At 73.9% G+C, this 57,671-nt stretch carries 47 protein-coding genes (2 of these 47 running past the window's edge); 31 read left to right on the top strand and 16 right to left on the bottom strand.

From position 1 onward, the window contains the following. The 5 genes from OG559_RS28585 to OG559_RS28565 form a co-directional block, all read left to right on the top strand. Positions 1-369, top strand: the 3' end of a protein-coding gene (locus tag OG559_RS28585; RefSeq protein ID WP_405109427.1) for an SWIM zinc finger family protein. The gene continues 966 nt to the left of window position 1, outside the view; the window shows 369 of its 1,335 coding nt (coding positions 967-1,335); its start codon lies off the left edge, out of view; its stop codon occupies positions 367-369. Beyond that, positions 366-2,993, top strand: a complete 2,628-nt coding sequence (locus OG559_RS28580; RefSeq protein WP_405109424.1) for a DUF6493 family protein — start codon at positions 366-368, stop codon at positions 2,991-2,993. Before OG559_RS28585 ends, OG559_RS28580 begins: the two co-directional genes overlap by 4 nt. 88 nt (positions 2,994-3,081) lie before the next feature. Continuing rightward, positions 3,082-4,650 (top strand): bifunctional 3-(3-hydroxy-phenyl)propionate/3-hydroxycinnamic acid hydroxylase, encoded by a 1,569-nt coding sequence (locus OG559_RS28575; protein ID WP_405109421.1) that lies wholly within the window; start codon positions 3,082-3,084, stop codon positions 4,648-4,650. 194 nt (positions 4,651-4,844) lie between these two features. Next, the gene (locus tag OG559_RS28570) at positions 4,845-6,413 is read left to right on the top strand and encodes a ricin-type beta-trefoil lectin domain protein (protein WP_405109419.1); all 1,569 of its coding nucleotides are present in this window, start codon (positions 4,845-4,847) and stop codon (positions 6,411-6,413) included. Positions 6,414-6,461: 48 nt separating this feature from the next. Then, the gene (locus tag OG559_RS28565) at positions 6,462-7,715 is read left to right on the top strand and encodes a family 16 glycosylhydrolase (protein ID WP_405117049.1); all 1,254 of its coding nucleotides are present in this window, start codon (positions 6,462-6,464) and stop codon (positions 7,713-7,715) included. 334 nt (positions 7,716-8,049) lie between these two features. Here the strand turns inward: OG559_RS28565 and OG559_RS28560 are convergent, their stop codons facing one another. Then, positions 8,050-8,328 (bottom strand): hypothetical protein, encoded by a 279-nt coding sequence (locus OG559_RS28560; RefSeq protein ID WP_405109416.1) that lies wholly within the window; start codon positions 8,326-8,328, stop codon positions 8,050-8,052. A 191-nt stretch (positions 8,329-8,519) separates the two neighbouring features. Then, on the bottom strand, positions 8,520-9,395 hold the full coding sequence (locus OG559_RS28555; protein ID WP_405109414.1) for a DUF6892 domain-containing protein: 876 nt from the start codon (positions 9,393-9,395) through the stop codon (positions 8,520-8,522). Positions 9,396-9,982: 587 nt separating this feature from the next. Here OG559_RS28555 and OG559_RS28550 point away from each other — a divergent pair. Next, positions 9,983-11,188, top strand: coding sequence for a chitosanase (locus OG559_RS28550; RefSeq protein WP_405109411.1), 1,206 nt, complete (start codon positions 9,983-9,985; stop codon positions 11,186-11,188). A 27-nt stretch (positions 11,189-11,215) separates the two neighbouring features. Here OG559_RS28550 and OG559_RS28545 read toward each other — a convergent pair whose 3' ends face one another. Both OG559_RS28545 and OG559_RS28540 read right to left on the bottom strand, forming a co-directional pair. Beyond that, positions 11,216-11,338 carry a hypothetical protein gene (locus OG559_RS28545; RefSeq protein WP_405109408.1) on the bottom strand — a complete coding sequence of 41 codons (123 nt, stop codon included), beginning with the start codon at positions 11,336-11,338 and terminating at the stop codon, positions 11,216-11,218. A 693-nt stretch (positions 11,339-12,031) separates the two neighbouring features. Next, positions 12,032-13,261: a PucR family transcriptional regulator gene (locus tag OG559_RS28540; protein ID WP_405109405.1), complete on the bottom strand. Its 1,230-nt coding sequence runs from the start codon at positions 13,259-13,261 to the stop codon at positions 12,032-12,034. Positions 13,262-13,519: 258 nt separating this feature from the next. On the opposite strand from OG559_RS28540, the gene OG559_RS28535 reads away from it, so the two are divergent. The 7 genes from OG559_RS28535 (at position 13,520) to OG559_RS28505 (ending at position 20,314) form a co-directional block, all read left to right on the top strand. After that, the gene (locus OG559_RS28535) at positions 13,520-14,437 is read left to right on the top strand and encodes a dihydrodipicolinate synthase family protein (RefSeq protein WP_405109402.1); all 918 of its coding nucleotides are present in this window, start codon (positions 13,520-13,522) and stop codon (positions 14,435-14,437) included. Between the two features lie 179 nt (positions 14,438-14,616). Continuing rightward, positions 14,617-16,662, top strand: a complete 2,046-nt coding sequence (locus OG559_RS28530; RefSeq protein WP_405109399.1) for a M6 family metalloprotease domain-containing protein — start codon at positions 14,617-14,619, stop codon at positions 16,660-16,662. A 91-nt stretch (positions 16,663-16,753) separates the two neighbouring features. Then, complete coding sequence (locus OG559_RS28525; RefSeq protein WP_405109397.1) at positions 16,754-17,188, top strand: hypothetical protein; 435 nt, start codon at positions 16,754-16,756, stop codon at positions 17,186-17,188. Then, entirely contained in the window at positions 17,185-17,766 is a 582-nt protein-coding gene (locus tag OG559_RS28520; RefSeq protein ID WP_405109395.1) for a TlpA family protein disulfide reductase, read from the top strand. Before OG559_RS28525 ends, OG559_RS28520 begins: the two co-directional genes overlap by 4 nt. Before the next feature lie 221 nt (positions 17,767-17,987). After that, entirely contained in the window at positions 17,988-19,235 is a 1,248-nt protein-coding gene (locus OG559_RS28515; protein WP_405109392.1) for a glycosyltransferase family 4 protein, read from the top strand. Between the two features lie 71 nt (positions 19,236-19,306). Further along, the gene (locus tag OG559_RS28510; RefSeq protein WP_405109389.1) at positions 19,307-19,741 is read left to right on the top strand and encodes a VOC family protein; all 435 of its coding nucleotides are present in this window, start codon (positions 19,307-19,309) and stop codon (positions 19,739-19,741) included. 102 nt (positions 19,742-19,843) lie between these two features. Continuing rightward, the gene (locus OG559_RS28505) at positions 19,844-20,314 is read left to right on the top strand and encodes a hypothetical protein (RefSeq protein ID WP_405109386.1); all 471 of its coding nucleotides are present in this window, start codon (positions 19,844-19,846) and stop codon (positions 20,312-20,314) included. A 76-nt stretch (positions 20,315-20,390) separates the two neighbouring features. Here the strand turns inward: OG559_RS28505 and OG559_RS28500 are convergent, their stop codons facing one another. Next, a complete protein-coding gene (locus tag OG559_RS28500; RefSeq protein WP_405109384.1) occupies positions 20,391-20,921 on the bottom strand; it encodes an SRPBCC family protein in 531 nt (176 codons plus the stop codon). Between the two features lie 553 nt (positions 20,922-21,474). Here OG559_RS28500 and OG559_RS28495 point away from each other — a divergent pair. Genes OG559_RS28495 through OG559_RS28480 form a run of 4 tightly spaced genes read left to right on the top strand, consistent with a single transcriptional unit; the run spans position 21,475 to position 26,689 of the window. Beyond that, positions 21,475-22,974 (top strand): O-antigen ligase family protein, encoded by a 1,500-nt coding sequence (locus tag OG559_RS28495; RefSeq protein WP_405109381.1) that lies wholly within the window; start codon positions 21,475-21,477, stop codon positions 22,972-22,974. Positions 22,975-23,000: 26 nt separating this feature from the next. Continuing rightward, positions 23,001-24,134, top strand: coding sequence for a Wzz/FepE/Etk N-terminal domain-containing protein (locus tag OG559_RS28490; RefSeq protein ID WP_405109379.1), 1,134 nt, complete (start codon positions 23,001-23,003; stop codon positions 24,132-24,134). 9 nt (positions 24,135-24,143) lie between these two features. Then, positions 24,144-25,847 (top strand): oligosaccharide flippase family protein, encoded by a 1,704-nt coding sequence (locus OG559_RS28485; RefSeq protein WP_405109376.1) that lies wholly within the window; start codon positions 24,144-24,146, stop codon positions 25,845-25,847. Continuing rightward, a complete protein-coding gene (locus OG559_RS28480; protein WP_405109373.1) occupies positions 25,844-26,689 on the top strand; it encodes a sulfotransferase family protein in 846 nt (281 codons plus the stop codon). Before OG559_RS28485 ends, OG559_RS28480 begins: the two co-directional genes overlap by 4 nt. 60 nt (positions 26,690-26,749) lie before the next feature. On the opposite strand, the gene OG559_RS28475 is transcribed toward OG559_RS28480, so the two are convergent. Genes OG559_RS28475 through OG559_RS28465 form a run of 3 tightly spaced genes read right to left on the bottom strand, consistent with a single transcriptional unit; the run spans position 26,750 to position 29,953 of the window. Continuing rightward, complete coding sequence (locus tag OG559_RS28475; RefSeq protein WP_405109370.1) at positions 26,750-28,237, bottom strand: hypothetical protein; 1,488 nt, start codon at positions 28,235-28,237, stop codon at positions 26,750-26,752. Next, positions 28,234-29,025: a sulfotransferase family protein gene (locus tag OG559_RS28470; RefSeq protein WP_405109367.1), complete on the bottom strand. Its 792-nt coding sequence runs from the start codon at positions 29,023-29,025 to the stop codon at positions 28,234-28,236. The genes OG559_RS28475 and OG559_RS28470 overlap by 4 nt, the downstream gene beginning before the upstream one ends. Next, entirely contained in the window at positions 29,018-29,953 is a 936-nt protein-coding gene (locus tag OG559_RS28465) for a hypothetical protein (protein ID WP_405109364.1), read from the bottom strand. Before OG559_RS28465 ends, OG559_RS28470 begins: the two co-directional genes overlap by 8 nt. Before the next feature lie 233 nt (positions 29,954-30,186). Here OG559_RS28465 and OG559_RS28460 point away from each other — a divergent pair, with 233 nt between their 5' ends. From OG559_RS28460 to OG559_RS28435, 6 genes are all read left to right on the top strand, one after another. Next, positions 30,187-31,431, top strand: a complete 1,245-nt coding sequence (locus tag OG559_RS28460) for a glycosyltransferase (RefSeq protein WP_405109362.1) — start codon at positions 30,187-30,189, stop codon at positions 31,429-31,431. After that, on the top strand, positions 31,428-32,417 hold the full coding sequence (locus tag OG559_RS28455; RefSeq protein ID WP_405109359.1) for a sulfotransferase family protein: 990 nt from the start codon (positions 31,428-31,430) through the stop codon (positions 32,415-32,417). Before OG559_RS28460 ends, OG559_RS28455 begins: the two co-directional genes overlap by 4 nt. 2 nt (positions 32,418-32,419) lie before the next feature. Then, the gene (locus OG559_RS28450; RefSeq protein ID WP_405109356.1) at positions 32,420-33,331 is read left to right on the top strand and encodes a sulfotransferase family protein; all 912 of its coding nucleotides are present in this window, start codon (positions 32,420-32,422) and stop codon (positions 33,329-33,331) included. A 154-nt stretch (positions 33,332-33,485) separates the two neighbouring features. Next, positions 33,486-35,348, top strand: coding sequence for a CocE/NonD family hydrolase (locus tag OG559_RS28445; RefSeq protein WP_405109354.1), 1,863 nt, complete (start codon positions 33,486-33,488; stop codon positions 35,346-35,348). Between the two features lie 172 nt (positions 35,349-35,520). After that, on the top strand, positions 35,521-36,219 hold the full coding sequence (locus OG559_RS28440) for a YdcF family protein (protein ID WP_405109351.1): 699 nt from the start codon (positions 35,521-35,523) through the stop codon (positions 36,217-36,219). 172 nt (positions 36,220-36,391) lie between these two features. Beyond that, positions 36,392-37,159 (top strand): glycosyltransferase family 2 protein, encoded by a 768-nt coding sequence (locus tag OG559_RS28435; RefSeq protein ID WP_405109349.1) that lies wholly within the window; start codon positions 36,392-36,394, stop codon positions 37,157-37,159. 81 nt (positions 37,160-37,240) lie between these two features. Here the strand turns inward: OG559_RS28435 and OG559_RS28430 are convergent, their stop codons facing one another. Then, positions 37,241-37,837, bottom strand: a complete 597-nt coding sequence (locus tag OG559_RS28430) for a hypothetical protein (protein ID WP_405109346.1) — start codon at positions 37,835-37,837, stop codon at positions 37,241-37,243. A gap of 560 nt (positions 37,838-38,397) precedes the next feature. Here OG559_RS28430 and OG559_RS28425 point away from each other — a divergent pair. From OG559_RS28425 to OG559_RS28415, 3 genes are all read left to right on the top strand, one after another. Continuing rightward, entirely contained in the window at positions 38,398-40,626 is a 2,229-nt protein-coding gene (locus OG559_RS28425; protein ID WP_405109343.1) for a glycosyl hydrolase family 95 catalytic domain-containing protein, read from the top strand. Positions 40,627-40,776: 150 nt separating this feature from the next. Further along, a complete protein-coding gene (locus tag OG559_RS28420) occupies positions 40,777-41,097 on the top strand; it encodes a hypothetical protein (RefSeq protein ID WP_350889368.1) in 321 nt (106 codons plus the stop codon). Continuing rightward, entirely contained in the window at positions 41,094-41,384 is a 291-nt protein-coding gene (locus OG559_RS28415) for a hypothetical protein (protein ID WP_405109340.1), read from the top strand. Before OG559_RS28420 ends, OG559_RS28415 begins: the two co-directional genes overlap by 4 nt. Before the next feature lie 87 nt (positions 41,385-41,471). Here the strand turns inward: OG559_RS28415 and OG559_RS28410 are convergent, their stop codons facing one another. The 4 genes from OG559_RS28410 to OG559_RS28395 form a co-directional block, all read right to left on the bottom strand. Further along, complete coding sequence (locus OG559_RS28410) at positions 41,472-41,891, bottom strand: hypothetical protein (RefSeq protein WP_405109337.1); 420 nt, start codon at positions 41,889-41,891, stop codon at positions 41,472-41,474. Positions 41,892-41,996: 105 nt separating this feature from the next. Next, positions 41,997-42,704 carry a hypothetical protein gene (locus tag OG559_RS28405; protein ID WP_405109334.1) on the bottom strand — a complete coding sequence of 236 codons (708 nt, stop codon included), beginning with the start codon at positions 42,702-42,704 and terminating at the stop codon, positions 41,997-41,999. Positions 42,705-42,960: 256 nt separating this feature from the next. Beyond that, positions 42,961-45,048 carry a glycosyl hydrolase family 28-related protein gene (locus OG559_RS28400; protein ID WP_405109331.1) on the bottom strand — a complete coding sequence of 696 codons (2,088 nt, stop codon included), beginning with the start codon at positions 45,046-45,048 and terminating at the stop codon, positions 42,961-42,963. A gap of 89 nt (positions 45,049-45,137) precedes the next feature. Then, complete coding sequence (locus tag OG559_RS28395; protein ID WP_405109328.1) at positions 45,138-46,826, bottom strand: discoidin domain-containing protein; 1,689 nt, start codon at positions 46,824-46,826, stop codon at positions 45,138-45,140. A gap of 227 nt (positions 46,827-47,053) precedes the next feature. On the opposite strand from OG559_RS28395, the gene OG559_RS28390 reads away from it, so the two are divergent. Continuing rightward, positions 47,054-47,848, top strand: coding sequence for a hypothetical protein (locus OG559_RS28390; protein WP_405109325.1), 795 nt, complete (start codon positions 47,054-47,056; stop codon positions 47,846-47,848). Between the two features lie 154 nt (positions 47,849-48,002). Here OG559_RS28390 and OG559_RS28385 read toward each other — a convergent pair whose 3' ends face one another. After that, positions 48,003-50,090 carry a cellulase family glycosylhydrolase gene (locus tag OG559_RS28385; RefSeq protein WP_405109322.1) on the bottom strand — a complete coding sequence of 696 codons (2,088 nt, stop codon included), beginning with the start codon at positions 50,088-50,090 and terminating at the stop codon, positions 48,003-48,005. A 280-nt stretch (positions 50,091-50,370) separates the two neighbouring features. Here OG559_RS28385 and OG559_RS28380 point away from each other — a divergent pair, with 280 nt between their 5' ends. Then, positions 50,371-52,011 (top strand): Na+/H+ antiporter, encoded by a 1,641-nt coding sequence (locus tag OG559_RS28380; protein ID WP_405109320.1) that lies wholly within the window; start codon positions 50,371-50,373, stop codon positions 52,009-52,011. A 67-nt stretch (positions 52,012-52,078) separates the two neighbouring features. On the opposite strand, the gene OG559_RS28375 is transcribed toward OG559_RS28380, so the two are convergent. Further along, positions 52,079-53,428, bottom strand: coding sequence for a lanthionine synthetase LanC family protein (locus OG559_RS28375; protein WP_405109317.1), 1,350 nt, complete (start codon positions 53,426-53,428; stop codon positions 52,079-52,081). Between the two features lie 139 nt (positions 53,429-53,567). Then, positions 53,568-54,779: a DUF418 domain-containing protein gene (locus OG559_RS28370; RefSeq protein ID WP_405109314.1), complete on the bottom strand. Its 1,212-nt coding sequence runs from the start codon at positions 54,777-54,779 to the stop codon at positions 53,568-53,570. Positions 54,780-54,991: 212 nt separating this feature from the next. Between OG559_RS28370 and OG559_RS28365 the strand changes: the two genes are divergently transcribed. The 3 genes from OG559_RS28365 to OG559_RS28355 form a co-directional block, all read left to right on the top strand. Next, positions 54,992-56,284, top strand: a complete 1,293-nt coding sequence (locus OG559_RS28365; protein WP_405109311.1) for a sensor histidine kinase — start codon at positions 54,992-54,994, stop codon at positions 56,282-56,284. Continuing rightward, positions 56,281-56,946 carry a response regulator gene (locus tag OG559_RS28360; RefSeq protein WP_405109308.1) on the top strand — a complete coding sequence of 222 codons (666 nt, stop codon included), beginning with the start codon at positions 56,281-56,283 and terminating at the stop codon, positions 56,944-56,946. The genes OG559_RS28365 and OG559_RS28360 overlap by 4 nt, the downstream gene beginning before the upstream one ends. 81 nt (positions 56,947-57,027) lie before the next feature. After that, a protein-coding gene (locus OG559_RS28355; RefSeq protein WP_405109305.1) for an ABC transporter ATP-binding protein crosses the window boundary here: on the top strand, positions 57,028-57,671 show its 5' portion. Its footprint extends 250 nt past the window's final position; the window shows 644 of its 894 coding nt (coding positions 1-644); it begins with the start codon at positions 57,028-57,030; the stop codon falls past the right edge of the window.

Here is a 57,671-nt window from a genome sequence, read left to right as displayed (position 1 = left end):
TCCGCCGGCATCGACGCGGCCCGGGTCCGGGGCGCCCTCGCCCAGCTCGGCACCGCCGGGCGGGTCGGCTACGACGTCTCCGAGGCGGCCTACTTCCATCGCGTCATGCCCTACGACGCGGGCCGGGCCGAGCGGGACAACCCGCGGCTGGTGGGCGCGCGGGCGCTGCTCGACGCCGGCGCCGTCGCGTCGGACGAGGCGGGCGCCACCGTACGCAGCGGCGACGAGGTCTACCGGGTACGCCGGCTGCCCGACGGCGAATTCACCTGCACCTGCCCCTGGTGGGCCAAGCACCGTGGCCAGCGCGGGCCGTGCAAACACGCGCTGGCCACCCGGATGGCCACGGCCGACGTGCGGGAGCGGGTGTGAAGACCACGGTCCGGCGCCGGTGGGAGTTGGCGGCCGGCGGCACCAGCGACCTGTTCGACCTGATCGACGCCGGGTCGGCCGGCCTGATCGTCGACGCCCTGGCCGGGCTGCCCGAGGACCGCCGCCGCGCCGTCGGCGTCGCCCTGACCGACTGGTTCAAGGGGCGGACGTCCTTCTGGGGCGCGGGCAAGGGCACCGCCCTGGCCGTCCTCGCGGTCGGCTGCCTGCCCACCGCCGCCCAGGCCGGCGCGATCCTCGCCCGCCGCTCCGTCACCGCCGACGGCGAGCGGGCGGCGAGTCTCGTCCGCGCGGTCGCCGCCGACCGTGGCGTCGCCTGGCTGCCCGACCTCGCCCGGCGGATGGTCGACAAGCTGCACCGCGATACCTGGGTCGAGCACTGGCGGTTCGTCGCCGCGCTGCTGCCCACCGACGCCGAGCCGCCGTCCGGGGACCGGTTCGTCGAGCTGTGGGTGCAGTCCCTGTCGAGCCCCGACCGGCGGCTACGCGGCGCGCCGGTGCCACTGGTCGACCGGCTCCGCGCCGACCCGCTCCTGCCGGCGCTGCTGCCCCGCCTGTTCGAGGTCGACGGCCTCGGCGCGCCGATGATGTTCGACGAGATCGTCACCGACTGGCGGGACCGCCGCCCGCACGCGTTCCCGACCGCGCTGGCGCAGCTCGCCGCCGAGGGCCTCGTCGACCGCGCCACCCTGCTCGACGGCGCTGTCGGCCGGCTGCTGCGCGCCGACCGACCGGCCGCGCTGCGGGCCTTCACCATCCTGCTCGGAGAGCTCCAACCCACCACCGACGAGGTCGCCGCCCGCCGCGCAGACTACCTGCGACTGCTCGCCGACGCCCCGGCCACCGTCGCGACCATGGCCCAGAAGGCGCTGCGGGAGGTGTCCGACCTGGAACTGGAGGCGGTGCTCGACACCTCCCGCGAGGTGCTGGCCCGCCCGGACAAGGCGCTGGTACGCGGCCAGCTCACCTGGCTCGACCGGCTCGCCCGTGGGCACCGGGACCGGGCCGCGGAGATCGCCGAGGTGATCGCCGTCGCGGCCGAGCACCCCGCCGTCGACCTTCGCGAGCGCGCCGCCGCGCTGGCCACCCGGCACGGCCTTGCCCGGAGCGCCGGTGCGGGCCCGGCGGTCACCGGGCCGCGCGGCGACGACCTGCCGCCCCCGGGGCCGTCCGCACCCGCCCCGGCCCCGATCACCGACGTCGACGAGCTCGCCGAGGAGGTCGCCGCGCTGCTGGGCGCCGAGCGGCACGGGGAGCCGCACGACCGGATCCTCGACGGGCTGGTCCGGCTCGCCGCGACCGACGGCGCGCGGGTGCGCGCCGCGCTCGACCCGGTCCTCGCCCGGAGGCACTGGTCCTGGGCCAGCGAGCACAGCTGGGACCCGTGCTGCCTGTGTGGCCTCGTCGGCGCGGTGCTGGAATCCGCCGGCGAGCCCCGCCCGGCGGCCCCGCAGCGCACCCGGTGGGGCGCGCTGCTCGCCGCCGTGCGGCGCACCGACCGGTCGCCCGCGCAACCGGAACTGGTCGCCACCGACCCCCGGGTCCCGGCGCCGCACGCCCTGCTGCGGGCCCGGCTCGCCGAGATCGGCCACCACCTCGGCGAACCGGGCCACCCCGGCCTGCTCGCGACCCCCACCTCGGCCAACGGCGCACTCGACCCGCTGGCGCTGCTGGAACGCCTCACGGCGCTCGGCGACCGGGAGCCGTGGCACTGGGATCTCACCCAGGCGCTGCTGCGCCTGCCGACCGGCGCCGACGAGGCGCTGGCCGGCAAGTCCGAGGCGCTGCGCACCCCGGCCGGTGACCGGCTCGCCGGCTGGCTGCGCTCCGGTGGGCTGCCGGCCCCGGTCATGCGGGTCCTCACCCTCGCCCGCCGAGCCCGAAAAGCGGGCTACGACTGGGAGTACGAACAGTTGCCGGCCCGCCGCGTCGCGGTCGAGCTGCGCCCACCGGACGGGTACGACGACCGGTACGGCCTGCTGACCACCGACCCCCCACCGGTGGAGACGGAGTACCACGGCTGGACGCGGCTCTGGCCGTCGGTTCTGCCCCACCACCTGGGCGTGGTCGCCGTGTACGTCCTGCCGGAGGTGGCCGCCGCCGCCGACATGGACCGGCGCGACGGCGCGGTGGCGCTGCCGTCGCTCGTCGAGTGCGGCGGCCCTGGTGGGGCCGCCGTCGATCTCGCGCTCGCCTACGGCCTCGGCGCCCGCCACGGCACCGACCGGATCGCCACGTTGGATGCCCTGCTCGGCCTGGCCGGCGCGGGTCGCCTCGACCCCACCGGGGTGGGCGGGCATCTCGGTGCGCTGGTCGCCGCGCAGGTGGTGAAGCCGACCCGCGTGGTCGAGCCGCTGCGCGATGCGGCCGCGGCCGGGGCGCCGCTGAGCGTGTGGCGGCTGCTGGCCGCCGCGTTGCCGCCGCTGCTCGCCGCCCCCACGCCGCCCCGGGGCCTGCCCGACCTGCTGACCCTGGCGGCGGAGACGGCCGCGAGCACCGGGGTCCGGATCGAGGTGGCGGGGCTGGCGGAGGTCGCGGGCCGGGGCGGGGCGTCCCGGATGGTGACCGAGGCACGCCGCCTGCACCGGGTGGTCACCGCCGCCTGAGGTGGCGGTCGGTACGGTCGGAGCGGGCGGGCCCGGGCCGCCGGGCGAGGGCGGCCGGTGAGCCGATGAGGCCAGGCGAGGAGGAACGGTGGACGATCCGGTGCCCGTCGTCATCGTCGGCGCCGGGCCGACCGGGCTGGTGGCGGCCCGGCTGCTCGCCGTCCACGGTGTCCGGTCCGTCGTGCTCGACCGGTGGCCGGCCGCCTACCCCCGGCCGCGCGCGGTGCACCTCGACGACGAGGTGTGCCGGATCCTGCACCGGGCGGGGGTGCACGAGGAGTTCGCCGCGGTCTCCCGGCCGGCCGAGGGGCTGCGGCTGCTCGGCCCCGACCACCGTGTCCTGGCGCAGTTCAGCCGGGGCACGGCGGACGGAGCCCACGGCCACCCCCAGGCGAACATGTTCGACCAGCCGCGACTGGAGGCCATCCTTCGCCGCGCCGTCGACCAGGACCCCCTGGTCACCCTGCGCGGGGGCGTCGAGGTCACCGCCGTGTCCGCCGACGGCGACGGCCCGGTGGCCGTCGCCGTCACCGACCGGGGATCGGGGGAGCGGCAGGCGCTGCGCGCGCGGTACGTGCTCGGCTGCGACGGCGCCAACAGCACCGTCCGCGCCCGGATCGGGTCGAGGATGCGCGACCTCGGCTTCGCGCAGCGCTGGCTCGTCGTCGACGTCGACACCGACGCCGCGATCGACGCGTGGGAGGGCGTGCACCAGGTGTGCGACCCCCGCCGGGCCGCGACCTACCTGCGCGTCGGGGCGCGACGCTACCGCTGGGAGTTCCGCCTCCTGCCCGGCGAGACGGCGGCGGTCATGTCCGCTCCGCGGACCCTGCACGAGCTGGTCCGGCCGTGGACGCGGGACCTGCCGTTCGAGGAGCTCGCGGTGGTCCGCTGCGCCGAGTACACCTTCCGCGCCCAGATCGTCGACCGTTGGCACGCCGGGCCCGTGTTTCTTCTCGGCGACGCCGCCCACCTCACCCCGCCGTTCATCGGCCAGGGGTTGGGCGCCGGTCTCCGGGACGCCGGCAATCTCACCTGGAAGATCGCCGCCGTGCTGGCCGGCGCCCTGCCCGCCGCCGCGCTGGACAGCTACGAGACCGAGCGGCGGCCCCACGTCACCGCGCTGATCCGGCTCGCCGTGGGCGTCGGCCGGGCCATGACCCAGGGCGGTGAGGCCGGCGACCTGCTGCGCCGGCTCGTCGCGCCCCGGCTGGTCCGCGTTCCGGGCCTGCGGGCCAGGGTCCTCGACAGCACGACCCCGCCCCTGCGACGCTCGGCCCTGCGCCGACGGCGTTGGTCGCCGTGGAGCCGCAACGGCCGGCTCTGCCCGAACCCCGTCCTGGGCGACGGCCGCCGCCTCGACGACGTGCTCGGGTCCTCCTTCGCGGTGCTCGCCGTCGGGTCGTTGCGACCGCAGGCGGTCGCCGAGGCGCGGCGGCGGCGGGTGGTGCTCGTGCCCGTGGAGCCGGCCTCGGGCCTCGGGCGATGGCTGCGCCGGGGCGGGGCCCGCGCGGCGCTCGTACGTCCCGACCGGACCGTGATGCGGACGAGCGGCGACGTGGCTGCCCTGCTCAGGGCCGCACCGGTGCTGCCCCCGACAGCGCCGCCCCCTCGGCCCGGCCCGGACGGGAGCCGACGACGCGGCGCCCCTGCGTGACGGACTCCGCGCAGCGGGTGGGCAGGCGTCGGGCTCCGGACCGGGGCCGGGGGCAGTGCCGGGCGGCCAACTGGTAACAGTCTTGACAGAAATCGTTCACATCGACAAACTTCGTTGAGAGCGCTCTCTGGGTGGCCCACAGCCCTCGCCTCGCCCCGCCGCGACCGCCCACCGTACGACCTCGGGAGGACCCCATGCCGCGACAGCTCCGCGCGTTCGGCACCGTTACCGCAGCTCTCCTGCTCGTCGTCGCGTCCCCGCTGGCGGCCCGCGCCGACGGCGTCCCGGATGCCGTCCCGGATGCCGTTGCCCCGGCGGCCACCACGACGGCCGCCGCCGGCCTCCCGCCGGAGCTGGTCACGGCGATGCGCCGCGACCTCGGGCTGACCGCCGGCCAGGTCGCCGCCAGGCTGCGCACCGAAGCCGCCGCGCCGCCGGTCGAGAAGCGGCTGCGCGCCCGGCTCGGCGCGGCGTTCGCCGGAGCCTGGATTCCGGCGGGCGGGCAGCGGCTGACCGTGGCGGTCACCGACCGGGCGCTGGCCGCCGTCGTCCGCGCCGAGGGCGCCGACGCCACCGTCGTCGCCCGCAGCGAGCGCGACCTCGGCACCGTCAGGCGAGCCCTCGACCGGCACGCCGTCCGGGCGGACCCGCAGCGGATCCGCAGCTGGTACGTCGACGTCGCCGACAACAGTGTGGTGCTGACGGTGGCGCCGGGCGCCACTGCCGAGGCGACCGCGTTCACGCGCACCAGCGGCGTCGCCGCCGACGCCGTCCGGGTCGTCGAGTCCGCCGACGTGCCCCGCCCGCTGTATGACATCCGCGGCGGCGACCAGTACGTCATCAACGGCAACACGCTGTGCTCGGTCGGCTTCGCGGTCGCCGGCGGCTTCGTCACGGCCGGCCACTGCGGCGGGACCGGCAGCCCGACGCTCGGTTTCAACAACGTCGCGCAGGGCACGTTCGCCGGCTCGTCCTTCCCCGGCAACGACTACGGCTGGGTACGAACCAACAGCAACTGGACCCCGCAGCCCTGGGTGAACAACTACTCCGGCGGCAACGTCACGGTGGCCGGCTCGCAGGACGCGGCGATCGGCAGCTCCGTCTGCCGTTCGGGACGCACCACCGGCTGGCGCTGCGGCACCATCCTCGGCCGTAACGAGACCGTGAACTACGCCCAGGGCGCGGTGTCCGGCCTGACCCGCAGCAACGCCTGCGCCGAGGGCGGCGACTCCGGCGGGGCGTGGATCAGCGGCAATCAGGCGCAGGGGGTCACCTCCGGCGGCTCCGGCAACTGCTCCACCGGGGGCACCACCTTCTTCCAGCCGGTCAACGAGATCCTCGGCGCGTACGGGTTGTCGCTGGTCACGACCGGCGGCGGGGGCGGGAACCGGCTGATCAGCAACTGGAACAACAAGTGCGTCGACGTGCCGAACTCGAACTTCTCCGACGGCGTGCCCCTGCAGATGTGGAACTGCAACGGCACCGGGGCCCAGGCGTGGACCCTCACCGGCGGTTCCCTGCGCACCCAGAACAACAAGTGCATGGACGTGGCCTGGGGGTCCACCGCCAACGGCGCGGTGATCCAGATCGCCAACTGCAGCGGTAATCCCGCCCAGCAGTTCGTCCTGTCCGCCGCCGGTGACCTGGTCAACCCGCAGGCCAACAGGTGCGTCGACATCGCCGACTGGAACGGCGGCGACGGCGCCCGGCTCCAGTTGTGGGACTGCGCCGGCACCGCCAACCAGAAGTGGCGGCGGGGCTGACCGCGCCCCACCGCCGCCCGTACGACCGTTCCCGAGGAGGCTCCCGTGATCAGATCCCGTTCCGCGCCCCGTGCGCTCGCCCGCGCCGCCGTCGCCCTCGTCGTCGCCGCGGCGTCCCTCGTCCTGCCCGGCCCCACCGCGCCCGCCCAGGCGGCGATCGGCGGCATCACCTGGCAGGACGAGTTCAACGCCTCCGCCGGCACGGCCGTCGACCAGAGCAAGTGGCGGTTCGACATCGGCGGCGGTGGCTGGGGCAACAACGAGAGGCAGTACTACACGAACAGCACCAGCAACGCGGTGCACGACGGCCAGGGCAACCTGGTCATCACCGCGCGCAGGGACAACCCGGCCAACTACCAGTGCCACTACGGCCGGTGCGAGTACACCTCGGCCCGGCTGCTGACCGCCGCGACGTTCACCCAGGCGTACGGCCGGTTCGAGGCCCGGATCAAGATCCCCCGGGGTCAGGGCATCTGGCCGGCGTTCTGGATGCTCGGCAACGACATGGGCAGCGTGGGCTGGCCGAACGCCGGCGAGATCGACATCATGGAGAACATCGGCCGGGAGCCGAACACCGTGTACGGCACCATCCACGGGCCCGGCTACTCCGGCGGCGGGGGCGTCACCGGCAGCCGCACCGTCGGCGCGCCGCTGGCCGACGGCTTCCACACCTACCGGGTGGACTGGGAGCCCAACTCGATCGTCTGGTATCTCGACGGCGTCGAGTTCCACCGCGTCGACCCGAGCCGGCTGGGCGGCAACCGCTGGGTCTTCGACCACCCGTTCTTCATGATCCTGAACGTGGCCGTCGGCGGCAACTGGCCGGGCTACCCGGACGGCACCACCCAGTTCCCGCAGCAGATGCTGGTCGACTACGTCCGGGTCAACGGCTACACCGACGGCGGCAACCCGCCCACCGGCACCACGCGGCTGCGGGGCGCGCAGAGCGGGCGGTGCATCGACATCCCGAGCGCCAACCCGGTCGACGGCGCCAAGCTGCAGATCTGGGACTGCAACACCACCGCCGCGCAGGCGTGGACCTTCGCCGGCGACGGCACGGTGCGGGCGATGGGCAAGTGCATGGACCCCGCCTGGGCCGGCACCGCCAACGGCACCGAGGTCAACCTCGTCACCTGCAACGGCAACCCGGCCCAGCGGTTCACCCTGAACGCCTCCGGTGGCCTGGTGAACCTCAGCGCCAACCGGTGCGTCGACGTGCGCGACCAGAATCCGGGCAACGGGGGCAAGCTCCAGCTCTGGGACTGCTCCGGGAGCGCCAACCAGAGGTGGTCGCGCTACTGACCAGCGAACGGGGGCGCCGACGAACCGTCCCGTCGGCGCGCGACGCAGGGGCCCGGCGCAGCGTGGAAACCGCTGCACCGGGCCCCTGCGCGGCCAGCGGCGCGAGTAGTTGATCTCCACGAACTTCGCGTGGCACAGCAGCCCCGCGATCCCGGGTGTGGGCAGTCCAATCATGATCCGCACTGACGGCCTCGCCTACGCCATCCGCTAGGAAATCTGTGAGCGCATGGGTGGTGCGACGAGTTGCCGCCGGCGTTCCGGTCGGCGGATGGGCGCAGGCGGAGGCGGCTTGACGCCGTCACCGCCTGGACGTCCGGGCCACCGGCGCGCCGGTCTACGCGGACGAGGCATCTGCTTGCGCGACCCAGCCGGCGATGAGCGCAAGTCCGGAGTGGCGGTGCCTGGCCACGAACGCGAATGGCCGGTCCAGCAGCAGCCGCACCTGCAGCGGGCGCTTCGCCGGTGGCGCGCCGGTGTACTGGATCCGGGCGACCAGCACCGACGCCAGCATCAACGTCGTCAGCGGATTGATCGTGACAGGCATCCGGTCAAGCACGCCGTCGGTCTGCTCGCGCACCCAGGCGTCGAGCGCTTCCTGGTCGTCGTAGAGCACCCCGACGGCGCCGGCCGGGGCCAGCTAGGCAAGCAGTGGCCACACCCCGGCCCCGGACACCGCAGCCGAGGCTTCGGAGCCGCGCGTGTCCACCCACCGCCGCGTCAGTGCGTTCGCGCCCGCCACCGCTTTGTCGATCACGACGACACCGTACGCCTTACGGCAGCGAGCGACGCTGCCCGCTGCGCTGCTTACTCGAATTCGCTGACCGTGACGCCACCCGCCCGCAGCTGCGCGATCTGGTGCGCAGGTAGCACGGCGAGCGGGGTGATTTTCAGCTCGCGCAGGTTGCGCAGCGCCTCCACGCCCGCCAGCGACCGGATGTGGAACTCGTCGGACTCGCCGTCCCACTGCTGCCACACCATGTGTGCCGTGTGGTGCCCACCACCCATGAACCAGCCGAGGGAGTGGACGGTGTCGAGCGCCGCCTGGGGTATCACGACCGTCATCAGCCGGGCCAGGTTGCCTTCGTCGAACTCGAACTCGTCGAAGAAGTACGTCGGCGGCAGCTCGACCGAGCCCTTCAATCTATCGAGCACTGCCAGCTTCAGGATCGGATCACTGAATGGTGCCGCCGCCTCGACCGGGTCAGGCAGGAAGTTGTCCACCTGGACTCCGCGCGCGGCCAGTGCCGCGAGCACCTCGTGGCCCGCTGGGTGCAGCACGGCCGCACAGCCGATGTGCACCCGCTTGAGCTGATCGCAGGCCAGCAGCGGGGTCAGGTCCGCGTCCGGCGGCACGCCGACCCACAGCAGCTCCAGCGCAGGCAGCGCGGTGAGCGGTCCGAGATCACTGACCTCGGACTCGCGCAGGTACAGGTTGTTCACTTCCGGAAAGCCTTCGATGCCGGTCAGCGACCGGATGGTGCCGTCGGCGCCGTCCGGCAGCGCGTCCCACAGATCCGCCTCGTCGGTCCAGGACGCCTGATCTGCGCCCGCCAAGACTTCCAACGCGAGCACCTCGGCATACCGGGCTTTGAGCTCCTCGACCGGAAGCTCGCGGATCTCGGCGACCGCGTCGTTGAGATAGTCGGCTTCAAGCAGGGCCAAGCGCAGGCAGGGATCCACGCAGGCAACCTACCTGACGATGACCGCCACAACGCGATGGCGTCCGATCCAGCACCACCGTGCCACGTCGAAGACACGGTTCCCGAGCCGCCCACGCAGTTTCACATTCTTCCAGTCTGGTAGCTGGCGGTGGACCTGGCAGGGCTCGACCACCTGGCGGGGCTGCCGACAGCGGATCGCACCGGCAACCGGCTGCCGTGGGCATGACCGGGCGGTGGGGGTGGACGAGCGTCGCGCGGGTCCCGCAGCCGCGGAGAGGGCAGCGGCACCGAGGCGGGCGCGGCGATTGACAGTGCATCGACGTACTGTTATTTGTTAATACAGTTTCCTAATTGTCGCGGGCACTCGACAATCCCCGAAGGAGGCCCGGTCCCGTGCCGCATTCCCACATTCTCGCCCTGGTCCCCGCCGCCAGGTCGTTGAACCGGAACCGGCCCTGCCCCGGCGCGTACCCGAACGACGACACCTGCGGCGGCATGGCCCGGGCCGCCCACGACCACACCCGACAATCGGGGCCCACAGGGGCTGACCCCCGACCATGCCGCCGGCCGCCGGCGGCACCGCCCGTCCCCCAACCTAGGAGTGCCATGCCCACCAAGAGGACAGCCGCCTACCTCACCGTGGCCCTGCTGGTCCCCGCCGCGGTGGTCGGCTACGGCCTGCCGTCGGCCAGCGCCGCGACCGCCGGGCCGATCACCGGACTGGGCGGCAAGTGCGTCGACGTCGCCGCCGCCAGCTCCGCCAACGGCACCGCCGTCCAGCTCTACGCCTGCAACAACACCGCCGCCCAGGTCTGGACCGTCGGCAACGCCGACGGCTCGGTCCGCGCGCTCGGCAAGTGCCTGGACGTCACCGCCGCGTCGACCACCGACGGCGCCAAGGTCCAGCTGTACGACTGCAACGGCACCGGCGCCCAGCGGTGGAGCGCGTCCAACGGCGCCCTGGTCAACGCCGGCTCCGGCAAGTGCCTGGACGTCACGGACCGGAACACGGCCGACGGCACCCGGTTGCAGATCTGGACCTGTGCCGGCAGCGCGAACCAGCGCTGGACTCTGCCCGGCGGGGGCGCCACCCCCAGCCCGTCCGCCCCCGCCGGCGTCAACCTCGACAACCCGGCGAAGAAGGACGTGGCCATGCAGCTCGTCTCCGCCGCGGAGAACTCGTCGCTGAACTGGCGGGCCCAGTTCTCCTACATCGAGGACATCGGCGACGGGCGGGGCTACACCGCCGGCATCATCGGCTTCTGCTCCGGCACCGGCGACATGCTGGAACTGGTCGAGGCGTACACGGCCACCAAGCCAAGCAACGTGCTGGCCCCGTACCTGCCGGCCCTGCGCAGGGTCAACGGCACCGACTCGCACGCGGGCCTCGACCCGAACTTCCCCCGCGACTGGCGCACCGCCGCCGCCGACGGCGTGTTCCAGGCCGCCCAGGAGGCCGAGCGGGACCGGGTGTACTTCAATCCGTCGGTGCGCGACGGCAAGGCCGACGGGGTCCGGGCGCTCGGCCAGTTCGCCTACTACGACGCGGCGGTGATGCACGGCTACGAGGGCATGCGGGCGATCCGCAGCCGTGCCCTCGCCCGGACGAAGCCGCCGGCCCAGGGCGGCGACGAGCGGACCTGGCTGCACGCCTTCCTCGACGAGCGGGTCGCCGAGATGAAGAAGGAGGCGGCCCACTCCGACACGTCCCGGGTCGACACCGCCCAGCGGGTGTTCCTCAACAACGGCAACTTCGACCTGAACACGCCGCTGGTCTTCGCCGTCTACGGCGACCAGTACCGGATCGGTTAGCCGGGGAACCGTGAGGGCTCGGGGGCCTCACTCGGTCGGCATCGGCGCCGGCAGAGCGCTGCCCATCCGGTCCGGACCGGCGGCCGTCACCACCCCGGCCACCACGACGGCGGCCAGCACGACCGTGACCGCCCCCCGGCCACCACCCACCCGTTTTTCATCTTCCGCTCCTCTCTGCCGGCCCCGGCGCTTCGGCCGTTCCGGCCGCCGGCCGGCGACCGGAGCACCACCTCGGTGGGACGGGCGCGAACCCCGACCGGATCCCACGGATCACGGTCGGGGTCGGCGTTTCCCCCTGCCGGGTGACTCAGGTGCGGTTCGCCACCGAGTGGTAGACGTCCATGATCGCGGTGTCGAAGTACGAGCTCCGGTTCACCCCGTTGCCGTCCAACGTGCTCATGATGCCGTTCACGTAGCCGTACGCGTCGTTGTACAGCCGTAGCCAGATCGGGCCGCTGAAGCCGCAGCCGAGGGCGATCTTGTTCTCCTGGAACGGCCAGATGCGGGCCGGTAGGTCGTGCCCTGGCAGTACTGCTGCCAGCCGCCGTCGTACGGGGGCGCCGCCGGGTAGGCGAGAGTGGTCACGGCCTGGTCGTAGCTGTACTTGACCGAGAGGCCGTTTCCGCCGAGCACGTCGACGGGTCTTTGTGATGGGTGTGCAGGTCGACGAGGGCAGCCGCTGCTAGGCCGTCGCCGTCGTCGGCTGCTGCCTGCCACACTCGTTCTACCGCGGCGAGCAACTCCTCGGACTCGGCGCGTCCTGCCTCTCCATGCTCAAGATTGATCACGATTGCCAGATTGAAGCCCGCGTCGGTGTTTCCGGCCTCCCCGGGCCGCCGTCGGTCACGTCGTCCGGTAGTGGCCGGTGAGCCGGCCGAGTTTCATCGCCAGGTGCAGGCACAGCCGCTCGTTGCCGTCCTTCAGGTCGGTCCCGGCGAGCTGTTCGACCCGTTGCAGCCGGTAGTAGAGGGTGGTCCGGTGCAGCCGGAGCTTCTCGGCGGTCGCGTGCGCGTTGCCCGCCAGGTCGAGGTAGGCCTCCAGGGTCTCCAGCAGCACCTGGTGGGCGTCGTCGTGCAGCAGCCGTTCGAGCCCGGGGTGCACACCTGCGACGTCGAGGTGCTGGCTGTCCAGTTGGGACAGCACCCGGTAGATGCCCAGGCCGGCCCAGGAGACCACCCGGCCCAGCGCGGAAAGCTGTGTCCCGACCCGGGCCGCCTGCGCGGCCTCCTGGTAGGACTCGACCGCCTCGGCCAGCCCGGCGCGGGGCTCGCCGACCCCGGTCACGGTCCGGGACACCGAGGCGAGGCCCCGGGTCGCGGTGCCCAGCGCCTCGTCCAGGTGGCCGGCGGAGACCTCCGGCGAGGGGCGGCCGGCGACCCGGTCGCCGCAGATCAGCAGCACCCCGTGGTCGTGCCAGACCAGGTGCAGCGTCTCCCGCACCCCGATCCACCGGCGGGTGGTCACGAGGGCCTGTTCCAGGGCGATCCGGGCCACCTCGTCGGGCTGCCGCCCCCGGGCCGGCACGAGCTGGGCGACGAGTGCGACGGTGGTACCGTCGCCGGCCACCGTGCCCTCCTCCAGCAGCGCCCGCGCCGCGTGCTCGCGGGCCTCCCGGCTCTCCACCAGCAGCGTGCGGGTGGCCTCGGTCTCCCGCTGCGAGGCCAGCTCGCCGAGCAGGTTCTCCCGGTACAGGGCGAGCGACAGGTCGGTGAAGGCGCTGGTCGCGGTGGCGATGTCGGCGTCGGTCATCGAGCCGTCCGCGTCGATGAACCAGACGAATCCGAGCAGCAGGTCGTCGTGCCGGATCGGCACACAGACCCTCGGCAGCAGGTCCAGCTCGGCGTACGCGGGGGTACGGACCGGCTCGCGCGCCGTGAGCACGCCCATGCCCCGGAACCAGGCGATCACCTCCGGCGTCGTCTGCCGGCGCAGGATCGACATCCGGCGGACGTCGTCCATCGGGCCGTTGTGCTCGCTGTAGGCGACCACCCGCTGCCGTCGGTCCTCGATGAGGGCGGGCCGCCCAACCCGGGCGGCGACGGCGTCGACGATTCGCTGGAGCTCACCGTGCATGGATCTCCCCTGGTTGCGCCGCGCGACAGGGGCCGCGCGACCGCCAGTCCTTACCCTCCGGTGCGGGTGGGTCCCCGCGCAAGGTCCACTGTCGAAGTCGCGACAAAAGGACGGGCGGTAGCGCGCCTGTTCCGGCATCTGTCCGAAGACCAGCGGTGAGGGCCGTTCCTAAGGTTCCGGTACGGACCGCACCCGGCGCCGGCACGCACAGCGGGGGTGGGGCGACTGGTGGTGCCGGCGCGGAGGAAGGATGCCCGAGTGAGAGCTGGTAGGCCCTGGCGGGGCGTGCTGGTGGACATCGTCACGCCGTTCCGCGACGACCTGTCGGTCGATCTGGACCAACTCCAGGAGCACGTCCGCTGGCTCGTCGCCCAGGGGTGCCACGGGGTCGCGCCGTGCGCGTCGGTGGGGGAGTACCGGGCCCTCTCCGACGACGAGCGGGCCGCCGTGGTGCGGGCGACGGTGCAGGCCGCGCCGCCCGGCTGCGCGGTGGTGCCCGGGGTCGGTGGCTACGGCAGCCGGGAGGCCCGGCGCTGGGCGGAGCAGGCCGCCGAGGCCGGCGCCCACGGCGTGCTCGCGCCGCCACCCGACGGGCCCGCCGCCCGCGACGCCGACGTGGTCGCCCACTACCGGGAGGTGGCGGCGATCGGGTTGCCGGTGGTCGCCCACAACGAACCGTACGACACCCGGGTGGACCTCACGCCGGACCTGTTGGCGACCGTCGCCGAGATCGACGGGATCGTCGCGGTCAAGGAGGTCACCGGCGACGTGCGCAGGCTGCACCGCCTGCGGGACCTCTGCCCGCACGTCGACGTGCTGGCCGGCGCCGACGACGTGCTGCTGGAACTGGTGCTGTGCGGCGCGACGGGATGGGTCGCCACCCTGTCCAACGCGGTGCCCCGCGAGGCCGTGCGGCTGTACGAGCTGTGCGTCGCCCGCGACCTGGGCCGGGCGCTGCCGCTCTACGCCGAGCTGCACCCGCTCCTCGGCTGGGCCTCCCGGCCCGAGTCCGTGCAGGCCGTCAAGCTCGCCATGGAGTGCGCCGGGCGGTTCGGCGGCCGGTGCCGCCCACCGCGTGGGCCCCTGTCCGGGCCCGCCGCCGAGCGGGTGCGCCGGGACGTGCTGCGGGCCCTCGCGGCGACCGCCGAACCCGCTTCCGGGGGCCCCGCCGGCTGATCCCCCGGTGTGCGCCGGTCCTTCAGGTGTCGGAAGCCGCCGCCCCACCTGCCGACATCTGCACGGTGACCAGGCCCGGCCCGCCCTCCTAGATTCGCTGCGCGGCCTGCTGACAGGTGTTCCGCGATCCCCCCACCGGGATGCCCGGCACCGCGTTCCCCCCGACGAGAGGTGGTTCCGTGCACCGTGCTACCCCCAACCGAACGCGGCTGAGGCGTTCCCTGCTGGCCGCGGCCGTGGTGACCACGCTCGTGGCGACCGGGGCGGCGCAGGCCGCCGCGGCCCCGGCCAACCCGGCCGGCGGCACCGCGCCGTTCCAGGTCCTCGACCCGCAGGCCTGGCAGAACCCGGACACGATGACCTGGAACGACTACAAGGCCGTGCCCGGCAAGAACTGGGCCGACCCGAGCGTGTCGGGTTCGGTCCGCAACTTCAAGATCGCCCTGGTGGCGCTCGACTATCCCGACCAGACGTTCGCGGTCTCCCAGCGGGCCCGCTCGACGGTCTTCGGCAACCCCCAGTCCGTCGCGACCAACATCCCCCGGGCGGACGTGCCGAAGTTCTACCAGGACTTCCTGAACACCCCGAACACCCTGAACAAGGGCCACACCCTGCACGAGTACTGGATGCAGGACTCCAACGGCCGCTACGGCGTCGACCTCGCCGGGTTCGGGCCGTACCAGATGCCGGCGAAGTCCCACCAGTACGGGCTGGACAACGGGTTCAACCCGGGCGCCTGCCCGAGCGGGGACGTGTGTGGCAAGAACATCCGCACCGACGGCCTGGGCGCCTGGCGGGCGGCCGTCGGCGAGGAGGTCGCCAACCAGTACGAGCTGGTGTTCATCCTCAGCGCCGGCCAGGACGAGTCGTCGACCTGGCAGGAGTTCGGGCAGATGATCTTCCAGAACAAGGAGGACGTGCCGGACGCCTGGGGCCCGCCGGACCCCAACCTGCCGAACTGGGCGAAGACCCGCTACGTGGACTGGACCTCGTGGAAGGCGGCGGCGACGCTGTGGCCGAACGCCGGCGGCGGCTCCTCGACGCAGGGGGAGAGCTCCGGCATGGGCGTCTACGCCCACGAGCTGACCCACCTGCTGGGCATCGGCGACAACTACAACAACCCGTACGGCGAGCCGCTGCGCAGGGCGTACACCGGCATCTGGAGCATGATGTCGCGCGGGTCGTTCAACGGCCCGGGCGGCCCGCACACCCGCTGGCAGATCCCGCCGACCAACGGCGGCTCGATGGGCTCGCTGCACACCGTGCGGGACAAGCTCAAGATCGGCCTGCTCGGCGAGGAGCACGTGCTACGGCTGTCCCGGGAGTCGCTCGCCTCCTCGGGCATGGTGGTCGCGCAGGTCACCGCCCGCGCGGTCGACGCCGGGCCGAAGGGCCTGACCGGCGTCAACATCGCGCTGAACAAGGACCTGTCGCCGACGTGCGGCGTCAGCACCGACCCGCTGTGCGACGGCGGCAACTTCAACAACTACACCGTCGAGGTCGTCGACCGGATGGGCGCGGACTCCTTCACCCCGGACAGCGGCGTGCTGCTGAGCAAGACGAAGAACGCCGACAGCGCCCCGTACCAGTGGGTGGTGGACGCCAACCCGCAGGACATCGACATGATCGACTTCTACCGTCCGGACGGCACCCCGCAGAAGATCACCATGGGTGACTACCGGCAGCTCTCCGACGCGCTGTTCCACGCCGGCGCGGACACCGGCAGTCAGTACGAGTACGTCGACGAGGCCAACCGGCTGCACTTCTACATCATCGACCTCAAGCGGGACTCGGCCGGCTCGCTGTCCTACACGGTGGCGGTGCGCTCGCTGGACGGCACCGGCGGGCCGAGCAGCCACGGCGTGACGCTGGGCAAGGGCGAGGTGACCGGCGGCAGCAAGCCGACCAACCGTGGGGCGACCTGCTCGTTCGAGCTGACCAACACCGGTTCGTACTCGGCCGGCGGGCAGCAGCACCCGGAGAACGCCAGCGCGTACCTGAAGTCGGACGTCTACCGCCTGTCGGCGGAGGTGGCCGGCAAGGGCTGGCGGACCTGGCTGCCCAACCAGCTCGCCACCGCGCAGTTCGGCAAGTCCACCACGGTCAAGGTGTCGGTGGGCGCCACCGCCGCCGCCGCGGACGCCGGCTTCGTGAAGCTCACCGCGACCTCGGAGAGCGACCCGACGAAGACGGTGACCAAGCAGTGCCGGGTCGAGAAGTCCTGACCGGCACCCGAGGCTGACCCCGTTCCTTCCGGGGCCGCGGCGACGGCCAGCCGCCGCCGCGGCCCCGGAAGGCGGGCGAGAGGAGGACGACGTGCGGCGAGGCACCATGACGCTGCTGCCCCTGCTGCTGGCCGGGGCGACCGGCTGCGGCGCCGGCGGCGCCACGCAGGAGGCGGTCTCCCCGACGACGGTCCGGGTCCTGGTCCGTGACATCAACATCCGGGCCGAGGGCGTGGACTGCGCCGGCACCGGCCCGTACCTGCACTTTCACAATCGGGCACCGTTCCGCGTGCTCGACCCAAACGGTGCGGCGCTGGCCACCGGGCGGCTGTCGGCGGGCACCGCGGTGGCCGCCTTCGCCGAGGACCTGGGGGTCGAGCGGGTACCCACCTACTGCGAGTTCGCCGTCGGTGTGCGGGTGCCGCAACGGGCCTCCTACCGGCTCGAGGTGGACGGCCGGCCGGCGCTCGACCTGACGCCGGACAGCAGCGAGGGGCCGGCGCTGGTGGCGGTGGTCCCGTCATGAGGCGGGTGTTCCTGCCGCTGCTGCTGGCGGTGGCGCTGTCGGGCGGGTGCAGCACGCCCCCGCCCGAGCCGCCCGCGCCGGCGCCCGCCGGTGGAGCGGCGACACTGCCCGGGCCGGTCCCCGCCGACCTGGCGTTGCGCCCGGCGCCCGGGTCCGCACCGGCCGCCCCGGCGTTCACCGGCACGCTGACCGACGGCACCCCGCTCGCCGCCGCCGACCTGTGGGCGCAGCGTCCGGTCGTGCTCACCTTCTTCAACTCCTGGTGCACCATCTGCGCCGGCCGCCAGGCCGCTCTCAGCGAGCTCGCCCGCAGCTACCGGGACCGGGTGGTCTTCGTCGGCGTGGCCGGCGCGGACCAGGCCGACGAGGTCCAGGACTACCTGCGCGCCCACCGGGTGGAGTATCCGGTCGTCCTGGACGACCAGCAGACGATCTGGCGCTCGTACGCGGTGCGGGAGCCACCGGCGGTCGTGGTGGTGGCCAAGGGCGGCGCGCTGCTGCGCGGCTGGCCGGGGGGCCTGGACGCCCCGGCGCTCGACCAGCGGCTCCGGGAGCTGGTGCTGGCCGGCCAGCCGTAGTCAGCCCGGTGGAGTTCGACGGCTCCACCGGCTGACCTGCCCCTCAGTCGTCAGAGGACGGACACGCTCCGTTCCCAAGGCGGCGCACCGGGTACGCGGCTGGCCGGACGTGCTGCTCAGGCTGGCTGTCCGGCCCCTGTCCGCCGGTCCACCGATGATCTAGCGTCCCGTGCGTCTGGTGCCTGTTCGCCACCTCGGGCGCAGCGAACCTAGGGGGGACAGTGCCGTTTCGTGAGGACGCCGTCGAGGCGACCAGCCCTTTCCGCCTCGACCGGTCCGGGCCGGGCACGACCCGGCCGCCGGGCTGGCGCCCACTGCGGGTGGCGATGATCGGGCAGAAGGGCGTGCCCGCCACCTACGGGGGGATCGAGCGGCACGTGGAGGAGATGGCCAGCCGGCTCGCCGCGTTCGGTCACGAGGTGACCGTCTACTGCCGGGACAGCTACGGCGACGTGTCCGCCGAGCAGTACCGTGGGATCCGGCTGCGCCGGGCCCGCACCGTCGCCAGCAAGCATCTCGACGCGATCGTGCACTCGACCACCTCGACCCTGGCGGCCCTGGCCGAACGGCCCGACATCGTGCACTACCACGGGCTCGGCCCGATCCTGACCGCCCCGCTGGCCCGCTACGCCTCCCGGGCGAAGGTGGTGCTCACCGTGCACGGGCTGGACAACCAGCGGGGCAAGTGGGGTCGGGCGGCGCGTGCCGTGCTCGGCACCGCGTACCGGCTCAGCGCGTACGTCCCGGATGTCAGGGTGACGGTGTCACGCGGCCTGTCGACGCACTACGCGACCCGGTTCGGGCGGCCCGCCCGGTACATCCCCAACGGGGTGACAGCCCCGCGGCACCTGCCGCCCCGCCAACTCGACGGCTTCGGCCTGCGCCCCGGCGGGTACCTGCTGCTGGTCGGCCGGCTCGTGCCGGAGAAGGCGGCGGACCTGCTCGTGCGGGCGTTCCGGCGGCTGCCCACCGACCTGCGGCTGGTCGTCGTCGGCGGCTCCTCCTTCACCGACGACTTCGTCGCCCGGCTCCGCCGCGAGGCCGGCGACGACCCGCGCATCGTGTTCACCGGCTTCGTCTACGGCGAGCAGCTCGCCGAGCTGTACTCGCACGCGGCGGCCTTCGTCCAGCCCTCCCGGCTGGAGGGACTGCCGCTGACGCTGCTGGAGGCCGCCTCGTACGGGCTGCCGGTGGTGGCCAGCGACATCGAACCGCACGTCGAGGTGCTGGAACGCGACGCCCCCGGCCGGCGGTTGTTCCGCGACGGCGACGGCGACGACCTGCTGCGGGCGCTGGCCACCGTGACCGCCGACGTGCCTGCGGAGCGGGCCGGCGCCACGCTGCTGCGTGACCGGGTGCTCGCCGAGTACAGCTGGGACACGGCGGCCCGCGACCTGGAGCGGTTGTACCTCGAGGTGGCCGTTCGATCGCCCCGCCCGCGCCGCCAACCCGAGGCCCGGCGCCGCTGAACCGCCGGCCCGTCCCGGAGCAGCACGCGCCCGGTGGCTCGACTGTCGCAGGTGCGCGATACGGTCCCGTCATGGCAGCCAGGATCGATTTGACGCTCGACTGCGCGGACGCGCAACTCCTCGCCGCGTTCTGGAGGACGGCGCTGGGCTACGTCGACGAGCCACCGCCCGCTCCCTTCGCGAACCGCGCGGAGTGGCTCGCGCAGTTCGACCTGCCGGAGGACGACTCCGAGGACGACGCCGCGTGGCTCTGCGACCCCGACGGCGTCGGCCCCCGCCTCTCGCTCCTCCGGGTCCCCGAGCCCAAGACGGCGAAGAACCGGCTGCACATCGACGTCCGGGTGCCGGGACACGGCGGTCCCGACGAGCGGTGGGCACGGATCAGGGCGGAGTCCGAGCGCCTGGTGAAGGCGGGCGGGAGCGTGCTGGCGGAGTTCGACGGTCACCACGTGGTGATGGCCGACCCGGAGGGCAACGAGTTCTGCGTCGCCGCAGCCGCGCCCTGATCGGCGGCGCAGCCCTCACCACCGCGCAGGGGATCGCGCCCGATGTCCTAGCTTCCCTACCCCGCTTCGTGTCTACCGGCGGCGGATCGATCGGAGATTCCCATGGGTGTTCTGTACGACTACTTCCGGGCGGCCGACGACGAGACGGTCGCCGCGTCGATGGCCGCCACGAACGGCGGCCCGCTGGTGGGGGCGGCAGCCCCTCCCGAGGCGGACGTCGTGGAGGCCAAGGGCGTCGACCCCTCGGTGGTGCTCGGCCAGGCCGTGTCGCTCGCCCTCGACGTCCCGTGGGACGTCAACCTCGTCGACGACCGGCTCGTCTGGCCCGACGCAGGCGCTGCGGCAGCGGGGCACGACGGGCCCTGGGTGGTCAGGCTCGGCGACCGCGCCCGTGACGTGCTCGCCGCGCTTGCGGAGGACCGGCTGCCGGCCCTCGCCGACCGCTGGTCGAGGATCGAGGAGTTGTCCTGGGGCGAGCCGGCCGGGATGCTGCCCGTGCTCCGGCGACTCGTCGGCCTGGCCCGCCGGGCGCAGGCGAGTGGGCAGCACCTCTACTGCTGGATGTCGTTGTGACCGCGCGAGGCTCGGTGCTCTGACCACGGACGTCGGCTCGGGGCTCCTCGGCCCGTGGCCAGAGCAATCAGGGCAGTCAGCGGTCGCTCTCCGCGAGCTCCTTGATGTTCTGCAGCCCCGCGTCCATGTTGGTCCGCAGCTGGCCGAGCCGGAAGGCCACCAGATCCTCCTCGCTCTCGGGCACCTTGTCGATGAACAGGCTGATCCCGGACCGGCCGGGGCCTATCCGGGCCGTCTGCCGCAACCGGGTGCCGGTCGTCTCGGGCGTGATCTCGAAGCACCAGGCGGCCGCCGGCTCGGTGTGGTTGCCGTCGGGCCCGGCGAACCTGCCGTCCACGTCCAGGACGATCCACCCGAACCGGCGCTGCTCCTCCAGCTCCACCACCCGGCAGACGGTGCGCCACTCGCCGATCTGCTCGTGGCGGTTGTAGCCGACGAAGCTCGCCCCCAGCTTCGGGCTGTCCGCGCCGTCGATCCACTCCACCCGCTGCAGCTCGGGACTGAGCCGAGGAGGCAGGTGGATGTCGGTCACGAGATCCCAGACCCGCGGCGGAGCCGCCTCGATGTAGAGGTCACATTCCACGCTCGGGCCGTCGGTGTATCGCACGTTACCGCCTTCGTGTCGGGCTGGGTCGCCCCGGTCGACCCGTCGTGGACGGAAGGGGAGCCGGGTGCCGCCACAGGGGCACCGGCCGCGCGGCTCGCGGGGTCGGTGCGGTGGGCGGACGCCGAACTCATCGACGTACGTGACCAGCTTTCTCAGGTTTATAGAGGGTTCCATGGCGTCCCGTCAATCCTCGTCGTCCCGATCCGGCGACTGGCCGGCGGCCCCCATCCGTGGGCGGGACACCCCGCTGCCGGGCGGGGCCGCTCAGCGCACGTGGACGAAAGCCCGGGTGCGGTGGGCGATCCGCCGGGCGGTGTGGGCACGCGTCGGTCGGTCGCCGACTCGTGCCCACCCGGTGGATCACGGCGTCGTCACTCCTCGTGAGGGGGATCATGGGCCGTGTCGCCGTCGGGGGCCGGACGTTACGCCGTCCACGGCCGACGCAACGGCCCATGTTCCCGGGGCGACGGCAACCGTTAGATTAGGCCGTTCTCCCGGTCCCTCGGCGGTGACCGGCAATGGCACCCCCTGGAAACGAGTGGTCGGCGAGCGAGTGGACGGACAGCGACACGGCACGGTGCGTGACGCCGGCCCGCCCGACGGGGCCAGGCGTCGGCCGGCCGGCGACCCGACCGGGCGCCTGTTGACCGGTGGCGCCGCGCTGCTGTGCGCCGTGGTGGCGGTCGTCGCCGGCCTGGCGATGACCCGTGGCGACCGGGTGGGCGTGGTGCTGCCCCTCGTGGTGGTCGTCGGGCTGGCGGTCGGGGTGATCGCGTTGACCCGCTTCGCGGCGTACGTGCTGCTGATGCTCGCCGTGCGCTCCTGCGTCGACCTGTTCAAGCTCAGCGGCCCGACCGCCGGCCGCGCCGACGGCGGCGCCGCCACCCGGACGCTGGACCCGTCGACGATCCTGGCCGTGCTGTTCCTGCTCGCCGCCGGTCTGTGGCTGGCCGCGCAACTGCGCGAGAATGGCCGGCTGCGCGGCTCCCCGCTCGGCGTGGCGCTGCTGCTGGTCGGCGCGACCTCGCTGGTCAGCGCGCTGGGCGCCGCGCAGCCCGTGCCCAGCGCGCTGGAGGCGCTGCGCATCGGCACCGTGGTGGTGATGTTCGTCGTCCTGGAGCAGCTGATGCCGGACCTGCCGGCGATCCGGCGGTTCCTGCTCGCGGCGTACGCATCCCTGGCGCTGGCGGTCGGCTACACCGCCGTGCTGGTCCTGCTCGGCGACCCGCCGGCCGAGGTGAAGGGCGACTTCACCCGGATCAGCGGGCCGTTCAGCCAGTCGACCACGTTCGGCCGGTACCTGATGTTCATGGTGATCTTCGGGTTCGGCGTGCACCGGTATCTGGTCCGCCGGCTGCGGGTCGCACTCGGCGTGCTGCTCGCGGCGTCGCTGGTGTTCCTGCTGCTCACCAACACCCGCAGCGCCATCCTCGGCGCGGCCCTGGGCCTGGTCGTGGTCGCGCTGCTGCACCGCAGCCGGCGCCTGCTGGTGGCGCTGTGCCTGGTCGCGGTGGCGGGCGCGGCCCTGCTGCCGACGGTCGCGCAGCGCTTCGGGCAGCTCGCCGACAGCACCGCCGTCGGCGGTGACCCGACCGGCAACACCCTCGCCTGGCGGGTCGACTACTGGTCGGAGATCGTCTCCTTGGCCAACCGCAACCCGGTCACCGGCATCGGGCCCAACATGACCAAGTTCGAGGCCGACGAGGCGAAGAAGCCGCACAACGACTTCCTGCGCGCGTACGTCGAGACCGGTCTGCTCGGCCTGCTCGCCTACCTGGCGATGATGGTCCTCTGCCTGCACGCCGGGTGGACGGCGTTGCGCCGGGCCCCGCCGGGCACGCTGGGCCGGGGTGTCGCGGTCGGTTTCCTCGGCTGCGCGGTCGCCTTCGTGGCGGTCAGCGCGGCCTCCAACGTGATCTCGAACGTGGTCACGCTGTGGTACTTCGCGGCGTTCGCCGCCGCGGCCAACGCGATCGCCCGGGGCGTGCCCGCGGGCGCGGACCGGGTCGTGACGCCCGTCGCGCCGACGGCGCTCGGGCGGGGCATCGGATGAGCTACCGGACAGTGGGGAGCGCAAGGGTGGAGATCGTCGACTATCTGCGGGTCGCGCGGCGTCGGCTCTGGGTGCTGGTCGGAGTCCCGGTGGTCGCCGCGGCGGTGGCCGCGCTGGTCGTCCTGCTCGGCCCCCAGCGCTACACGGCCACCTCGTACGTCGCGGCGCCGGCCCTGGTCGGCGGCACCGCGGCCCAGCAGTACACCGGCACGCAGGCGGCCAACCAGTTCGCGGCGGCCTTCGCCGCCGCCGTGACCTCCCCGCAGGTGGTCGACCAGGTGTCGGCCGACACCGGCGTCGCGGCGGTGGATCTGCGCGACGGGCTGACGGTCGAACAGGTCGGGGCGAGCAGCCAACTCACCCTGGCCTACACGGCGACCAGCCGGTCCACGGTGATCCCGGTGCTCACGGCTACCGGGAAGCGCGCCCTGTCCTTCCTGTTCACCAGCCAGGTCAACATCGCCACCGGCGAGGTGCGGGCGGCCACCGACGAGCTGACCGCCGCCACCCGGGCGATCAACGACTGGGAGAAGACGAACAAGGTCAGTCAGCCGGACAAGCTCTACCAGGCGACCCTGCAGGAGATCGCCAGCATGCGGCAGCAGCAGTTGCAGATGCAGGCCGTCGGCAACGGCCGGGGCGCCGACGCCGCGGCCGGGGCGATCGCCGCCGGGCAGAAGCGGCTGGACGGGCTCGGCCCGAAGCTGCCCGACTACCAGGCGCTGCTCGCACAGCGGGACGGTGCCAGCACCGCGTTGTCCTCCGCCCGGCAGGGCCTCCAGCAGGCCCGGGCCCAGGCCCAGGCCGCCGACCCCGCCCAGGTGACCAGCCTCGGCGAGGTCCAGCCGGTCTCCCGGGGCCGGGCGCTGGCCGGTCTCGTGCTGCCGGTGGCCGGTGCCGGCCTGCTGCTGGCCGTGCTGCTGGTGGCAGTCCTGGAGCAGGTCACCCGCAGCCGCGCGGCTGCGGCCGGCCGGGCCACGCCGGCGCAACGGGCCGCAGCGACGGGACCGGTCGCAGAGCATGGGCAGGTGGACGCGGTCGGGTCGGCCGGCACGAACGGGCGGGCCGGTGCGGTGAACGGGCGGGCGGACGCGAACGGGCGGCCCGCCGTGCTCGCGCCGCGCGACGCCGACGCCGTGCCCGAGCCGCGGCGCCGGTAGGCGGGCGGCGTGGCGGCCGAACCGGACCGGCGCAGGGGGCCGGCCTCCCCACCGGGCGGCCGGCGGCCGGCGTCGTCCGACCCGCAGCCCGGTCCCGCCGTGTTGGGTGAGGCGGAGCCGCAGGGCGACCGGCACGTCCGGGGGATGGCCCGGGGCGGCGGCCTCAACCTGCTCGGTGCCCTGCTCAGCCAGGCCGCAGTCTTCCTGATCATGCTGCTGCTGGCCCGGGTGCTGGGCATCCGCGAGGTCGGCCGGTACGCCCAGTGCTACGCCGTGCTGTCCCTGGCCGGGTTGCTCTCGCTCTCCGGCTTCCGGGCCGGGCTGACCCGGTTCGTGGCGGTGCACCTGGCGGACTCCGACGCGCCCGCGCTGCGCGGCACCATCCGGCTGGGGCTGGCCATCTCCGCCGCCTCGTCGGTCGTCCTCGCCGCCGCGCTGGCGCTCGCCGCCCCGTGGCTCGCCGCCCGGCTGCACGATCCCGGGCTGGCCACCGGCCTGCGGCTGGTGGCCCTGACCCTGCCCGCCTCGACGATCTGCGAGGCGGCCCTCGCGGCGACCCGGGGCTGGCGGACCCAGCGCCCGTTCACCTTCATCGGCCAGCTCTACGAGCCGGGCACCCGGCTGCTGCTGACCGCGCTCGCCCTGGCCACCGGCGCGGGCCTGACCGGGGCGTACTGGGCGCTGGTCGGCGCCGGTTGGTCCGCCGCGCTGCTCGCCCTGGTCGCGCTGGGCCGGCTGGTCCGCCGGGTGCCCCCGGCCCGCCCGGTGTACCGTCCCCGCCAGCTCTTCGGCTTCTCCACCGTGAGCTGGGTGTCCTCGTTGTCCTCGACCGGGCTGATCTGGGTCGACACCCTGCTGCTCGGCTTCTTCGCCAACCCCGAGATCGGCGTCTACAACGTGGCCACCCGCCTGGTCACCGTCGCGATCTTCGTGCTCGCGCCGATCAACGCCGCGTTCGGCCCGTACATCGCGCACCTGCACCACCGGGGGGAGCTGGCCGACGTCCGCCGGGTGTACGCGGTGGCCACCGGCTGGGTGGTCCGGCTGTCCATGCCCGCCTTCGTCGCGTTGCTGGTCCTCCCCGGTGACCTGCTGCGGGTCTTCGGTGGAGAGGTCGCCGCCGGTGCGGCGGTGACCGTGGTCCTGGCCCTGGGCCAGCTCGTCAACGCGGCGACCGGCCCGTGTGGCACGGTGCTGAACATGTCCGGCCGGGTGGCGGTCAACATGGCAGACAACCTGGCCGCTCTGGTGCTCAACATGCTGCTCAACCTCTGGCTCATCCCGGCGTACGGCATCGTCGGCGCGGCGCTGGCGTGGAGCGTGTCGCTGATCGTGGTCAACGTCGCCCGGGTGCTCCAGGTCCGCGCGCTGGTGGGCGCCCTGCCGTTCACCGTTGGCATGCTCAAGGGGATCGCCGCCGGCGCGGCGGCGCTGCTCGCCGGGCTGCTGGTGCGCTGGCTGCTGCCGGGCTGGCCGTGGCGGCTCGGCGTCGGCCTGCTGGCGATCGTGGTGGTCTACCTGGGGGTCGTGCTGGCGCTCGGGCTCGGCCGGGAGGATCTCATGGTGCTGCGGGCCCTGGTGCGCCGGCGCGGTCGCGGCGCCCCCACGCCACCCCCGCCCGGCCCACCAGCCGACGGTGGCGCACAAACCGACGGTGGCGTACCTGCCGACGGTGGCAGGCCGACCGCCGCCGGCACCGCGGTGGCCCGGTGAGCGCCGGGCCCCGCCGGGCCGCGGTGGACCGGCTGCGCCGGGCGGTACGCGGCACGCGGGCCTGGGCCCGCGCGGCCCGGCCCGGCCCGGTCGGCGCGCTGCCCGACTTCCTCGTCGTCGGCGGGCAGCGCTGCGGCACCACGTCGCTGCACCACTACCTGGCCGCGCATCCCGACGTGCGGGCCGCCACCGGCAAGGAGTTGCAGTTCTTCAGCCTGCACGCCGGGCGTGGGCAGCGCTGGTACCGGGCCCACTTCCCGCCGGCCGCCCCCGGCCGGCAGAGCTTCGAGGCCAGCCCCTACTACCTGTTCCACCCTGCGGTGCCGGCGCGGGTGGCCGCGCTGCTGCCCGAGGCCCGGTTCGTGGCGCTGCTGCGCGACCCCGTCGAGCGGGCCTACTCGCACTACCTGCACACCCGCTCGCTCGGCCGGGAGCCGCTGGCCTTCGCCGACGCGCTCGCCGCCGAGCCGGGGCGGCTGGCGGCGGCGCTGCGCCAGGGTCCGGACACCCCGGCGGCCCACCGGGCCCTGCGCGACCATTCGTACGCAGCCCGGGGCCGCTACGCCGAGCAGCTGGACCGCTGGTTCGCCCACGTGCCCCGGGAACGGCTGCACGTGGTGCGCAGCGAGGACCTGTACGCCGATCCGGCGGCGACGTACGCCTGCATCCTGCGGTTCCTCGGGCTGGCGCCGTTCACGCCGGACGCCTTCGCCCGGCACACCCGGCGGGCCGAGCGGGGCCCCTCGCAGCTCACCGACGAGCTGAGGGCCGACCTGACGGCCCGGTTCGCCCCGCACAACGCCCGCCTCGCCGACCTGCTCGGCTGGCCGCGCACCTGGTGACGCCGCCGCGCCGAGGCGGGGCGGTGCCTACCGGCGGGGCTGGTCAGCCGGCGGGGCTGGTCAGCGGGCGGGGGCGAGGATCGCGGCGGGGTCGCCGGTGGACCGGATCAGCACCGGCTCCGCCCCGATGGTGACCGGCCCGGCCGCCCGTCGCGGCTCGGCGCCGACCGGGCCGCTGTCCAGGCCCGGCGCGGCCGGCAACGACACGCTCCCGCCGGAGGTCGACCAGAGCACCAGCGTGGTCAGCTCGCCGCGCCGGAACGCCACCCCGGCCAGCCCCTTCGCGGTCACCGGCTCCGCCGTCGCGTCCTCGGCCGCGAGCGCCAGCCCGGCCAGCCTCACCCCGGCCGGCCGCACGGTGCCGTCCGGGTCGAGCAGGCCGTAGCGGACCTCGCTGCCCTGCCGGTTGTTCGGGTTGTACGCCAGCGGCAGCCAGAGCACCTGCTCGACGCCGCCGGCCACGAGCTGGACGACCGCCTTGACCATCTCGTCGGCCCGGCTGGCCGCGTCGCCGTCGCCGTCGCGCCAGAACTGGCCGACCTCCCACGCCTGGACCGGCACCCCGGCCGGGGTCTGCTCCCGCAGGTAGTCCAGCAACGCCGGCACCCCGGCGAAGTGTTCGTAGAAGTGCAACTGCCGTACGCCGACGACCCGCTCGTCGAGCAGTTCCTCGGTGACCGCGAGGAAGGCCAGGTTCCTGGCGTTCTGTTCCGTGGACAGGGCGGTCCGTAGCTGCTCCGGCCCGTCCACGGCCGGGATCTGCCGGCCCCGGGTGCCGACCCGGCGCGCGAAGTACGCCCGGTACGCGGCGACCGCCTCGTCCGGCCGGCCGGCCCGCACCAGCCGGTCGGCGACGCCCATCCCGTACGCCACGCTGCTGATCCCGGAGTCGACCACCCTCGCCTGCGGGTCGGCCGACCGGACCGCCTCCGCGGCCGAGGTGACCAGCCGCCGGTAGTCCGCCGGGCTGCCGGCCCAGTACTGCGGCGCGTTGACCTCGTTCTCGATCGCGTACTCCCGCACCCCGTAGGGCGCGTAGCGGCGCACCACGTCCCGGACGAAGCCCTGGTAGGCGCCCAGGTCCCGGGGCATCGCCGACTCGGTCTTGTTCGCCTGGCCCCGGGTGTGCCGGGCGGTGCCGCCGGTGGCCCAGCAGACCCCGGTGCGGATCTTCAGGTGCAGGGTGATGCCCAGGTCCCGGCTCTCGCGGGCGATCCGGTCCACCGCCGAGAAGTCCGGGCTGCCCTGGGTCTTCTCGATGTCGCACCAGCTCAGCTCGTGATAGGTCGCCGAGCCGGAGAGCTGCTTCAGGTACGGCACGAACGACTCGTGGCGCGACCAGTCCCAGTGCGCGCCGAACGGGTTCCGCACCCCCGGCGTCGCCGACGGCCCCGGCCCGGCCGTCGGCCCGGGCGCCGACGCCGCCGGGGTCGGGGTCGGCCGGGGCGTGGGGGAGGAGGGGCCGTCGGAGCAGGCCGCCCCGGCGGCCAGGGCGAGCGCCAGCGCGCCGGCCAGCAGCGGGGCCCGCCGCGCCGGGCGGCGCGTCACCGGTACCCCAGCTCGCGCAGCGTCGCGCCGGAGAAGACGCGGACCAGCACCCGCAGGAACGGGTCCAGCTCCCGGCGGTACGTGCCGACCCGAGAGCCGTAGATGGCGGCGTCGGTGCGCGCGGCGGCCCGCCGACGGTCCGCCTCGGCGGTGTACTTGCCCGCCACGTCGTGCTGCTTGCCGTCGTAGTCGAGCACTCCGGCCTCCCAGGGTTCGCCGAGGAACTCGAACAGCGACCGCATGGCCTTCTCCGGGTCGCCGACGGTGTCCTCGTAGCGCAGTTCGTGGTACCGGCCGGCGGGCAGTCGGCTGCCCGCCGCGCGGGCGACGCGGATGTAGCGGGGCCACTTGACCACGCACTTGACCGCCGACCAGTAGCCGAACCGCTTGCGGTGGGAGACGACCACGTCCCGGCCGTCCCGGATGACGTGCACGAACTGCGCGTCCGGGAACACCTCGGCGAGGAAGCCGATCGACAGCGCGTACAGGGGCGTCTTGTCCGCCCAGCGGGTCTTGCCGCGGGACCGGGCGTAGTCGGCCTGGATGCCGCCGAAGAAGTCGGCGATGCGGCCCAGCCAGTACTCCCGGGGGAACCCGAAGCGGGCCAGCCGTTCCCAGTCCCGGCCGACGATGCGCTGCATGTCGGCCAGGAAGCGGGTCTCCGGGCCGCAGGACACCCGGGAGTGCGAGTCGAGCACCAGGCGCAGCATCGTCGTCCCGGACCGCTGGCAGCCGACCAGGAAGATCGGCCCCCGGGGCCCGGCCTCCGCCTCCGTTGGGTCAGCCACGGCCCACCGCCGGGTCCAGGCCGGCCCGCGCGTCCAGCCGCCCGGCCAGCTCGGTGCACAGCGCCCGCACCCGGCCGTCGAGCTCCAGCCGGGGCCGGCGGGCGGCGCGCGCTCCGATGTGGTCGTGCAGCGCCGGGTCGTAGGGCAGGTCGAGGAACGCGCACAGCCGCCGCGTGTACGCGGCCGGGTCGGCCACCAGCGCGTCGTACGAGCAGAGCAGCGTGTCGTCGCGGCCGGCCAGGCCGAGGGTGAAGAACAGCGAGTTGCGGACGTACCAGAACAGGGCGGCGGCGGTGTGCGGGGTCATCCGGTCGTAGTCGAAGCCGGCGATCAGTTCGCGGGCCGGCCCGTCCAGGCGCTGCCCCTGCCACCGGTCGCCGATCGTGCCGTCGGCGATCGCCCGCAGCGCCCGCAGGTTGGCGTCGCCGAACTTCGCCACCTCGGAGCGGGCCCGGTCGTCGACGTCCCGGTACGCCCACAGCGCCCGGCCGGGCCGCGGCCCGGTCAGGCCGAGCAGCTCTTCCACCCGGTGCGTGTCGCACAGCGGCTTGACCAGCACGTACCGGTGCCGGCTGCGGTGCACGGCGTCGGCGAGCACCGCGTCGGAGCGCAGCCGGAAACGGTGGAACACCCGCCGGTCGTTCTCGTTGCGCACCTCGAACGACGGCGCCGCGTCCAGCCCCCGGGCCAGCATGTTGGTGCCGGAGCGTTGCAGGCCGACCAGGTACACCGGCACCGCCCGGCCGGGCGGCTGCGGGTGGGCCCGCCGCCAGCGCCACTTCGCCAGCGCGGTGCCGGCCCGCTGGACCGGGTCGAGCCGGTCCTCCTCGATGAGCCGCCGCACCCCCTCGGTGCGCGCCCAGCGCAGGTGCCGCACCACCCGCCGGGCGGTGTACGCCCACGCCGAGGGTTCGTCCTGGTGGGCCACCGGGTCCTCCTCGGGCTGACGGTCGGGCGGGGAACACGCTACCGGCTGATCATCGTGGCTGGCCAAGTGGCCGTGCGGCCAGCGCCTGATGGGCCGTGTGGTCAGTTGGGGATCATGACTGGACTCGTCCGCCCGGTTTGCATACCGTGGGGCCCTGGTCACCGCTGCTGCCCGGTGCCCGCCCTTCCCCACCCCTGAGCGGCCACTCAGCAGGCCACCCCTGGAGCAGGCCGATGCGTGTCCTCCACGTCAACAAGTTCCTCTACCGCCGTGGCGGCGCCGAGGGCTACCTCCTCGACGTCGCCACTTTGCAGCGGGGCGCGGGCGACGAGGTCGCGTACTTCGGCATGACGCACCCCGACAACGACGCCCCGCTGCCGTACGCGCGGCACTTCCCGCCCCTGGTGGAGCTCGACCCGGCGCCGTCGGGGATCGGCCCGCGCGCGACGGCGGCGGCCCGGATGATCTGGTCCCCGGCCAGCCGGCGCGGCCTGGCCCGGGTGATCGACGACTTCCGGCCCGACGTGGTCCACCTGCACAACATCTACCACCAGCTCTCGCCGTCGGTGCTGGCCGCGGCGCGGGCCGCGCGGGTGCCCTGCGTGATGACGCTGCACGACTACAAGCTGGCCTGTCCCAGCTACCAGATGCTGGACCGGGGCGCGGTGTGTGACGCGTGCGTCACCGGCGGCCCGCTGCGGGCGGCCCGGCGCCGGTGCAAGGACGGCTCGCTGCCGGCCAGCGGCCTGCTGGCCGTGGAGTCCTGGCTGCACCGCTCCACCCGGGCGTACGGGCCGGTGCAGGCGTTCGTCAGCCCCAGCCGGTTCCTGGCGCGGGTGATGTGCCGGGCCGGTGTCTTCCCGGACCGGATGCACGTGGTGCCGCACTTCGTCGACGTCGCCGCGACGCCCGTGAAGCCGGCCCCGGGCGGGTCGGTGGTCTTCGCCGGTCGGCTGTCTGCCGAGAAGGGCGTCGACGTGCTGGTCGAGGCGCTCGCCCTGCTGCCGCCCGAGGTGTCGCTCGACGTGGCCGGCGACGGCCCGGCCCGCGCCGGGCTGACCGAGCTGGCGCTGCGGCGGGCGCCCGGCCGGGTCCGGTTCCACGGGCGGCTGGACAAGGCCCGGCTGCACGCGCTGGTCCGGTCCGCGGCGGTGGCGGCCGTGCCGTCGCGGTGGAACGAGAACCAGCCGATGGCCGTGCTGGAGGCGTTCGCCTGCGGCGTGCCCGTGGTCGCCACCGACCTGGGCGGGCTGCCCGAGCTGGTCACCCCCGGCGTGGACGGCGACGTGGTCGCCGCCGACGATCCCGCCGCGCTGGCCGCCGCGCTGCGCCGCGTCCTCGCCGACCCGGCGCGGGCGCACGGGATGGGCCTGGCCGGGCGGGCCCGGGTGGAGCGGGACTTCTCGCCGCAGGCGCACCTGGCCCGGCTGCGCGAGGTCTACGCGACGGCCGCGCGGGCGCTGCGGGAGCCGGCGTGACCCGCCCGGTGCGGGTGCTCTACCTGGCCGGCAGCGGGCGCAGCGGCAGCACCCTGGTCACCACCGTCCTCGGCCAGTACGCCGGGTTCTTCGCGGCCGGCGAGCTGCGCTACCTGTGGCAGCGCGGCGAGGTGGAGAACCGGCCCTGCGGCTGCGGCCTGCCGTTCCGCGACTGTCCGGTGTGGCGGGCGGTACGCCGGGAGATGCCGGTCGACCGGGCCGGCGGGATCGCCGCCCGGCTGCGCGGTCGGCTGCGGCTGCGCGGGGTGCCCGCGCTGGTGCGCCGTCATCGGCGCGGCCGGCGTGCGGTGCCCGCGCACCCCGACGACGCGGCGCTGGCCGGCCTGTACGCCGCCGTGGCCCGGCACGCCGGGGCGCGGGTGGTGGTCGACTCGTCGAAGCTGCCGCCGTACGGGGCTCTGGTCGGCGCGCTGCCCGGTGTCGAGCTGCGGGTGCTGCACCTGGTCCGCGACCCGAGGGCCACGGCCTTCTCCTGGCGGCGGCGCCGGGGCCTCGACGGCGAGGCCGACGAGCGGCTGATGAGCCGGCCTCCGGTGTGGAAGGCGGCCCTGCTGTGGCTGGTCTGGAACACGCTGACGGCCCGGCTGTGGGCCGGCGACCCGGGCCGCTACCTGCGGGTGCGGTACGAGGACCTGACGGCCGACCCGGAGGCGACGCTGGGCCGGATCGCCGCGTTCGCCGCCGGCCCGTCCACCGGCTCCGACGCCGCCCCGTTCGCCGGTTCCCACGCCGGCCCGTTCACCGGGCCCGCGACGGTGCGGCTGGCGCCCACCCACTCGGTGGCCGGCAACCCGTCGCGGCACCGCACCGGTCCGGTGCCGATCGCCGCCGACGTCGAGTGGCGGCGCGGGCTGTCCCGGTGGTCGTACGCCGTGGTGACCGCGCTGACCGCGCCGGGGCTGCGCCGCTTCGGCTACCCGTGGCGCCGGGGCGGCCCGGTGGCACCCCGGCAGGAGGAGGACTGAGGATGTTGGCCGTGGTGGTGGGCACCGGGCGGTGCGGCTCGACCCTCGTGCAGGAGCTGCTGTCCCGGCATCCCGGCGTGGGGTTCGTCTCCGGCGTCGACGACAAGCTGTCCCGGCTCAACCTCACCGGCCGGTTCAACGGGCCGCTGTACCGGCGGTCGGCGCCCCGCCCGGCCGGCATGACGTCGCTGCGGCACAGCCGCCGGCTGCTGGAACGCGGGCGGCTGCGGGTCGCCCCGTCGGAGGCGTACCAGCTGCTGGACCGGCACGTGCTGGCCGGCTTCTCCCGCCCGTGCCGGGACCTGACCGCCGAGGACCTCACCCCGCACGTGGCGCGGCGGCTGCGCGCCTTCTTCGACGCCCGGATCGGGCGGCAGCGCTGCCCGCTGCTGGTGCACCACGTCACCGGCTGGCCGCGCACCGGGTTCCTCCGGGCGGCCTACCCCGGGCTGCGGGTGGTCAACGTGGTCCGCGACGGCCGGGCCGTCACCAACTCCTGGCTCCAGATGGGCTGGTGGGACGGCTGGCGCGGTCCCGACAACTGGTACCTCGGGCCGCTGCCGGCCGACCTGCGCCGGGAGTGGGAGGAGTCCGCCCGGTCCTTCCCGGTGCTCGCCGCGCTCGGCTGGAGGATGCTGATGGCGGCGTTCGCCGACGCCCGGGCCGCGCACCCGCCCGGGCAGTGGCTGGACGTCCGCTACGAGGACCTGCTCGCCGACCCCCGCGCGGAGGTGGCCCGGATGCTCGACTTCCTCGGGCTGGACTGGACGCCGGAGTTCGATCGGGGGTTCGGGCGGTACGAGTTCCCCGCCGGGCGGCGGGCGGCGTACCACGACGAACTGGGCCCCGCGCAGCTCGCGGCCGTCGAGCGGGCCCTGGCCGAGCCGCTGCGGCAGTGGGGCTACCGGGACTGACCGCTACCCCCGGGCGAGGGGCCCACCCGTCGGACCACGCCCGGCGAAGTTCCTACATGTGCAGGTGGTGGTGCCGGTCGCCGGCTCGTAGCGTACGCAGCCTCGGACCTCAAGGAGACTCATGGCTACAGTGGGAACGCGCTGGCGCACAGGCGTGGCCGTACTGTCCGCGGCGGTGCTCGCCGCCCTCGGCGCGGCGCCGCAGGCGCTGGCGGCGGACGGCCCGCCGTCGATCGTCGTCCAGGACGGCGTCACCCAGCCGGTGTTCGGCTACGCCGACGCCATCCGGGAACGGCTCTTCATCGACTCCACGTTCGACAGCGACAACGACGGCCTGCGCGACATCATCGCGTTCGACCTGATGCGGCCGGCGGCGACCGCGAACGGGCTCAAGGCGCCCGTGGTCATGGACGCCAGCCCCTACTACTCGACGGTCTGCCGGGGCAACGAGTCCGAGTGCAAGGCGGACCTCGACGGCGACGGGCTGCTGGACAAGTGGCCGCTGTTCTACGACAACTACTTCGTGCCGCGCGGCTACGCGGTCATCCTGCTGGACATGGTCGGCACCAACAACTCCACCGGCTGCCCGACCACCAACGCCAACCAGGACAACCTGAGCGCCAAGCAGGCCATCAACTGGCTCAACGGCCGGGCCACCGCCCGCAACGCCGCCGGTGAGATCGTCAAGGCGGGCTGGCACAACGGCAAGACGGGGATGATCGGCAAGTCGTACGACGGCTCGCTGGCCATGTCCACGGCGGTGACCGGCGTGAAGGGCCTGACCACGGTCGTGCCCATCAGCGGCCCGACCGAGTACTACGACTACGTGCGCAGCAACGGCGTCGTCACCCGGGGCAACAGCTACGTGGCGTCGCTGGCCAACACGGTCACCAACCCGGAGCGCCGGGAGTACTGCAAGCCGGTGCGCGACGCGATGGCCGCCGCCGACGGCGACGAGCACGGCGACTACACCGCCTTCTGGAACGAGCGCAGCTACGTCAAGAAGGTCCCCAACGTCACCGCCAGCGTCCTGCTCTACCACGGCCTCAACGACGACAACGTCCGGCCGGACCACTTCAGCAAGTTCTGGTACGCCCTGGCGGAGAACAACGTGCCGCGCAAGCTGTGGCTGTCCCAGGAGGGCCACGTCGACCCGTTCGACTCGCGCCGCGCGGTGTGGGTGTCGACGCTGCACCGGTGGTTCGACTTCTGGCTCCAGGGCGTCGCCAACGGCATCATGGACGAGCCGCGGGTGGACCTGGAGCGGTCCGCCGACGTGTGGGAGACCCACGCCGACTGGCCGATCCCCGGCAAGGCCGACACCGAGGTGTTCCTCCAGCCCGGCACCACCGGCGCGGGCGGCCTCGGGCTGGTGCCGACGGCGAAGCCGGCGACCGGGGCGTTCCAGGACAGCCGCACGCAGAGCCAGAACACCATGATCCTCAACCCGGACGTGGTGCAGCCCAACCGGCTGGCCTTCCTCTCCGCGCCGCTCACCGCACCGCTGCACATCTCCGGCACCCCGACCGTGCAGCTGCGGGCCTCCGCCGACCAGACCGACACCAACCTCGGGGCGATCCTGGTCGACTACGGCACCGACGAGCGGGTCGCCCACCGGGCCTCCGGCGAGGGGATCATCACCCTGACCACGGAGGACTGCTGGGGCGAGAGCAGCCCGACGGACGACGGCTGCTACAAGCAGACGACGAAGCGGGTGGCCACGGCCGACTACGAGCTGGTCACCAAGGGCGTCATGGACGCCCAGAACCGGCAGTCGATCCGCGTCGCCGTGCCGCTGGTGCAGGGGGAGTCGTACAACTTCAGCTTCCCGCTGCTGCCGGAGGACTACGTCTTCAAGCCCGGCCACCGGATCGGCGTGATCATCGTGGCCAGCTACCCGCAGTACTCCAGCCAGGCGGACACCACCGCCGCGAACCTGCAGGTCGCGCTGAAGAGCAGCAAGGTCGTCCTGCCCGTGGTCGGCGGCACCGCCGCCGCGCACGCCGCCGGCCTCTGACCGGCGGGCCGCCCGAGCGGCCCGCCAACGGGGCGGCCCGGCGATCGACCCTCCGCGGAGGACCGTCGATCGCCGGGCCGCCCCGTCTCGTCGGCGGGTGCGGGGCGGGTGGCTACCCTTGCCGGGGAAGCCGCCGAGGGGAGGGCACACGTCGCCGACCGCCACCGTGCTCGTGGTCTTCGGACGCGGCGTGCTGCGCGCCGGGGACACCTGGGCACTCACCCCGGCCAGCTTCGCCCGCGTGCGGGCAGTGGTCGACTACGTCGCCGCGAACGAGGCGTCCTTCGCCCGCGCCGCTGGGCAGGGCCGGGCACCCCGGATCGTGTTCAGCGGCGGCTGGGCGGAGGCCGCCGAGGGGGCGCATCCCCCGCCGCAGGGGTGGCGGGAGGGCGACCTGATGCTGCGCCAGGCGCTCGCCGCCGGCCTCGACCGGCATGCGGAACTGCGCGCCGAGACACGCTCGCGCAGCACGCTGGAGAATCTCCTGCACACCGTCGAGGACGGCCTGCTCGACGGCCACGCCTTCGGCCCGGGGCAGCCGCTGGGCATCGTCTCGCACACCTGGCACCTGCCCCGGATCAGGTATCTCGCCCGCCGGGCCCTCGGACTGCGCGGCCCGGCGCTGCTCGACGTCCACGCCTCCGGCGGGGAGGCGCTGCCGAGATGGTGGCGCGAGCCGGCCGCTCGGACCGCGTCCCGGCTGTGGTTCCTCGGGGCCCGTGACGCGGCGGGCCTGCTGCGCCGGGAACGCCGGCTGGTGACGTCGATGCGCCGCGTCGACCGGCTGGCGCGCCACCGTCGGGATCCGGCGGGCGGAGAGTGCGCCGTGGTCCCGCCCCACCCCGGTCCGGGTGCCTCCGGCGGGGCGTGACCGTGCCCGCCGCTGATCCGGCGAAAGCGCTGCGGCGGAGCACGTGACGGACGGCCGCCAACGGGGTACAGGCTCCCGAGCCACCGGATCGACCTCGATGAGGACGACGGTCGCGGCGACATCGAGGAGGTCACGTGGACAGGATGGACGGTCCCTCGGGGGGACGCGCGGGGTGCGCCGCCGCCTCGGGCACGCCCGGACGAGGCGCGGGCGGGCGGCGGTGATCGTCCTCGCCCCGGTGTACGAGCCGGGTCCCCGCCTGCCCGAGTTCGTCGCCGAGCTGCGCGACGCCGCTCCCGGCGTCCACGTCGTCGTGGTGGACGACGGCAGCGGACCGGCGTCCGCCCGGGTCCTCGACGCGGCGAGGGACCTCGGCTGCACCGTCCTGCGGCACGGGACGAACCGGGGCAAGGGCGTGGCCCTGAGGACGGGGTTCCGGCACGTCGCACGCGAGTGTCCGGGCCACGACGTGGTGTGCGCCGACGCCGACGGCCAGCACGGCGTCGCCGATGTCCTGCGCGTGGCCGGGCGCGTCGCGGAGACCGGCGTGATGGTGCTGGGCGTACGGCGGTTCGACGGCGAGGTGCCGGTGCGCAGCCGGGCCGGCAACGGCCTCACCAGGGTGCTGTTCCGCGCCGCGACCGGGCGTTCCGTGCGGGACACCCAGACGGGGCTGCGGGCGTACCCGCACGGTCTGCTCGACTGGTTGCTCACGGTCCCCGGCGAGCGATTCGAGTACGAGATGAACGTCCTGCTGTACGCCGCCCGGGCCGGCCAGCCCATCGAGCAGACCACGATCGCCACCACCTACGTGGACGACAACGCCTCGTCGCACTTCGGGTCGGTCACCGACTCCGTGCGGATCTACCTGCCCCTGCTGCGGTTCGCCGCCTCGGCCCTGCTGACTCCGGCCGGGATCTCCCGCCAACCCCGCCGCTGACGGCGACGAGTCGGTCGTGGACGCGCCGCTGGCCGGGCCCCCTTGTCGGGGGCCCGGCCGGTTGGCTGTTCAGTGCGGGGGTCAGCTGTTCCAGTGCTCGGCGACGAGGTCGGCGGCCTGCTGCTCCCACTGGGCGTAGTGGTCGGGGTACGCGGACACCTGCACGGTCTGGGCGGCCTTGGTCAGGGGCATGTCCTGCCACCCGTCGACCTGCTTCAGGCCCTTGAGGAACGCGAGGGTGGAGTACTCGGGGTCGGTGATCTGTTCCACCGTGCCCCAGCCGGAGGTGGGGCGCTGTTGGAACAGGCCCTGCGAGTCGTGGTCGTTGCGGTCGCCGAGGTGGCCCAGGTTCTCCAGCTTCGACTCTTGCAGGGACGTGCCGATGGAGATGACGGCGGCTCGCTCGTCCATGTCGGCCTTCTTCGTGGCGGCGATGATCGCCTTGACGTTGGCGGTCTGCTCGGCGTTGAGGTCGATGCGGGACTGGTCGCCCTGCACGCCGTGCGGGATCAGTTTGGCCTTGTCGACAACCGGCTTGTCGGCCTGCACGGCGACGGCGGCGGTGGGGGTGGTTTCGGTGGTGGGGGTGGCGTGGGCGGTGGCGGGGCCGGCGAACACGCCGCCGGCGAAGGCGAGACCGGCGATTCCGAGAACGCTCTTACGCATGATCGTGTTCATGGGGGTGTCTCCAATCGGGGGTCGACACACACGCCGCCCCGGGGGAGGGGCGGGGGTGTGAGCACCACGTCGAGGCGCCCAACAGATCAAGGGGGGAAGTCATCGCTCACTGCACCGGGGGTGCTGGTGGCGGCGGGACCATGTGTAACGACCGGCGGCAGACCCGCATTCCCCGACGGGGTCGCGGGGTTCGGGTGGCTCGGCAGCGGCGTGCGCTACTCGATCGTCTGCCATGTGTAACGACCCCGGGCCGGCCCATGTTCCGCCGGACGGATGCCCCCGGTCACACCCACGGGCGCGTCGATCCGGACATTCGGCGCGACCGGGCCTCGCGGGCGGATATCGGGCCAATGCTCCCCGTGGGTCCGGCGACGGGTCGGTGTCCGGCGCGTGGAGTGCCCCGACCTCGCCGATCCGGAGCCGGGCGTCCGGCTCGTCCGCGCTTGACGGCAGTGATCCGCGTTGATACAAAAGCGCGGATGCTCGGGATGTCACCGGTGTCCGGATGCCCGCCGAGCGCGCCGTCCCGCCGGGTCGGTGACCGGAAGGAGACGCCGTCGATGGCGGACACCTTGCCCGCGTCCGCCCACCGGATCTGGGACATGGCCCCGGCGGCACGCTGGGAGGACGCGTTCCTCTCCGGCAACGGCGAGTGCGGGATCATGGTCTCCGGCGCCCCGCACGCCGAGCGGATCGTGTTCAACCATCACCGCTTCGTGCTGCCCAACGGCACCCGCCACACCCGGCCGCCGCAGCTCGCCGACCGGCTGCCCGAGGTGCGGGACCTCGTCCTCGCCGGCCGGCGCGCGGAGGCTGCGGCGGTGCTCGCCGACGGGCGGGAGCTGCGCTGGACCCAGCCGTTCCATCCGGGGTACGCCATGACCATCGACGCGACCGCGCAACCGTCCGACACGCCGGGGCCGGCGGACTACCGGCGCGGAACCGAGTTCACCACCGGGGAGGTCGTCGTCGAGTGGGACGGCGGGCGCCGCAGGGCGTTCGTCTCGCGGGCCGATGCGATCGCGGTTACCCACGTCGAGATGCCCGGGTGCGTCATCGGGCTCACCGGCGACCTGCCCGAGCGCCCGGACGACGTGCGCTACGAGACCGCCGCGTACCGCCGGGGCGAGCACGTCTTCCTCCGGATCCGCGGGCTCTACCCGCCCGACGGCGACGGCGCGTACGGGTTCGAGGGGTTGACCCTCGTCCGGGGCGACGCGCGGGTCGTGGGGGACCGGGTGGCGGTGCGCGGCCCGGCCCTCCTGACCACCGTGCTCGACCGCCGTGACGCGGCGCCCTGGCGTACGGCCGAGCTGGAGGAGGCCCTGGTGGCCCGCTCCGGGGCGGACTACACCGAGCTGCTGGCCCGGCACGTCGCGGTGCACGCGCCGATCTACCGGCGGGTGAGCCTGGACCTCGGGGTGTCGGCCGAGGAGCGGGAACTGCCGGTCGGTGAGCTGCTCGCCCGGCAGCGCGCCGACCGGGACCAGCTCCTGCCGGCGCTGCTGGAGCGGCTGTTCCACTCCGGCCGGTACCTGCTGATCAGCGCCAGTGGGGTGCTGCCGCCCCGGCTCACCGGCCTGTGGCTGGGCGCGTGGGGCGCGGCGTGGGCGGGAGACTTCACCACCGACGCCAACCTCAACCTGCAACTGGCCGGGGCCAACATCGGCGCGCTGCCCGAGGTGACGGCGGCCCACGCCGCGCTGGTCCGGGGCCAGGTCGACGACTGGCGGCGCAACGCGGCGGCGATCTACGGCGTCCGGGGGCTGCTGGCGCCGGGCCGCACCGACGGCGAGCACGGCAACCTGTTCCACTTCCGGGCCGACTGGCCGTGGGCGGCCTGGCTCGCCGGGGCGGACTGGCTGCTGCACCCCCTGTGGGAACACCACCGGGTGACCGGGGAGCCGCTGGGCGAGCTGGCTGGCTGGCTGGAGGAGGCGGCCGTCTTCTTCGAGGACTTCCTCACCGTCACCGACTCCTCCGGCGCGGTGGTCGTCGTGCCGTCGTTCTCGCCCGAGACCGGCCCGCCCGACGCCGACGGCCGGCCGGTGTACCTGGCGGTCAACGCCACGATGGACATCGCCGCCGCCCGGCACGCCCTGGCCACCGCCGCCGAGGCGACGGGCGTGGACCGGTGGGCCGGGTTGCGTGGGCGGCTGCCCGCGTACCAGGTCGACGAGCGCGGGGCGCTGGCCGAGTGGGCCTGGCCCGGCCAGCGGGGCGACGAGGACCACCGGCACGTCAGCCATCTCTACCCGGTGTGGCCCCTGGACGAGATCAACCCCGACGACACCCCCGAGCTGGCCGTCGCCGCGCACCGCGCGCTGGTGCTGCGCGGCGACGAGAACCTCTCCGCCCACGGCAGTCTGCACCGGGCGCTGGTCGCGGCCCGGCTGCGGGACCCCGCGCTGGTCGCCGGAAACCTGCTCAAGATCATCGGCAGGGACATGTTCTTCCGCTCGCTGATGAGCGCGCACAATCCGGATCTGGAGATCTACAACGCCGACGCGGCGCACACCCTGCCCGCCGTGCTCGTCGAGGCGCTGGTGCACTCCCGGCCCGGCGTGCTGTGGCTGCTGCCCGCCGCGCCGGCCGCCCTGGCCCGGGGCGCCGTCCGGGGTGTCGCCTGCCGGGGCGGGGTGACCGTCGAGGAGCTGACCTGGACCCCCGACGGCCTGCGGGCGCGGCTCGTCGCGGCGGCCGGGCAACGGCTGACCGTACGCAGCCCGCACGGCGACGTGGTCCTCGACCTGGCCGCCGCGGTGGCGGTCGACCTGGCCCTGCCCTGAGCGCATCCGCGATGGCGCGCACCGGCCCGTCTCCCGCGCCGGCTGCGGAAGCGTGGCTTCGAGGGAGCGGGGTGGCGGGCGAGCAAGAATAGATGTACGTCTAATTTCTTGGTAGGGTGTCCGCTCATCCGAGACCCCGTGGGAGGACACATGCGCCCGTCGTCACCGCGCCTGGCCACTTCGCTGGCCGCCGGAGTCCTGCTGGCCCCGCTGGCCGGCGTCGCCGCATCGGCAGCCCCGGTGGTGCCCCGGCACGCCGTCGTCGTCTGCCAGACCGCGAGCTTCTACGACAACTACGACTCGGCCGGCGGTCCGTCCGGGCTCAAGCGCACCCTGACGTACGGCAACAAGATCGGGCACACGCCGGGCGCCCACCCGGTCTACAACGGCTGGGCCGCCGCCTTCGACTTCGGCCCCAACGACTGGGGATACCTGCGGATCGAGTGCGTCGGGGGGTACGACTCGTGGTGAGCGTCGGACCGCGGCACCGGATCGCGGTGCTGGTGGCGGCCGTGACGGCCGTGACGGTCGCCGTGCCGGCCCCGGCCCGGGCCGCGAACGGCACCATCGGGGAACGCGAGACCGTGTGCGCCGGTGACCTGTTCGTGCGCACCCAGCCGAACGGGGCGTGGATGGGCACCCTCTACCAGGGCCAGACGTTCCTGGTGGAGGGCTCGCGCAGCGGCGGCTACGTCTACGGATTCGCCTACGGGCACCTCAACCGGCGCGGCTGGGTCCAGGACGGCTGGTTCTGCTGAGCCGCCCGTCGCCCGGGTACCGCGTGTCGTCGGCGACCGTCGTGACCGATACCCCTTAAGGGCGCTGCCGTGTGTCGGCTGCGTGAGTCAGTCGTGGACGTTGTCTTCGAGCAGAGTCTTGAAATCCGGAGCGAGCTGCACGACCTTGTTGCCGTTGTCGTGGTCGACGAGGCGGACCGCTCCGTTGGACGCGATCCAGATGGGGTTCCCTGACCCGTCGTCGGCGATCACGACACCGTCGATGAGGGCTCCATAAGCGTCACGCGCCCAGGCCGTCAACTCGATGCAGCTTTCCCGTCCGAGGGTCGAGGCGTTGTCCCATGCGTGGACCGATACGCCCACGAAACAGCCGCCCCAGCGGCCCACGAACTCCTCATAGCCCTCGTCCGGCACGAGATCCAAGGCTTCCAGCCGGCCGCGAAGCTCTGCAGCGGGAATAGGGCGCCCGGGACCGTAGCGATCGACCGCGCGTTCGATGCACGCGACAAGCCCGGGACCTAAAGCCATGGAAATGATCCTACGTGCCCGTCACATGTGGCCTAAACCACGAGACCAGGTGCCGTCACAGCAGTCGATCCTGACACCTCAGGCGAGGACAAGTTCCGGTGTGATTCAGGCCCGGTCGTGTACGGGCGAGGGAATCTTGGTGGAGCGGTAGGAGTCGCCGCTCCGGGTGGGGCGCCAGAGGCGCCAGTGTTTCGCGGACAGCCGGAACGGGAGATGGCCTTGTAGATGACGAGCACCGGGGGACAGCCGTTGGTCGGCGGGCAGGTTGAGCCACAGGGAGAGCGAGGACGCTGCGGTGCCGAGGGTCGCGCGTATGCCTGAGTCGCCCAGAAGCCGGCCGTACCCGTCCACGGCGAAGCGACCGAAGGCGTCAGGGGTGATGTCGGGGTACGGGGTGCGGGCGTCCGGGTCGATGAGGCGCACGGGCGTGCTGTAGGTCAGCGCGGCCAGGGAACGTCCGTGGGCCGTGACCGCGTCGGGGCCGACGGCGATGAGCGCATCGAGTGCGTGGTCCCCGGATTCGGGTGGAACGTTCCATTCCGTGTGGGTTCGCGCACGATAGCGGGGTCCGCCGAAGTGCTCGGTGGCGAGCGCTACCAGCTGCTCGGTCGACGCCGGCGGTCCGCCCGCAGCGACCTCGAACGCCCACGATGCTGACGACACCGGCTCGGCGCAGGCATTGACGAAGCTCTGCAGGCGCTGGAATGCCTCGGCAGGATGCTTGGCGCGAAGCGAGTGCGCACCGCCCACGGACCCGGGCAGTCCGTCGTAGGTCACCACCTGCGGGAACGTGATGCCCGGTGTCCGCGCCATACGCCCATCCTAGATCTCCGTTGTCGCGCGCCCCCCGTGGCCGGACCGGGTGGCGTCGCCGCCGCGCTGTCAAACTGATGTCGTGGACGGGTCGCCGTCCCGCTCCGATGACGCAGACGACTCAGCTCCACAGGCGGCGGGTAGGCAGGGGCTGCCGCCCCGGGACTACGGCCCGCCCGTGGAGCAACCCTGCTCTCCTCGGTGGTCGGTCGGCCCGGCGGCCGGCGGGCGGTGACCACCGCCCGCCGGCCGCACCTCACCAGGACGCCGGTGGCGGCGGCGGTACGACCGGCGGGCGGTCGTCGCAGGTGATGGTGTTCGGCAGCTGCCACGGGGCGAGCCAGCCGCCGTCGTTGCCGCCGAGGTCGGTGAGGGCGAACTCGGAGCCGGCCGGGGTGAAGTGGAACGACCCGCAGTTGTTCACCCCGACCGCGCCGACGTTGCGGGCGTCCACGTTGCGGAACGAGGCGGAGCCGGCCGAGCGGGCGCTGACCACCGACGTGCCCGTCCCGTCGACCCGGATGTCGCGGAACTGGACGTTCCTGATCGAGTAGAGGTCCTTCACCGGCCAGTCGCTGACCAGCATGACGGCGTTGTACGTGCTGTCGAGGTAGTGGTCGCCGACCACCTCGACGGTCGCGTCGATGTCCCGGTCGAGGGCGTAGAACCAGATGGCCCCGAGCCCGATCTTCCAGTTCAGCTCGTACGTGCCGGCGCGGGCGGTGGTGTTGCCGGTGATCAGCAGCCGCCCGGTGAACGCCTCCGCGCCGAAACGGGATCCGACCTGGATCGCGCTGCCCTCCCGCACCGGGTCGGCGACCAGGTTGTTCGACACGGTGTTGTCGGTGCCGCCGTACAGGGCGATGCCGTTGGCGAGCACCGGCGACTGCACGGTGTTGTGGTCGAACCTGTTGCGGGCGTTGCCGACCTTCTCCGACCACATCGCGAGCCCGTCGTCGCCGGAGTTGCGGACGAAGGTGTGGGCGACCAGCGAGTCGGTGACGCCGGTGTGGAAGTTCAGCCCGTCGGCGATCTGGTCGACGATGACCGTGTTCGTGACCCGCACACCGCTCATCGGCCCGTCGAACCAGACGCCCACCTTCGTGTGCCGCAGGTGCAGCCCGTCGATGGTGGAGTCGCTCATCGCGCCGCCGATCGCGTTGACCTGGTCGGTGTCGATCCGCTCGCGGACGTCGCCCTCGACGGCGAAACCGGAGAGGTGCACGTTGCGGCTGCCGCCGTCGGCGGAGTCACGGCCGTAGAAGCCGACGCCGGTGTGCACCGAGCCGTCCGGGGCGGGCGTCGGCAGCGCGACCTCCCGTCCCTTGATGATCGTGTACCAGCTGCCGGCGCCCTCGATCGTCACGTCGTCGACGATGATGTGCCGGTTCACCTGGTAGGTGCCCGGCGGCAGGTAGACCGGCAGGTCCGCCCGCCGGGCGAAGGCGATGGCCCGGTCCAGGGCGGCGGCCGAGTCGCGCCGGCCGGTCGGGTCGGCGCCGAAGGCCAGCACGTTCGCGGCGGCGAGCCGGACCCGCGGCGGGCCGACCAGCTCGGAGTCGAGCAGGTCGATCACGGTCCACGCGGCGTCGCTGCCGGCGGGGACGGTGAGCCGGATCCGGTCGCCCGCCCGGTAGGTGCGGCCGAGCAGCAGGCGCTGCTCGTCGTAGAAGTGGCTGGGGCGGAACGGGGTGGGGATGCTCGGGTACGGGGTGGTGGCCGACGGCACGCACCCGCACTCGGTGATCCACCAGTCCGGGTGCAGCAGCCCGGCGGCCGGGTCGTTGGAGAACGGGTACTGGTTGTAGAGCCACGCGTACTGCGAGGTGAGGGTCATCGTCCGGACCCGCCGCTGGTTGACCGCCACGTCCAGCGGCGCGGTGATGCCGCCGCCGCCCGGCGCGTCCGGGATGCTGTAGCGCACGGTGATCGCGTTGGCCGCGTTCGGGAGGGTGAACTCGACGTACCGGCCGGGGGTCAGCCGGACCGCCCGGCGGCCGGAGGCCTCCGCCGGCAGGGTGTAGGCGGTGCGGTCGGGGCCGATGACCTCGCCGTCCGTGGCGGCGTTCTCCGCCTCCTGCTCGACGAATCCGACGTCGGCCCCGCGCCCGGAGACCAGCCCCGGGTCGAGCCCGGCCCGGGTCACCACGGGCCCGCCGGCGGTGGCCGGGCCGGCGGTGGCCGGGCCGGCGGTGGCCGGGCCGGCGGTGGCCGGGCCGGGTGCCCCGGCCAGGAGGCCGAGGGCGGTCGCGAGCGCGACGGCGGAGGCGAGGACCGCCGGGGGACGGCGTCGAGGCGGTCGGCGCGGCGACCACCGCGACGCCGGGATGATGCTCCGGGACATGGGTGACTCTTCTCCGTGGGGGGTGGTGGGAGCCGGCGCGCGGCGGCCGGTGGTGTGCTGCGTCGGGCGCGGGGGACGCCGCGCCGCCGCTAGCCGGCGTACACCTCCAGCTGGGACAGCTGAGCCGCCGGCCAGCCGGTGTTGCCGGTGAAGCGGATCCGCACGTGCCGGGCCGGCGTGGCCGGCACGGTGAGCGTCACCTGGTTGCCGGTGGCCGGGTCGAAGACCCGCCCGGCCGACGCGACGAGGGTCGTCCACCTGGCGCCGTCCGGGCTCGCCTCGACCGACAGCGTCTGGGTACGCCGCTGCCAGACGGCGGCGGGCGGAAGCCGCAGTACGATCCGGGCCACCTGGTGGGCCGCGCCGAGGTCGACCTGCCACCACTGGGGGAAGACGCCGTTGGTGGACTCCCAGTAGCTGCCCCGGTCGGCATCGACGGCGTTGCCGGCGACGAAGCCGCCGTTCTGGCTGCTCGCCGACGTCGGCCGGCCGGCGGCGAGGTCACCGCCGGGCGGGGGTCCACCGCCGAGCACGGGTGGCGTCGGCCGTACGGCGGTGAGGGCGAGCTGGCCCTTGAACATCCGTCCGCCGTCGGCGGTGAGCCGCAGGTAGTAGTCGGCGGAGCAGGCGGTGCCGTCCTCGTCCAACGCGCGGATGCCCGCCCCCGCCGGGGTGGTGGCCTGCGTCTCGCTGGTCTTGGCGATCTGGTTGCCCTCGTTGAACTCGTCGAACATGGACACGTAGAGGCCCTGGGCGCCGAGCCGGGTCAGGTTGTAGAAGTGCCGCCAGTAGAAGTCGCCGTGGCGGCGGTGCCCGGACGACAGGTCGCCCGGGAGCACGCAGGGCTGGTAGTCGATGCCGTGCGCGGCGCAGTCGGCCTGGTCGGGGACGTTGACGTTGGTGTGGAACCAGTCGAGCCCGTCCAGGGTGCCGGTGCGGCCGACCATCCACGGCGAGATCATGTGGAACGCGTGGTAGACCTCGGAGAAGCCCGGCCGGGAGTCGTTGATGCCCTGCCGCCAGTAGGTCGGCACGCCGCCGATGACGTAGCAGCCCTGGGCCCTGAACCAGTTGACGACGTCGAGGCAGGGGGCGGGCGCGAAGGGGCGGCCGTCGTCGTTGAAGCCGAAGCCCCAGATGCAGACCACGGGCCGGCCGTTCTGCCGGGCGTACGCCGGGGAGGCGGTGTGCGCGGACATCCGGTTGGTCCAGTCTTCCTTGATCTGGGTCTGCATCGACGTCCAGCCGGTGACGTCGTACATGATGTAGAACTTGCGGCCGAAGCGCTCGGCCGCGCCGCGGACCTTGACCGTCATGGCGTCGCGCGTGGGCCCCTCGTCGCCGACCGGGTTGAACCGTTGCAGTGCGGCGGTGTCGCAGCCGTACTCCTGCATCCAGCGGAAGTGGGTGTCGACCGTCTGCTGGTCGTAGGAGGAGAAGAGCTGCGCCGGCTGGCCGTTGCCCAGGGCCGGGTACGCGGTGGAGTAGCCGCGGGCGTATTCCCGCATGTCCGGCCAGGAGACGATGGTGGTGTTGGCCGGGGCGGGCGGCTGGAACCGGTCGCGGCTCCAGTGCCACCAGCCGCCGATCGGCGCCCCGTCGCCGGGGCAGCTGAACCAGCCCTGGTAGCCGACCGAGATCTTGCCGACGACGTCGCCGGGCGGGCTGGCCGCGAAAGCCGCGCCGCGAAGGGTTGACACCAGGTCGGTCGGGGAGACGGCGGCGAGGGCGGAACCCGCTGCGAGGGATCCGATCAGCCTCCGACGGGACACCACCATGACCCTGCTCCTTCCGCTTGTCCCAAAGATGCATCGACGGCCATCGTGTCAGTAGTGGACTACCGCATGCAAGAGTCGGACGCGTTGAAGAAATGTTTCGACCGATGGATGAAAGATGTTGTCGGGAGTGGACTTGCGATGGCGGGCCGCCCGCTGTCGCCGGCGAGGCGTACGGCGCGGCGGCGAGTCGGCCGGGACTGCGCGCGGCCCCGGCCGACAATGCGGTGGTGACGACATGGCACGCGGAGCTGAGCCGGCCCGGTGGCGCGCCGCCGGATCTCACGGCGGCGCACCGGCCCGGGCCGGCCGCCCGGGTACGGCAGCCGGCGCTCGACTACTACCTCGTCCACCCGGACGGCCCGGGCGGCAGCGCCGCCGCACCGGAAGGGCTCGTCGTCGAGGAGTTCGTGCTCGGCGAGGACTGCGCGGCGGTGCGCCTCGACGCCGCCGCGTGGACGCCGGCGGACGGCCACTGGTGGGACTGCGCGGCCTTCAGCCGGAGCATCCGGGTGGACGCCGAACTGCGCCGCCGGGTGGTCGGGGTGCCGCGACACGAGGCGGCGACCGCCTACCGTCGGCTCGGCGGCGGCGAGCTGCCCGGCGAGGAGGTGCTGCGCGGCCACTTCCACGACGGGCAGCCGCTGTCCACGGCGGCCCCGCTGCGGCTCGACCCCCGCCCGGCCGGGACCGGGCCGCGCGACAGCCGCGTCTACCGGGTCCTGTTCGCCGCCGACCTGCGCCCGGACGGGCTGGCGAACCTGGGCGGCGTCTGGCGGATGGCGAGCACGGGTGACCCGGCCGACCCGCAGGCGCGGATCATCGGGGTTGCCGCCCGCCGGGTCGGGGCCGACTCCTTCACCTGGCACCTGCGCCGGATCGGCGGCGGCGGTCCCTGGTGCCTCGACCTGACCGCCGACCTCGCCGCCGGCGGCGGCGGCGCGCTCGGGCCGCTGCTGCGGGAGCTGACCACGACGCTGCGGATGCAGGGGCTCATCCCGGTCACGATCGAACGCTTCTCCTGACCGCCCGGACCGGGGCGCGGCGGCCGGACCGGGGCGCGGCGGCCGGACCGGGCGGCCGGAGCGCCGGGGCGGTGCCCGGTCGGGTGCCGACAGCGCGGCCCGGTCGTCCCCACGTGGTGTCGAGGAACGACCGGGCCGCGAGGGCTCGGCCGGATCAGCCGACGGTGCCGGTGACCGCGCTGCCGGACCTGATGACCTTGTACGTCACCTTCTCGCCGCTCCAGAAGTGGAAGGTGAGGGTCACCGGGGCGTTGTCGTTCACCTCGGCGAAGAAGTCGGAGGTCAGGGTGATCACGTTGGTGCCGTAGTTCGGCGCGAACGTCCGGTCGAACTCCTTGAACGATGTCCAGTTCTGCGGGCCGGCGTTGCTCCCGTCGGCGTACTTCGCCTCCATCGTGGCGAGTTGGTCGCCCCGGAACTGGGTGGGGACGGCGAAGGAGGCGGTCGTCCCGGTGGCGTTGCCCAGGATCGGCCGGTCGTAGGTGAGCACGTTGATCCGCCACGGGACGCCCTGCGAGAACCGGGCGGACAGCACCGCGTTGACCCCGTACGCCCGGTTGCCGCTCAGCCGGGTCAGCGCGGACGCGGTGAGCGTGAGCTGGTTACCGCTGACGGTGTAGTCGGTGCCCTGGACGAGGTCGGTGCTGCCCTGACGCAGCCCCAGGAACGAGGTGCCGTTGAGGTTCAGGGTGATCGCCTTGGCGGTGATCGGGCTGGCCTTGGCGGTGAACATCAGGTCCGTCGAGGCGGTGCCCGAGCGGGTGGTCCAGCTCGATTTGATCTGCGCGATCAGCTCCGGGTCGCTCCACTGGAACGTGGTCCGGCCGAGGTGCTGGCCGTTGTCCCACAGCATGGTGGTGATCTTCTTGGTGCGCGCGTAGTGGCCCAGATACTCGAAGAACTTGAGCTTCTCGCCCTGCTCGATGGTGCCGGTGTTGCGGTCGAAGCCGAGCAGGCCGTACTCGCCGAGGATCACCGGGATGCCCTTGGCCACGAAGGCGTTGTACACCCGGTCGAATGAGTCGGTGAGGTCCTTCTGCGCGGTCGCGTCGAAGTGGGTGCCGCCCGCGATGTTCACGCTGAACGGCCAGTAGCCGTAGTAGTGCACGGTGGCGATGAGGTTCGGGTCGTGCAGGGCGTTGAAGGTGGTCAGCAGCTCGTCGACGCGCGGCTGGTCGGAGGACGTGTGCAGGGTCGGCAGGACCAGCAGTCGCGTGGCGTTGTTGCCGCCGGACTGCCGCACGATGGTGTGGAACGAGGTGTTGAGCTCGCCCAGCAGCGTCGCGTTCTGGGCGTCGCCGGAGCCGCCGGTGAACTGCGGCTCGTTGACGCTCTCGAACACCAGCTTCGGCGACGAACTGCGGAAGGAGCTGGCCAGCTGGGTCCAGATCGCGTTGTACCGGGCCAGCACCCCGGTGCGGTCGGTCGGCATGTTGGCGATCCACTGCCACGAGTCGTGGTGGATGTTGACCATCACGTAGAACCCGTCGGCGAGCGCCCAGCCGACGACCTCCTTGACCCGGTTCAGGTAGGCGGCCTCGATGGTGTAGCCCGGCGCGCCGCCCAGGTGCGCGCTCCAGGTGACCGGGATGCGGATGCTCTTGAAGCCCTGCGCCTTCACGTTGTCCAGCAGCGCCTCGGTGATCCGCGGGTTGCCCCAGGAGGTCTCGTCGGCGCCGGTGGCGTCGAGGGAGTTGCCCAGGTTCCAGCCGGGCTGCATGGCGGCCACGGCTGCCATCGCGTCACCGGCCGGCGGGGGCGTGGTGGGCGGGGGCGTGCTGGTCGGCGGCGCGGTGGTGGGGCCGGTGCCGCCGGTGCAGGCGACGCCGTTGAGCGCGAACGACGTGGGGCTCGTGTTCGCGCCGGACCACGATCCGTTGAAGCCGAACGACACCGTCGCGTTCGTGGCGATGGCGGCGTTGTAGCCGACGTCCGCGGCGGTCACGTCGTTGCCGGCGGAGGTGACCGTGGCGTTCCAGGCCTGGGTGACCCGCTGGCCGGAGGGGAAGGTCCAGGTCAGGCGCCAGCCGTTGAGCGGGTCGCCGAGGTTGGTGACGCCCACGTTGGCGCCGAACCCGCCCTGCCACTGGCTGCTGACCTGGTACGCCACCCGGCAGCCGGACGCCGCCTGCGCGCTGCCCGCCGTCGTCATCCCGAGGCCGGCCACCAGGAGCGCGACGGCGCCGGTGACCACGCCGATCCGCCATCGTGTTCGTCGTACGGTGCCTCGCATACCGGTCATGACACTCCTCGCCGGGGACAGTTGCTGCCGCTTCGATCGACCACGCCGGGGCGCCGTCGCGGGCGTGGGACGACGCCCGATTTGCACCGCAGATTAAGTTGCCAATCTAAACTTTGTCAATCGCTGCCTACCTATGTCGTGTTGCCCGCGAGGAGGCCGACGTCGCCCACCACCCCCCGCCGCCTCGTCCCGGTGTCGCCCTGGCCCGGCGGCGCCGGTCGCGCCAATAGGGCGGTTCCAGCCTCTGGCGTCCGGCCGCCGTAGAACCATGGTGGGGCGGGTGCCCCGGGACCTCTCGACCCGGCGGCCGCACGCCGACGGTGAGGGGCGACGAGGGGACGACGTGGAAGGGCTCGTGCTGATCGTGGTGCTGGCGGCCACCGTGCTGGTCGGCACCACCCTCGGCGGGCGCTACCGCGTCGCGCCGCCCGTCCTGCTCATCGGCATGGGCGTGCTGCTGGCGCTCGCCCCGCCGCTGTCCGACGTGGTGCTCGAACCGGACGTGGTGCTGCTGCTGTTCCTGCCGGCGATCCTCTACCGGGAGAGCCTCACCGTCAGCCTGCGGGAGTTCCGCGCCAACCTGGTGGTCATCGTCCTGCTCGCCGTGGCGCTGGTGGCTGTCACCATGGTCGCGGTGGCGGTGGTCGCCCAGGCGGTCGGGGTGGCCGGCCCGGCGGCCTGGGTGCTCGGCGCGGTGCTCGCCCCGACCGACGCCGCCGCCGTCGCCGGCCTGGCCAAGCGGCTGCCCCGCCGGTTCCTCGGCATCCTGCGCGCGGAGAGCCTGATCAACGACGGCACCGCGCTGGTCCTCTTCGCCGTCGCGGTCGGCCTGATCACCGGCGGCGCCCCGCCGGGACCGCTCCCGCTCCTGGGGCGGATCGCCGGATCGTTCCTCGGCGGCGTCGCGGCCGGGCTGGTGGTCGGCGGCCTGGTCGTCCTGGTACGCCGCCGCCTCGACGATCCGCTCCGGGAGGGCACGCTCAGCGTGCTCACCCCGTTCGTCGCGTTCCTGATCGCCGAGGAGCTGCACTCCAGTGGCGTGCTCGCCGTGGTGGTCGCGGGTCTGGTGCTCGCCTACGCCGCGCCCCGGGTGATCCGTGCGCCCTCCCGGGTGACGGCCTTCGCCTTCTGGGACCTCAGCACCTTCCTGATCAACGGTGGCCTGTTCGTGCTGCTCGGGATGCAGATCCCCCGCGCGCTGCGCGGGGTGACCAGCACGTCCCTGGCGCGGGCGCTGGTCATCGCGGTGCTGGTCGCCGTCACGGTGCTGGCGACCCGGATGGCCTGGCTGCACCTGTCGGCGTACCTGCTGGAGCTGATCGACCGCCGTAGGTCGCAGCGGGCCCTGCGGGTCAACTGGCGGATCCGCACGGCCGCCGGCTGGGCCGGCTTCCGGGGCGCGGTGTCCCTGGCCGCGGCGCTCGCGGTGCCGCTGTCCACCCCGGCCGGGCATCCGGCCCACGAGCGTGACCTGATCATCTTCTGCACTGCGGTGGTGATCGTGCTGATCATGCTGGTCCAGGGCACCACCCTCCCGCTCGTGGTCCGGTGGGCGGGCCTCGTCGGGGACCAGCAGCGGGTCGACGAGGCGCGTCGGGCCCGGGTGCGGGCCGCCGAGGTCGGGCTGGCGGCGCTTCCGGAGGTGGCGGGCGGGCTGGGCGCGGCGCCGGAGGCCGTCGACCGGGTGCGCGTCGAATACCAGGCCCACCTCGACGACATGCGGGCCGCCGACGTGGGGGAGGAGTCCGAGCGGGCCCGCGACCTCGAGCGCCGGCTGCGGCTGGCGGTCCTGGAACGCAAGCGCCGCGAGATCACCCGGCTGCGCGACGCGAACGAGATCGACGACACGGTGCTGCGGGAACTCCAGGCCGCGCTCGACATCGAGGAGATCCGACTGCTGGGCCCGGCCGCCCCCGAGTGACGAGCGACCCGCCCCTCCGCGGACCCGCACCGACGGCCGCCCACCAAGGTGGCGGTGCCGGCCGCCCTCACACCGTCGCGCTGCCACCACCATCGGTGGACGCGACGCGCAGCGGCTGCGGGACGGCCCACCACTGCTCGGGTCGGTCGACGACGACGGCGGTTGTCGGACCCTCGCACACCCGGGCGAGGCGCAGCAGGAACGCGGCGATCCCCGCGGCACCCTGCATCCAGGCCGTCCCCGGCGCAAGCAGGGGTGGGTCCCGCCGGTGCTCCACGAACCGCCACCGGGCGCCGGCGTCGTCGCGGACCGCCCGCTCGACCAGCGCGTCGCCCATGGTCCGGGCGGACCGCAGCAGCCGTTCCGCCCCGGCCCGATCGGGGCAGCCCTGGGCGGCGTCGAGCAGCATGTCGCCGACCCCCGCGGTGCCGCAGCAGCGGCCGTCGTTGTCCCAGAAGCCCGGGCGCAGCCGGTGCGGCAGCCCCGCGGCGAGCACCGAACGCAGGCAGCGTTCCCGCAGCTCACCGACCGCGAACCCGGCGACCTGTTCCACTCCGGCGAAGGCCAGCGCGGCGAACAGGTACGACGTCCCCGTCGGCCCGTGGCACCAGCCGTACGTCACCGGCTCCACCTCCCGCCGCGATGCGGGGATCGTGTGTGGCACGACGAAACCGTCGTCGTCCAGGCAGCCGACGGCCAGCAGGTGCCGGGCGCCCGCGCGGGCGGCGTCGAGGAAGTCGTCCCGGCCCAGCGTGTGCCCGGCGACGGCCAGCGCCGTGGCCACCCCCGCCGTGCCGTGCGAGTAGTTCGGCGTGCTCGACGGGTGCCCCGGCCGCAGGCGCCAGTCCAGCCCGGCGGCGGTCGGCTCGGCCGCCCGCAGCAGCGCCTCCCCGCCGGTCGACATGATCGCGGCGGCGTCGTCGCCACCCGCCCAGGCGGCGACCAGCACCACACCGGCCGTACCCATGATCAGGTCGGTGAGTGGCCCCCGGTGGTCCGGCCCGAGGTCCAGGGTGGTGTCCCACCCCGCCGGGGTGCGCAGCTCGGCGAGCCGGCGCAGCGCGATCCCCTCCCGTCCGGGGGCGAGCAGTCGCAGCGCGACCACGTCGCCGGCCAGCCCGTCGCTCAGGGACGGCTCGGCGCGCACCGCCGCCCCGGCCGACAGCCGGTTCACGATTCCCGCCGCGAGGGACCGCTCGGCGTCCGTCAGCGCCCGGTGTCGCTCGACCTCGGCCAGGACCGGGGCCAGCCCGGCGATACCGGCGTACAGCGAGTCGCGGTCCCCGGCCGGGCCACCCGGTGGCCCGTCGTCGGCGACCGACTCCGGCAGCCACGGACCGTCGTCCTCGCGGACCTGGCCGAGCACCCACGCCCACCCCGCCTCACCCAGTTCGCGGTACCCGCCTGCGTCCGTCATCCGGCCACCGTACCGGCGGGCGCGACACGTCCACGGCGGTGGCCGGTGCTCACCCTGACCTCCGCCGACAGACCGCGCCGCCGCCCGCCGACCACGTGGCGCTGCGGCTGGTCACCTGCGGCGGCCCCTGAGGGCGGGATCAGGACCGCCGCCGCTCCAACCGGCGCAACGCCGCCTGCTGGGCCGCCTCCAGGGGGCCCCGCCCGAACCTGGCTGTCCACCAGCGCGCCACCAGGACCAGCGTGCCGCTGACCCCCGCCCAGAGAGCCAGCACCCACCAGGGCTCGGCCCCCGGCCAGGCCGAGGCCAGCCCCAACCCCCAGCCGTAGCAGAGCACGACGCAGAGCACGTTCTGCAGGACATAGGACGACAGCGCGGTACGACCCACCGCGGTCAGCCCGGCCGTCACCGGGCCCGAGCGGCTCCGGCACTCCAGCAGCACCCCGACCAGGCCGAGGTAGCCCAGCGCCAGCAGCGGCGCGCAGACGTACCGGTCGATCAGGAACAGCTCCGGCCCGGCCAGCGTGGTCGCGGCGTTCAGCGGGAGCCCGACACCCAGCCCGAGGCGGAGCAACCGCCGGCGCAGCGTCCGGCCCCGGTCGTCGGCGTCGAACGCGCCGGCCCGGAACAGGCGCACCCCGAGCAGGAAGAGGAAGACCAGCAGCGCGAAGCTGAGGATCGGCTCGGCGCGCAGCGGCAGCCAGTTGACCAGCCGGAAGTCGACCTGCGCGAGGTAGCTGCCCTCGGTGAACAGCCGTGCGGGCGCGGCTTCCTCGGGTGCGGAACCGGGCTCGCCGGTGGGCGGGGCGAGCGCCAGGGCGAGGGTGAGCAGCGCCATGAGGGCCACGTGCAGCGCGCCCGCCACGTACATCGCCACCCGCTGCGCCCGCTCGGAGCGGGCCAGCAGCCACGCCACCAGCAGCGCCGTCACGGCGTACCCCATCAGCACGTCGAAGGCGAAGACCAGGACGAAGTGCAGCGTGCCCTCGACGAACAGCAGCAGCGCCCGCCAGCCATAGCGGCCCGGCCACGCCCGGCCGCCGGCCAGCGCCGAGCGGTGCTGGATCGCGAGGCCGGCCCCGAACAGGACGGTGAGCAGCGCGAGGAACTTGCCGTTGGCGAGGAACCGGAACACGGCCTCGACGACGACGGCGACCGGTCCGCCGGACAGGTCGGCGGTGGCCGACACCGCGGCGGCGTCGGCCAGGAACCGGGCCTCAGAACCCGGGGCGGCGAAGATCCAGACATTGGTGGCCAGTGTCCCCAGGATCGCCACCCCCCGCAGGACATCGAGCAGGGCGATCCGGGGCGTGGCGGTCGGAGCGGGAGTGGCGGTGGCGGCTGCGGTCATGTGGTCCCCTGGTGCGGCGCGACTGACCCTGTCACGGTGTCAGCCGGAACGCCGCCGATCGTCATGCCGGCCGGTGAGATCGGGATGCTGCTTTCGACGGACGAGGATCCACCGGGTGATGCCCGTCACGGCTGACGCACCACACACCCCGCCAGGAGCAGGGGGCAGGCCCGTCCCACCCTCACCCCCCGGCTCGTGAAAGGGTCCGACGGGTGAACACCGCCCCGAGGATCGCCGACGACGCGTGGCGCCGCCCCGGCCCCACCCCCGAACAGCAACGACACGACCTGTACATCGGGCTGGCCGTCGCGGTCGTCGCGCTGTTCAACCTCACCCTGACCAGCAGCGCGGGCGTGTTCATGTTCGGCGACCCGCCGTCGTGGCCCGAGCGGCTCCTCTGGTCGGTCGCGGTCACCCTCCCCCTGGCCTGGCGACGTCGGCGGCCCGAGGCGGTCGCCGTGGTCGTCGCGGTCGCGTTCATCGCCGGCCAGGTCCGCTCCGCCCCCGAGGCGCAGCTCTCCTCCGGCGCCCTGTTCGCCGCGATCTACACCCTCGGGGCGTGGGGACCCGACCGACGCCGTTCGCGCGCTATCCGGATCGCCGTCATCGCCGCCATGTTCGCCTGGATCGCCCTGGCGTACGCGATCGGCTTCTCCGACCTGCCGCCCGGCGCGTTCGCCGACGCCGCAGGCCCGGTGCCACCCGTGCTCGCCGCCATCGTCAACGGCGTGCTGCTCAACGTTCTCATCTTCGGCTTCGCGTACTTCTTCGGCGAGACCGCGTGGACCGCCGCCCGCCGCGAACACCAGCTCGCGGCCCAGGCCGAGCAGCTGCGCCGCTCCCGGGCCGAGGCCCACGAACGCGCCATCCTCACCGAGCGGGTCCGCATCGCCCGCGAGCTGCACGACTCCGTGGCACACCACGTCTCCGTCATGGGCGTGCAGGCCGCCGCGGCGCGGCGCGTCCTGGACCGCGACCCCGCCAAGGCCCGCACCGCCCTGGGCGCGATCGAGCAGAGCGCCCGCAGCGCCGTCGACGAGCTGCGCCGGATGCTCGGCCTGCTGCGCCAACCCGGCGGCGCGGAACCGGACGAACGGCCCGCGACGACCGGCGTCGACCGGATCCCCGAGCTGCTGGACAGCGCCCGCGCCGCCGGCCTGCGCACCCACGTCGGCGTCTACGGCGACCCCGTCCCGCTGCCCGGCCCTGTCTCGCACACCGCGTACCGGGTCGTGCAGGAGGCTGTCACCAACACCGTCAAGCACGCCGGGGCGAGCATGATCGACGTACGTGTCCGCTATCTCGCCAGCCAACTGGAGGTCGACGTCAGCGACGACGGCCGGGCCGCAGCCCCACCCAACCCCGCCGGAATGGGACTGATCGGCATGCGCGAACGGGTCGCCGCCCACGACGGTGAGCTGGAGACCGGCCCCCGCACCGGCGACGGCTTCCGCGTCCGGGCGCGCCTGCCGCTGACCAGGCCGGCCGTGGGCAGGGCGGCGTGAGCGCCATCCGGGTCCTGCTCGCCGACGACCAGCGTCTCGTCCGCACCGGCTTCCGGGTCATCCTCGAGGTGGAGGACGACATCAGGGTGGTCGGCGAGGCCGCCGACGGCGCGCGGGCCGCCGAACTGGCCGCCACGCTGCGCCCCGACGTCGTGCTGATGGACGTGGAGATGCCGGGCGTGGACGGCCTGGAGGGCACCCGCCGGATCACCGCCGTCCCCGGGGCGCCGGCCGTGCTCATCCTCACCACCTTCGACCGGGATGACTACCTCTTCGCAGCCCTCCAGGCCGGGGCCAGCGGGTTCCTGCTCAAGAACGGCACCCCCGAGGATCTCGTCGACGCCGTGCGCATCCTGCACCGGGGCGACGCCCTGCTCGCCCCGGAGATCACCCGACGGGTCATCGCCACCTTCGCCGCCCCGGCCGGCCGCGCCCCCCGGACCGACCCGACCCTGCTCGACGGGCTGACCCCGCGCGAGCGCGAGGTGCTGGAGTTGCTGGGCCGTGGCGTCACCAACGCCGAGATCGCCGCCGCGCTGTACCTCGGCGAGGCCACGGTGAAGACCCACGTCAGCCGGGTGCTGGCCAAGCTCGGGCTGCGCGACCGCACGCAGGCGGTGGTCTTCGCGTACGAGCACGGGGTGGTACGCCCCGGCGGGTGAGCCGGTCCACCCCGTGGCGGACGCCGGGGTCCGCCTCCGGCCGGACGGCAGGAGACCCCGGCGGCGGCTAGCGTCCAATGCATGATCAACCTGCTCCGCGTCGAGGGGGTCAGCCGCAGCTTCGGCGACCGGCGGGTCCTCACCGACGTCTCCTTCGATGTCCCGGCCGGCCGGATGACCGGCTTCGTCGGCGCCAACGGCGCCGGCAAGACCACCACCATGCGGATCATCCTCGGCGTGCTCGCGCCCGACTCCGGCACCGTCACCTGGCGCGGCGCCCCGCTGACCCCGCAGTCCCGCCGCCGCTTCGGCTACCTGCCCGAGGAGCGCGGCCTGTACCCGAAGATGAGCGTCCGCGACCAACTCGTCTACCTCGGCCGCCTGCACGGCCTGACCGCCGACCAGGCCCGCGCCAACACCACGGATCTGATCGACCGGGTTGGGCTCGGCGAGCGGGCCGGTGACCTGGTGGAGACGCTGTCGCTAGGCAACCAGCAGCGCGCCCAGATCGCCGCCGCCCTGGTCCACGACCCCGACGTGCTGGTGCTCGACGAGCCGTTCTCCGGGCTCGACCCGGCGGCCGTCGACACCCTCGTGACCGTGCTGCGCGAGCGGGCCGCCGCAGGCGTGCCGGTGCTGTTCTCCAGTCACCAGCTCGACGTGGTGGAGCGCCTCTGCGACGACCTGGTGGTCATCGCCGGCGGCGCCGTCCGCGCCGCCGGTCC

This window comes from Micromonospora sp. NBC_01405, assembly GCF_045040155.1.
In the GTDB taxonomy this organism is placed as follows: domain Bacteria; phylum Actinomycetota; class Actinomycetes; order Mycobacteriales; family Micromonosporaceae; genus Micromonospora.
Note: the sequence above shows the minus strand (reverse complement) of the source record. Positions and strands in the feature narration are given on the sequence as shown.

Excerpts from the sequence above, each read along its gene's own strand:
- OG559_RS28410 (WP_405109337.1), bottom strand. The coding sequence starts at position 41,891 with ATGGCTTTAGGTCCCGGGCTTGTCGCGTGCATCGAACGCGCGGTCGAT.
- OG559_RS28570 (WP_405109419.1), top strand. The coding sequence starts at position 4,845 with ATGCCGCGACAGCTCCGCGCGTTCGGCACCGTTACCGCAGCTCTCCTG.
- OG559_RS28370 (WP_405109314.1), bottom strand. The coding sequence starts at position 54,779 with ATGACCGCAGCCGCCACCGCCACTCCCGCTCCGACCGCCACGCCCCGG.
- OG559_RS28425 (WP_405109343.1), top strand. The coding sequence starts at position 38,398 with ATGGCGGACACCTTGCCCGCGTCCGCCCACCGGATCTGGGACATGGCC.
- OG559_RS28375 (WP_405109317.1), bottom strand. The coding sequence starts at position 53,428 with ATGACGGACGCAGGCGGGTACCGCGAACTGGGTGAGGCGGGGTGGGCG.
- OG559_RS28460 (WP_405109362.1), top strand. The coding sequence starts at position 30,187 with ATGCGTGTCCTCCACGTCAACAAGTTCCTCTACCGCCGTGGCGGCGCC.
- OG559_RS28450 (WP_405109356.1), top strand. The coding sequence starts at position 32,420 with ATGTTGGCCGTGGTGGTGGGCACCGGGCGGTGCGGCTCGACCCTCGTG.
- OG559_RS28505 (WP_405109386.1), top strand. The coding sequence starts at position 19,844 with ATGGGTGTTCTGTACGACTACTTCCGGGCGGCCGACGACGAGACGGTC.
- OG559_RS28520 (WP_405109395.1), top strand. The coding sequence starts at position 17,185 with ATGAGGCGGGTGTTCCTGCCGCTGCTGCTGGCGGTGGCGCTGTCGGGC.
- OG559_RS28400 (WP_405109331.1), bottom strand. The coding sequence starts at position 45,048 with ATGTCCCGGAGCATCATCCCGGCGTCGCGGTGGTCGCCGCGCCGACCG.
- OG559_RS28430 (WP_405109346.1), bottom strand. The coding sequence starts at position 37,837 with ATGAACACGATCATGCGTAAGAGCGTTCTCGGAATCGCCGGTCTCGCC.
- OG559_RS28395 (WP_405109328.1), bottom strand. The coding sequence starts at position 46,826 with ATGGTGGTGTCCCGTCGGAGGCTGATCGGATCCCTCGCAGCGGGTTCC.
- OG559_RS28385 (WP_405109322.1), bottom strand. The coding sequence starts at position 50,090 with ATGACCGGTATGCGAGGCACCGTACGACGAACACGATGGCGGATCGGC.
- OG559_RS28550 (WP_405109411.1), top strand. The coding sequence starts at position 9,983 with ATGCCCACCAAGAGGACAGCCGCCTACCTCACCGTGGCCCTGCTGGTC.
- OG559_RS28540 (WP_405109405.1), bottom strand. The coding sequence starts at position 13,261 with ATGCACGGTGAGCTCCAGCGAATCGTCGACGCCGTCGCCGCCCGGGTT.
- OG559_RS28405 (WP_405109334.1), bottom strand. The coding sequence starts at position 42,704 with ATGGCGCGGACACCGGGCATCACGTTCCCGCAGGTGGTGACCTACGAC.
- OG559_RS28510 (WP_405109389.1), top strand. The coding sequence starts at position 19,307 with ATGGCAGCCAGGATCGATTTGACGCTCGACTGCGCGGACGCGCAACTC.
- OG559_RS28420 (WP_350889368.1), top strand. The coding sequence starts at position 40,777 with ATGCGCCCGTCGTCACCGCGCCTGGCCACTTCGCTGGCCGCCGGAGTC.